At 72.8% G+C, this 44,686-nt stretch carries 38 protein-coding genes, 1 pseudogene and 1 riboswitch; of the genes and pseudogenes, 19 read left to right on the top strand and 20 right to left on the bottom strand.

Annotation, left to right across the window (positions count from 1 at the left end; genetic code table 11):
* Positions 1–532 precede the first annotated feature (532 nt).
* The 4 genes from TR50_RS14965 to ssd form a co-directional block, all read right to left on the bottom strand.
* Positions 533–1,315: a type II secretion system F family protein gene (locus tag TR50_RS14965; protein ID WP_052441000.1), complete on the bottom strand. Its 783-nt coding sequence runs from the start codon at positions 1,313–1,315 to the stop codon at positions 533–535.
* Between the two features lie 64 nt (positions 1,316–1,379).
* A complete protein-coding gene (locus TR50_RS14960) occupies positions 1,380–2,087 on the bottom strand; it encodes a type II secretion system F family protein (protein WP_236654421.1) in 708 nt (235 codons plus the stop codon).
* A 374-nt stretch (positions 2,088–2,461) separates the two neighbouring features.
* On the bottom strand, positions 2,462–3,724 hold the full coding sequence (locus TR50_RS14955) for a TadA family conjugal transfer-associated ATPase (protein WP_084700296.1): 1,263 nt from the start codon (positions 3,722–3,724) through the stop codon (positions 2,462–2,464).
* Positions 3,721–4,890, bottom strand: coding sequence for a septum site-determining protein Ssd (gene ssd / locus TR50_RS14950; RefSeq protein WP_084700294.1), 1,170 nt, complete (start codon positions 4,888–4,890; stop codon positions 3,721–3,723). The genes TR50_RS14955 and ssd overlap by 4 nt, the downstream gene beginning before the upstream one ends.
* A 376-nt stretch (positions 4,891–5,266) precedes the next feature.
* Here ssd and TR50_RS14945 point away from each other — a divergent pair, with 376 nt between their 5' ends.
* Positions 5,267–6,118 (top strand): HAD family hydrolase, encoded by an 852-nt coding sequence (locus TR50_RS14945; protein WP_042420635.1) that lies wholly within the window; start codon positions 5,267–5,269, stop codon positions 6,116–6,118.
* A 435-nt stretch (positions 6,119–6,553) separates the two neighbouring features.
* On the opposite strand, the gene TR50_RS14940 is transcribed toward TR50_RS14945, so the two are convergent.
* Complete coding sequence (locus TR50_RS14940; protein WP_042420633.1) at positions 6,554–7,555, bottom strand: Fic family protein; 1,002 nt, start codon at positions 7,553–7,555, stop codon at positions 6,554–6,556.
* A gap of 316 nt (positions 7,556–7,871) precedes the next feature.
* On the opposite strand from TR50_RS14940, the gene TR50_RS14935 reads away from it, so the two are divergent.
* The 7 genes from TR50_RS14935 (at position 7,872) to TR50_RS14905 (ending at position 15,437) form a co-directional block, all read left to right on the top strand.
* Positions 7,872–8,867 carry an ATP-binding protein gene (locus TR50_RS14935; RefSeq protein ID WP_042420630.1) on the top strand — a complete coding sequence of 332 codons (996 nt, stop codon included), beginning with the start codon at positions 7,872–7,874 and terminating at the stop codon, positions 8,865–8,867.
* A gap of 158 nt (positions 8,868–9,025) precedes the next feature.
* Positions 9,026–9,739, top strand: a complete 714-nt coding sequence (locus tag TR50_RS14930; protein WP_052440999.1) for a carbonic anhydrase — start codon at positions 9,026–9,028, stop codon at positions 9,737–9,739.
* A gap of 374 nt (positions 9,740–10,113) precedes the next feature.
* Positions 10,114–12,072, top strand: a complete 1,959-nt coding sequence (acs, locus tag TR50_RS14925; RefSeq protein WP_236654420.1) for an acetate--CoA ligase — start codon at positions 10,114–10,116, stop codon at positions 12,070–12,072.
* Positions 12,073–12,216: 144 nt separating this feature from the next.
* The gene (gene nhaA / locus TR50_RS14920) at positions 12,217–13,518 is read left to right on the top strand and encodes a Na+/H+ antiporter NhaA (protein WP_042420626.1); all 1,302 of its coding nucleotides are present in this window, start codon (positions 12,217–12,219) and stop codon (positions 13,516–13,518) included.
* An 81-nt stretch (positions 13,519–13,599) separates the two neighbouring features.
* Positions 13,600–14,052 carry a phage holin family protein gene (locus tag TR50_RS14915; protein WP_042420624.1) on the top strand — a complete coding sequence of 151 codons (453 nt, stop codon included), beginning with the start codon at positions 13,600–13,602 and terminating at the stop codon, positions 14,050–14,052.
* A 136-nt stretch (positions 14,053–14,188) separates the two neighbouring features.
* Complete coding sequence (locus TR50_RS14910) at positions 14,189–15,124, top strand: alpha/beta fold hydrolase (protein ID WP_042420622.1); 936 nt, start codon at positions 14,189–14,191, stop codon at positions 15,122–15,124.
* Positions 15,125–15,245: 121 nt separating this feature from the next.
* Positions 15,246–15,437: a hypothetical protein gene (locus TR50_RS14905; protein ID WP_042420619.1), complete on the top strand. Its 192-nt coding sequence runs from the start codon at positions 15,246–15,248 to the stop codon at positions 15,435–15,437.
* Between the two features lie 66 nt (positions 15,438–15,503).
* On the opposite strand, the gene TR50_RS14900 is transcribed toward TR50_RS14905, so the two are convergent.
* The 4 genes from TR50_RS14900 to nth form a co-directional block, all read right to left on the bottom strand.
* On the bottom strand, positions 15,504–16,202 hold the full coding sequence (locus TR50_RS14900) for a metal-dependent hydrolase (RefSeq protein ID WP_042420618.1): 699 nt from the start codon (positions 16,200–16,202) through the stop codon (positions 15,504–15,506).
* Between the two features lie 252 nt (positions 16,203–16,454).
* A complete protein-coding gene (locus tag TR50_RS14895; protein WP_042420615.1) occupies positions 16,455–17,633 on the bottom strand; it encodes a MarP family serine protease in 1,179 nt (392 codons plus the stop codon).
* Between the two features lie 389 nt (positions 17,634–18,022).
* On the bottom strand, positions 18,023–18,790 hold the full coding sequence (locus TR50_RS14890) for an NUDIX hydrolase (RefSeq protein WP_236654419.1): 768 nt from the start codon (positions 18,788–18,790) through the stop codon (positions 18,023–18,025).
* A complete protein-coding gene (nth, locus tag TR50_RS14885; RefSeq protein ID WP_084700290.1) occupies positions 18,787–19,710 on the bottom strand; it encodes an endonuclease III in 924 nt (307 codons plus the stop codon). The genes TR50_RS14890 and nth overlap by 4 nt, the downstream gene beginning before the upstream one ends.
* Positions 19,711–19,917: 207 nt before the next feature.
* On the opposite strand from nth, the gene TR50_RS14880 reads away from it, so the two are divergent.
* The 3 genes from TR50_RS14880 to TR50_RS14870 are packed head-to-tail and all read left to right on the top strand — an operon-like array spanning position 19,918 to position 21,691.
* Positions 19,918–20,481, top strand: a complete 564-nt coding sequence (locus tag TR50_RS14880; RefSeq protein WP_152648404.1) for a UbiX family flavin prenyltransferase — start codon at positions 19,918–19,920, stop codon at positions 20,479–20,481.
* Positions 20,482–20,519: 38 nt separating this feature from the next.
* Entirely contained in the window at positions 20,520–20,933 is a 414-nt protein-coding gene (locus TR50_RS14875) for a DUF3224 domain-containing protein (protein WP_042420612.1), read from the top strand.
* Complete coding sequence (locus TR50_RS14870) at positions 20,930–21,691, top strand: SDR family oxidoreductase (protein ID WP_042420610.1); 762 nt, start codon at positions 20,930–20,932, stop codon at positions 21,689–21,691. The genes TR50_RS14875 and TR50_RS14870 overlap by 4 nt, the downstream gene beginning before the upstream one ends.
* 125 nt (positions 21,692–21,816) lie before the next feature.
* Here the strand turns inward: TR50_RS14870 and TR50_RS14865 are convergent, their stop codons facing one another.
* From TR50_RS14865 to TR50_RS14835, 7 genes are all read right to left on the bottom strand, one after another.
* The gene (locus tag TR50_RS14865) at positions 21,817–22,488 is read right to left on the bottom strand and encodes an SDR family NAD(P)-dependent oxidoreductase (RefSeq protein WP_042420606.1); all 672 of its coding nucleotides are present in this window, start codon (positions 22,486–22,488) and stop codon (positions 21,817–21,819) included.
* 81 nt (positions 22,489–22,569) lie between these two features.
* Positions 22,570–24,075 (bottom strand): UbiD family decarboxylase, encoded by a 1,506-nt coding sequence (locus tag TR50_RS14860; protein WP_042420604.1) that lies wholly within the window; start codon positions 24,073–24,075, stop codon positions 22,570–22,572.
* 103 nt (positions 24,076–24,178) lie between these two features.
* Positions 24,179–27,331 carry an AfsR/SARP family transcriptional regulator gene (locus TR50_RS14855; RefSeq protein ID WP_042420603.1) on the bottom strand — a complete coding sequence of 1,051 codons (3,153 nt, stop codon included), beginning with the start codon at positions 27,329–27,331 and terminating at the stop codon, positions 24,179–24,181.
* Between the two features lie 208 nt (positions 27,332–27,539).
* Positions 27,540–28,424 (bottom strand): metal ABC transporter permease, encoded by an 885-nt coding sequence (locus TR50_RS14850; RefSeq protein ID WP_042420601.1) that lies wholly within the window; start codon positions 28,422–28,424, stop codon positions 27,540–27,542.
* Positions 28,421–29,329: a metal ABC transporter permease gene (locus TR50_RS14845; protein ID WP_042420599.1), complete on the bottom strand. Its 909-nt coding sequence runs from the start codon at positions 29,327–29,329 to the stop codon at positions 28,421–28,423. The genes TR50_RS14850 and TR50_RS14845 overlap by 4 nt, the downstream gene beginning before the upstream one ends.
* A gap of 6 nt (positions 29,330–29,335) precedes the next feature.
* Positions 29,336–30,346 carry a metal ABC transporter ATP-binding protein gene (locus TR50_RS14840; protein WP_236654418.1) on the bottom strand — a complete coding sequence of 337 codons (1,011 nt, stop codon included), beginning with the start codon at positions 30,344–30,346 and terminating at the stop codon, positions 29,336–29,338.
* Between the two features lie 8 nt (positions 30,347–30,354).
* Positions 30,355–31,266 (bottom strand): metal ABC transporter solute-binding protein, Zn/Mn family, encoded by a 912-nt coding sequence (locus tag TR50_RS14835; RefSeq protein WP_236654417.1) that lies wholly within the window; start codon positions 31,264–31,266, stop codon positions 30,355–30,357.
* 288 nt (positions 31,267–31,554) lie between these two features.
* Here TR50_RS14835 and TR50_RS14830 point away from each other — a divergent pair, with 288 nt between their 5' ends.
* On the top strand, positions 31,555–32,109 hold the full coding sequence (locus TR50_RS14830) for a DinB family protein (RefSeq protein ID WP_042420595.1): 555 nt from the start codon (positions 31,555–31,557) through the stop codon (positions 32,107–32,109).
* 208 nt (positions 32,110–32,317) lie between these two features.
* Positions 32,318–32,914 (top strand): HhH-GPD-type base excision DNA repair protein, encoded by a 597-nt coding sequence (locus tag TR50_RS14825; protein ID WP_042420593.1) that lies wholly within the window; start codon positions 32,318–32,320, stop codon positions 32,912–32,914.
* Between the two features lie 106 nt (positions 32,915–33,020).
* Here the strand turns inward: TR50_RS14825 and TR50_RS14820 are convergent, their stop codons facing one another.
* From TR50_RS14820 to TR50_RS14810, 3 genes are all read right to left on the bottom strand, one after another.
* Positions 33,021–33,311: a hypothetical protein gene (locus tag TR50_RS14820; protein WP_042420590.1), complete on the bottom strand. Its 291-nt coding sequence runs from the start codon at positions 33,309–33,311 to the stop codon at positions 33,021–33,023.
* A 61-nt stretch (positions 33,312–33,372) separates the two neighbouring features.
* Complete coding sequence (locus tag TR50_RS14815; RefSeq protein WP_084700286.1) at positions 33,373–33,816, bottom strand: carboxymuconolactone decarboxylase family protein; 444 nt, start codon at positions 33,814–33,816, stop codon at positions 33,373–33,375.
* 90 nt (positions 33,817–33,906) lie between these two features.
* Positions 33,907–34,449 carry a carboxymuconolactone decarboxylase family protein gene (locus TR50_RS14810; RefSeq protein WP_042420586.1) on the bottom strand — a complete coding sequence of 181 codons (543 nt, stop codon included), beginning with the start codon at positions 34,447–34,449 and terminating at the stop codon, positions 33,907–33,909.
* A gap of 94 nt (positions 34,450–34,543) precedes the next feature.
* Here TR50_RS14810 and TR50_RS42540 point away from each other — a divergent pair, with 94 nt between their 5' ends.
* Positions 34,544–37,966: an AfsR/SARP family transcriptional regulator gene (locus TR50_RS42540; protein WP_052440997.1), complete on the top strand. Its 3,423-nt coding sequence runs from the start codon at positions 34,544–34,546 to the stop codon at positions 37,964–37,966.
* A 126-nt stretch (positions 37,967–38,092) separates the two neighbouring features.
* A riboswitch (M-box (ykoK) riboswitch) is annotated at positions 38,093–38,260 on the top strand.
* Positions 38,261–38,543: 283 nt separating this feature from the next.
* Positions 38,544–40,190: an NRAMP family divalent metal transporter gene (locus tag TR50_RS14800; RefSeq protein WP_152648403.1), complete on the top strand. Its 1,647-nt coding sequence runs from the start codon at positions 38,544–38,546 to the stop codon at positions 40,188–40,190.
* On the opposite strand, the gene TR50_RS14795 is transcribed toward TR50_RS14800, so the two are convergent.
* Positions 40,180–40,668 carry a carboxymuconolactone decarboxylase family protein gene (locus TR50_RS14795; RefSeq protein ID WP_084700308.1) on the bottom strand — a complete coding sequence of 163 codons (489 nt, stop codon included), beginning with the start codon at positions 40,666–40,668 and terminating at the stop codon, positions 40,180–40,182. The two genes, TR50_RS14800 and TR50_RS14795, sit on opposite strands and share 11 nt — an antisense overlap.
* Positions 40,669–40,715: 47 nt before the next feature.
* On the opposite strand from TR50_RS14795, the gene pdxR reads away from it, so the two are divergent.
* The 4 genes and pseudogenes from pdxR to TR50_RS48735 all read left to right on the top strand — a co-directional run.
* Positions 40,716–42,140, top strand: coding sequence for a MocR-like pyridoxine biosynthesis transcription factor PdxR (pdxR, locus tag TR50_RS14790; RefSeq protein ID WP_042420585.1), 1,425 nt, complete (start codon positions 40,716–40,718; stop codon positions 42,138–42,140).
* A gap of 178 nt (positions 42,141–42,318) precedes the next feature.
* Positions 42,319–43,542, top strand: a complete 1,224-nt coding sequence (locus tag TR50_RS14785) for a hypothetical protein (protein ID WP_236654425.1) — start codon at positions 42,319–42,321, stop codon at positions 43,540–43,542.
* 96 nt (positions 43,543–43,638) lie between these two features.
* Positions 43,639–44,310: an NUDIX domain-containing protein gene (locus tag TR50_RS14780; protein ID WP_084700282.1), complete on the top strand. Its 672-nt coding sequence runs from the start codon at positions 43,639–43,641 to the stop codon at positions 44,308–44,310.
* A 189-nt stretch (positions 44,311–44,499) separates the two neighbouring features.
* Positions 44,500–44,686, top strand: a pseudogene (locus TR50_RS48735) (hypothetical protein); the annotation flags it as partial.

Below are 44,686 nucleotides of genomic sequence, written 5' to 3'. Positions count from 1 at the left end.
GGTGCCGACCGCGTACTCGGCCGTCGTCATGCCGTCGTCGGCGGCCAGGCACCCGAGCCGGCCTCGCACCCAACGCCGGAGCGATTGGCCCCCGTACGTCAGCCACACCTGAGCCGCGCAGGCCAGCAGTTGCACCGCGGCACCAGGACGTCGCAGGCAGATCCGCGCGAACGGCACTCCGGGGGGCGTCGTGGCGCACGGAGAGGTGGAGTAGGGCTGGGCTGGCGTACGGGGCCGTGGCGAGCGAAGCGACATCGGGCGAGCGAACTTCGTGCGGAGGGACATCGTGCGGAAGGACACCGTGCGGGGTGGCGGCGGTTCGGGCGAAGGAACCTGCGCGGCAGGCGTAGTGCTGCCCGAAAGGCGACCACCCGGCGTGGGGCCGAAGGTCGGGACGTCAGCGGAGGTGGTCATACCGGCTCCTCAGAAGGTGGGTTGACGGGTCGAAGGGATGGTGCGGCGGACCCGCGTCGACGCGGTGCGGACCCGCTCGCGCTGCGGGTCGCAGGACACAGGTCCTGTCCGCCTCGCCTCAGAGTCGGCCCAGGAAGATCCCGGCCAGGCCGGTGACCACCGGCACGACTCCGACGAGGACGAAGGCGGGCAGGAAGCAGAGACCCAGTGGTGCGGTCGCCAGGACTCCCGCGCGGCGTACGCGGGCCTGGGCCTCCCGTGCGGCCGACGCGCGTTCCGCGTCGGCGAGCCTGGCGAGACCGGCTGCGGGAGGCGCCCCGCTCGAGGCGGCTCGGGCGAGGCACCGGCCCAGCGGGGCCAGTACCGGTTCGGCCTCGCCCAGGCGCTCCCAACAGGCCTCCGGGTCGGCGCCCATGGAGAGCTGGACGGCGGCTGCCACGAGCCGCCCGGCCATCGGCTGCGGCATCGCCTCGGCGACCGCGCCGACGGCGGCGTCCGGCGGGCACCAGGAGGCCATGCAGCCCGCCAGTAGGTCGGCGGTGAGCGGCAGCTGGGATCGCAGCAGATCGGAGTCCCGTCGCCGGGCCCGCTCGGCCGGTCCAGGCGGGGTGGGCAGGAAGCGCAGGCCGAGCCCCGCCATCACGATCCCCAGCAGCCAGCCCATCGTGCCACCCAACAGGGCTGCCAATCCTGCGCCGAGCAGCACCGAGGCGGCCTTCTGCACGAGCCATTCCCGGCCCTGACGTCGTCCCACCGGCCGCCGCCTGTTGCGGGCAGGATCGATCCCGACCCGGCGGGCCCTTGTGCGGATCCGCCGATTGCGCATCCGCAGCGCCGCGCCCGAGGCCAGGGCGGTGCTCCCGCTGGCAGCGGCCGCCATGACCACCCACGCGCTGTTCATCAGGCCGCTCCGGAGAACGAAGGGACGCTGAGGGCACTGGCGGCCTGCCGCCCTCCGGTCGCTCTCATGTCGTGCCCTCCGCCGTGCGGGCGATGCGCGCCGTCCAGGCCAGCCCGGCGTATTCGAGGGCCGCTCCCACGAGCAGGCACACCAGGCCCGACGTGGTGTGCAGCAGCACGTGCAGCGGGTCGGCGCCAAGGGCCGCTCCGAGGGCCAGCCCGAAGAGGGGGAGGAGAGCCAGGAGCACCGCCGTCGAACGCGGGCCGGCCAGTTCTGCCCGGACGGAGTCCCGCAGAGCCCGCTCGGCGCGCAGACCCTCGGCGACCCGGTCCAGTCCCTCGGCCAGACCCGCCCCGCTGGCGGAGGTGACCCGCCAACAGGCGGCGGCGCCCCTGGCGCCTTCGGCTCCCGGCGATTCCGCCAGGAGGCTCAGTGCTCCGTCCACCGACCCACCGAGCCGGACCGCGGCCAACAGGGCGGTCGAATCGAGCGCATCGCCGTGCGGGAGGCCCTCAAAGGCCATCTCGACCGCCTGGTGCGGGGTCGCCCCGGTGCGAAGCTCGCCGGCCAGAGCCGCGCAGAGCTCCACCACGGCGGCTTGACGGCGCTCTCGTTCCCTGGCCACCCGCCGTCGTCGTCGCCACCGCAGCACGGGCCAGACCGCCGCGGCGCCCGCCACGCCTGGGACCGGCGACGCTGCCAGCCAGGCGGCGAGCCCTCCCGCCGGTACCAGCAGCAGCTCCACCGGCAGCACGGCCCGCAGTCGGCGCACCCTCTGCCGCCAGGGCCCGGACCGGCGCCGGGTGGCCCCGGGACACAGGCGGACGATCCGCCTGGCAGCCCTGTCCCGCCGGGCCAGCCACCAGGAGAGCCAGCCGAGCGCCCCCAACGTCGCCGCCGTCGCAAGTGCGTGGACGCCGGGCCAGGAGAGAGCGATGCCGGCCGTCCCGCTTCCGGAAGGGGCTGCCTGCCTCGGCAACCAGGCCGTCAGGACCTGCGCCGGCCACGTGCGGGCCGACCTCCCGGACGTCGGCCAGAGGCTGGCAGCCTGCCAGGCATGAACTCCGTAACGCCCCATGGGCGTGCCCGTCAGGGGCCACCCGCCCCCGCTCGGGGGGAGACCAAGCCCGGGGGGATCGACCGGCATCAGCCGGCTCCTGCCTTCGGTCGGGACCAAGGCGCCCGCAACCCGCCGCAGCGCTCGGCGAGGCGAGACCACCCGGGGCCCGGCTCCTGGCCGCCCGCGGCCGGGAACCGGACCGCCGGAAGGGCCGTGACGAGGCCGTCGTCGCCGCGTTCGAGGACGCAGACCTCGGCCACCCGGCGCTGTCCGCCGGGGCTCCGAACCAGGTGCACCACCGCGTCCAGCGCGGCGGCCAACTGGCTGTGGAGGGCGGCCCTCCCGAGGCCCGCCGTCGCCGCGAGGGCCTCAAGCCTGGCCGGCACGTCGGAGGCGGCATTCGCGTGGACCGTCCCGCAGCCGCCCTCATGACCGGTGTTCAGAGCGGCGAGGAGGTCCAGCACCTCACTGCCGCGGACCTCGCCGACGACCAGACGGTCCGGGCGCATCCGTAGCGCCTGTCGGACCAGATCCCGAAGGTCGATTCCGCCCACGCCCTCCTGATTGGGCGGTCGGCCCTCCAGCCGGACCAGATGGGGGTGGTCGGGCTGGAGTTCGGCGGAGTCCTCGACGACGACCAGGCGCTCGCCCGCGGGGACCAGCCCCAGCAGGGCGGCGAGCAGTGTGGTCTTCCCCGTGCCCGTACCTCCCGACACCAGGTAGGCCACCCGGGCGCGGACGAGGGCGTGAAGCAGCCCCGCTCCCCAGGTCGTCAGTGAGCCGGACGCCACCAACTCCTCGAGGGTGAAAGGGCGGGGGCGACTGACCCGCAGCGAGATCAAGGTGCATCCGACGGCGACCGGCGGCAGCACCGCGTGCAACCGGACCCCTTGGGGCAGCCTGGCGTCCGTCCAGGGCCGGGCGTCGTCGAGGCGGCGGCCCGCGGTGTGGGCGAGCCGCTGGGCCAGGCGGCGCACGGAGGGCTCGTCGGTGAACTTGACGTCCTTGGCGCGCTGCAGGCCGTGCCCGCGGTCGACCCACACCTCGCGCGGGCCGTTGACCAGGACGTCGGTGACCTCCGGATCGCTCAGCAGACGGTCCAGCGGACCCGCGCCGACCATCTCGGCACGCAGCTCCCGGACGATCTCCAGGACCTCCGTGTCACCGTAGGGCCGGCCCTGGGCGCGCAGCGCCGCTGCGACGCCCGTGATGGTGGGCTCCGACCCGGACTCGGCCAGCCGCAGCCGTACCGCGTCCAAGAGGGCTGCGGAAACCGCCCCGGACGGTCCGCCCGCCGTACGGCCGCCGCCCGTGTGGCTGCGGTGTCCCGTGCTCGTACTCCTCGTCATGCCGCCACTCCCCCACCGTCCGTGAGGCCGGCCCCGGCCAGAGCCTCGGTCAGAAACGCGGTACAGAACCGGCCCAGCGGTCCCTTGGGCCGGGCGCCCGGCGGGCGCCCGCACTCCAGATCGGCGGCCAGCCCCGGCTCCGGGGCCAGCTCCCCCGCCAGCGGCAGCCTCAGGCCGCGCGCGACCTCGGCTCCTGTCATGCCGCTCGGGGAAGGGCCGCGGACGACGGCCCTCACATCCGACAGGCGCATGGCCGCCGCGGCGGCCACCCGGCTCGACGCCGCCATCGCCCGTAGCTCGGCCGGCACGACCAACAGGCCCAGATCGGCCTGTTCGAGAGCCTCCGCGGCCGCGTCGTCGATGCGTCGCGGCAGGTCGAGCACCACCACGCCCCCGCGCCGCCTGGCGGCCCCGAGCACGGTGCGCACCGCCTCCACGGGGATGGTGAGCGTGTCCCCGCGGTCCCAGCTGAGGGCCGCGAGGCGGTGCAACCGGGGCAGGGACTGTTCCAACTCGACGGCGTTGACCCGGCCTCGGGAGGAGGCGAGATCGGGCCAGCGCAGCCCCACCGCCTCCTCCCCGCCGAGCAGGACGTCGAGCCCGCCGCCGAGCGGATCGACGTCGATGAGGACCGTCCGATGGCCCTCTCGCGCCGCTGTCAGGGCGAGGGCGCAGGCCAGTGTCGAGGCCCCGGCCCCGCCGCGTCCGCCCATCACGGCGACAGTGAGTGCGGGCGAACCGACGCCCTCCGCGGCGTCGGCGACCCGATCGAGCAACCAGGGCTCGCTGTCGGGCAGGAAGACGACGTGCTCGGCGCCGATGGCGACGGCCTTCTGCCAGACGGCGGCGTCGTCCAGATCGGCCCCGACGAGGAGCACGCCCGGCCGCCGAGCCAACGAAGCCATGCGTTCGGCCACGTCGACTCCGACGAGGACGAGCGTCGCGGCCTCCCATGCCTGGCGCGGCGGCGGGGCCCCGCACACGACGTGCGGAGTGGCTCCAGCGGCGGCGCAGAGCTTGAGCAGTGCCTCGATCAGCTCGTCGTCCTCGGTGACGATGAGCGGCCCGGACCGCAGCTGCCGTCCGTCGAGCGACGGGACGGACGGACCGGCGGGCGGGACCGCGGGCGGCCCGTCAGGCGGATCGGTGGGTGGGCGTGCGGCCATGTCGGCTCCCTCACGGAGTGATGGACGCGCCCGTTTCGGCGCGGACACCACAGTGCGCCGAATTCGCAAGTGACCGCTGTAGCGAGCCGCAATCTGTGGATAAACAAGGGCGTGTGGAAAACGAGGCCACACGTGGGAGTGGATAATGCGTCGAGAGGTTGACGCATCCCCCGCGTTCATCCGGAAATCGCACCGCAGCATCCGGCTGACGACATGCGACGACCCCCGCCGGGGGGGAGAGCGGGGGTCGTCCTCCACAGCCCGACTCGGGGGGGGAGGAGTCGAGCTGGGTTAGCACGGTCGCGAACGATCCGTGACTTCCATGGTGTACCCGAAGCCCTTCTCAAGCAAACCCACGCGCCGGGCCTTGAGCCGAATGGTTGGCACTTATCCTCGACTCGTGGAAAACCACCCGCAGCCCCGCCCAGCACGCCAGGCAGCCTTCTTCGACCTGGACAAGACCGTGATCGCGAAGTCCAGCGCGCTGGCCTTCAGCCGCCCCCTGTACCGGGGCGGACTGATCAATCGCCGTGCGGTGCTGAAGAGCGCCTACGCACAGTTCGTCTTCCTCGCCGGCGGCGCCGACCACGACCAGATGGAGAAGATGCGGCAGTACCTCTCCTCCCTCGCGCGGGGCTGGAACGTGGCCCAGGTCCGGGAGATCGTCGCAGAGACGCTGCACGACCTGATCGACCCGCTGATCTACGACGAGGCGGCTTCACTGATCGAGGAGCACCACGCGGCCGGCCGCGACGTCGTGATCGTCAGCAGTTCGGGTTCGGAGCTCGTCGAGCCGATCGGCGAGATGCTCGGCGCCGACCACGTCATCGCCACCCGGATGGCCGAGCAGGACGGCTGCTACACCGGAGAGATCGACTTCTACGCCTATGCGGAGAACAAGGCGGTCGCGATCCGCGAACTGGCTGCCGTCGAGGGCTACGACCTGGAGCGCTGCTACGCGTACAGCGACTCCGCCACCGACCTGCCGCTGCTGGAGGCCGTCGGCCACCCGCATGCCGTCAACCCCGACCGGGCCCTGCGGCGCGAGGCACAGGCGCGGTCCTGGCCGGTCCTGGTCTTCACCCGCCCGGTGCAACTGCGGGAACGCAGCGCCTCGCTCGCGGTGACCAGTCGTCCGATGCTGGCCGCCGCCGCTCTGGGCGCGGCCGTGACCGCGGCCGGACTGGTCTGGTACGCGGCGCGGCGCTCCGGACGCTCCGGGGCCTGACCGGCCGGGACGGAGCCGACGGACGGGTCGAGCTGCGGAAGCCCTGGGGCGGAGCACCCCGGGTGAAGCGGCAAGCCGGGTAAAGAAGTGAGCCCCCGGGTTCCGCTTCTGGCCGTTCCGCGCTACAAAGGAGGTACGGCCCGCGAGACCAGATGGAACACCTCAGACGGCGACGTTGAAAGGAACCATCGAAGCGTCAGGCCACACGGACCGCGCACAGCCTCCGAGCACCCACGGCTAGCCGACCCACGATCTGGGCCGCCACACCCGGTGAACGGGCAGAGTTCCCCGCCGGATGGGCACGACAAAGGCAACGCATGGTCACCCGGATCCTGTGCCAGCGGCGGCATCCCCCGATGCCGCCGCAACCCTTTTCCGCCCGGCCGGGCCGTGCGCCACGTCCCGCTCGGCCGGGATGAGTGAGGGCGTGCCAGGTCAGGCCATGCCGCGCTGCATGGCCTCACAGACGGCCGTGCTCTCACGAACGCCGAGGCGCAGCGCCTGGGCGCAGTGGGCGATCCAGGCGGCCATGCCCTCCGCCGTACCGGAGGCGTAGCCCACGAGGGCGGCGAGATAGGCATCGCTGCCCAGCTCGGCGAGGCCGACCTCCATCGGGCAGATCGCCTTCGGGTCCAGCCCTTCCGCGATCAGCACGATCCGCGTCGCGGCACGCGCCACCAGGCCGTTCGCGCTGGTGAAGGGGCGGAGCGCAAGCAGTTCGCCATGGACGACCGCGGCGACCACGAGGGCGGGGGCCGTTCGCTCGTTCGGGTGCTTGGTGCCGCCGCGACTGGCCAACAGGTGCGCGAGGGTATCCAATCGTGCCGAGACCTCGGCGGCCGACGGCGCCGGGGGCAGTGAGAGGTCGAGGGCTCGCTCCAGCGCCGCAAGCTCCGTCTCGGCCTTCTCTGTCGCGGCCAGAGGGTGCCCGAAGAGCACCTCGGCGGGTTCGTCGGCCCGCCGCGGCCGCCCCACGGCGGTGACTCCCATGCCATCGGCCGCGTCCCCGGCCTGCTCGTCGGCCACGCCGGAGGAAGCAGCCCCTCCCCCGTCGCCCACGGCCAGCAGGTGCAGACGGGCGAGCACCTGGAGCGGGGAGTGACGCCAGGTCCCGAGCAACTGTCCGACCTCGGCGTTCAGGCGCAGCGCACCACCGACGAGGCGGGCCTCCGTGTCACGTCCGAAGTCGGTGCGGCGGCGCACCTCCTCAAGAGGCCAGTTCGCGCCCTCCAGAGCGGCGGAGGCGCGGGCGCCGCGCAGGGCAGCCTCGGAGGTGACCTCGGCGGCGCGGCGGCGCATCACCCGGTGCCCGTAGAGACGGTCCACGGCGCGGCGGGTCTCGGCGACGGCCCCGGCGACGCCGGGCAGCTCGCCCAGGGGCGCCAGCGGGTCGGCCGGGCCGGATGCGGCGGAGGAGGAAGGGGTGCTCGTGCTCACCGCACTGACATTACGGAACTCCTGGGCGGCTGGAGCACGAAGGGGACGTGGGGTGCATCACCCGAAAGTGTCAAGGATCAGTGAAAGCCGATCTACGGGCTCCGGACCGTCGCTAGGATGGCCAAGAATCGGTGACGATAACGGTTATCAATAAGCGTCGCCGTCGCATCGACACCGCACCGTCGGCACGATCGCCGGGGAGCACCGTCGGAGGGCCGTGCCCTCGGCGGCCCCCGACGGGCCCAGGCAGCGCGACCGCGTCGCGCCGCACCCCACTCCACGCTGCGCACCACCCCGAGTCCCGTCCGGAGCTCCCATGAAGATCGCCTTCGTCGGCAAGGGCGGCAGTGGCAAGACCACGCTGTCCTCCCTGTTCGTCCGCCATCTCGCCGTAACCGGGAGCCCCGTGGTCGCGGTGGACGCCGATGTGAACCAGCACCTGGGCTCCGCCCTGGGGCTCACCGACGAGGAGTGCGCCGCACTGCCCTCACTGGGCGCCGAGCTCCCGGCCATCAAGGAGTACCTGCGCGGGGGAAACCCCCGGATCGCCGACGCGGCGTCAATGATCAAGACCACGCCACCCGGACGAGGCTCCCGGCTGCTGCGCATCGTCGAGGACAACCCCGTGTACCGGCTCTGCGCCCGGCCGGTCACGGTGGACGGCGCGTCACTGCGCCTGATGGCTACGGGCGCCTTCGACGAGGAGGACCTCGGCGTCGCCTGCTACCACTCGAAGGTGGGCGCAGTGGAGCTCTGCCTCAACCATCTGGTCGACGGGCCCGGGGAGTACTGGGTGACCGACATGACGGCCGGCGCCGACTCCTTCGCCTCGGGCCTGTTCACCCGTTTCGACCAGACCTTCCTGGTCTGCGAGCCCACCCGCAAGGGCGTTGCGGTGTACCGGCAGTACCAGGGCTACGCCGCTGACTACGGCATCCGGCTGCACGTGATCGGCAACAAGGTCGAGAGCGAGGACGACCTCGACTTCCTCCGCGAGGAATTGGGCGACGCCCTGCTCGCCGGCTTCGGGCGGTCCGCCTGGGTGCGCCGGACGGAGCAGGGGCGCGCGCCGGCCTTCACCGAGCTGGAGCCGGCCAACGCCGAGGTGCTGCGGGTCATGCAGGAGACCGTCGACGCCGCCCACGCCGAACGGGACTGGGGTCGCTACACGCGCCAGATGGTCTCCTTCCACCTGCGCAACGCCGAGAGTTGGGGCAACGCCAAGACCGGCGCCGACCTCGCCGGACAGGTCGATCCGGATTTCGAGCTCGGCGAGCACCTCGCCGAGCTCCCCGAACCGCTGGGGGTCTGACCGACCGTTACACAGGCCTGGGGCTCCGCCCTCCCGGGTGAACTTGGGCCGCCGGGAGCGCCCGGAAGGTAAAGAGTTCATTACTCTTCATTTACCGATTCTTGGCCTTCCCGTGGCACACCCCGCCGCGCCGTCCTACCCCACAGGAGACGCGACCCATGCACAGCACGCCGATCACCGAGACCTGCCCGCTGTCCCCGCCATCCGTCCCGGCCACGGCCGCACCGGACGCCCTGACCGGCATCCGGGACTTCCAGCGGCACACCGCGCCACTGCTCCGTCCCGAGCTGGCGCGGCTGGCCCGGGAGGGACAGTCCCCCTCTCAGCTCTTCATCACCTGCGCCGACTCGCGGATGGTCCCCAATGTGATCACCAACAGCGGCCCCGGAGAGCTGTTCACCGTCCGTAATATCGGCAATCTGGTCCCGCCCACGGCTGACGACAGCGTCTTCGCCGCCGTGGAGTACGCGGTGGACGTCCTGAACGTCCGACACATCACCGTCTGCGGGCACTCCGGCTGCGGCGCCATGCAGTCCCTGCTGCACGGGGCGCACCGTCGCGACGGTCGGGCCGGGACGCCGCTGACCCGCTGGCTACGCCATGGTCAGGACTCCCTGCACCGGGTCCGCCACACGCCCGCGCGCTTCCACGGGCGCCCTCCGTCGACCGACCCGCTGGAGCGGCTCTGCCTGACCAACGTGGTCCAGCAGCTCGACAACCTGCGGGCCCACCCGAGCGTCGCCCGAAGGGCGGAGCTCGGCACAATCCGACTGACCGGGCTCTACTTCGAACTGACGACAGCCCAGACGTACGTCTGGTCGCCCGGCAGCCGGGGCTTCCTGCCCGTTCGCCCGCGGGTCGCCGCCGCCTGAGGCGGCCCCGGCCGCCCCGGCGGTCCTGGCGGCTCTGGCGGTCCTGGCGGCCCCCTGGCGACTCCGGGCGCACGGAGGGGGCCAGGACCCCGTCCGGCCACCGCCCACGGCGCGTGCAGGGGCCTGCGGGGCCGGTCGAGTTGACGGCCTGTCGGGGGCCCGCCAGGGCCCACCCCTCCGGTCCGGTTCCCAAAGCCGGTCCCGGAGCCGTCCCAACCACTGTGCAACCGGCGCGCGGCCGGTACGCGACCGGAATGCCGCCCCCGCCCGCCAGAGAGGTCTACACCAATTTTGGGGCTGGGCCTTGTCAGCACACCCGTCGACCTGGTGAGCTATCTCACGAAATCAGGACGTAATCGATGAGGAGTGTTGCGTTGAGCAGCAATGAGAGTCTGGCGAACCTGCTGAAGGAGGAGCGGCGCTTCGCCCCTCCCGCAGCGCTCGCCGCAGCCGCCAACGTCACCGCCGAGGCCTACGCCGAGGCGAAGGCCGACCGCCTCGCGTTCTGGGCCGCGCAGGCGCAGCGCCTGAGCTGGGCCAAGGAGCCCACCGAGACGCTCGACTGGTCCAACCCGCCCTTCGCCAAGTGGTTCGCCGACGGCGAGCTGAACGTGGCCTACAACTGCGTCGACCGGCACGTGGAGGCCGGCCTGGGCGACCGCGTCGCGATCCACTTCGAGGGCGAGCCGGGCGACACCCGCACCATCACCTACGCCCAGCTCAAGGACGAGGTCGCCCGCGCCGCCAACGCCCTGCTGGAGCTGGGCGTGAGCAAGGGCGACCGGATCGCCATCTACCTGCCGATGATCCCCGAGGCCGTCGTCGCGATGCTCGCCTGCGCCCGCATCGGCGCCCCGCACTCGGTGGTGTTCGGCGGCTTCTCGGCCGACGCCGTGTCCTCCCGGATCCAGGACGCGGACGCCAAGCTGGTCATCACCGCCGACGGCGGTTACCGCCGCGGCAAGCCGACCGCGCTGAAGCCGGCCATCGACGAGGCGCTGCAGTCCTGCCCGCAGGTCGAGCACGTGCTGGTGGTGCGCCGCACCGGCCAGGAGACCGCCTGGACCCCGGACCGGGACGTGTGGTGGCACGAGATCACCGAGCGTCAGTCCGCGGAGCACGCGCCCGAGGCCCACGCGGCCGAGCACCCGCTGTTCATCCTCTACACCTCGGGGACCACGGGTAAGCCGAAGGGCATCCTGCACACCACGGGCGGCTACCTGACGCAGGCCAGCTACACCCACAACGCGGTCTTCGACCTCAAGCCGGAGACCGACGTCTACTGGTGCACCGCCGACATCGGCTGGGTCACCGGCCACTCCTACATCGTCTACGGGCCGCTCTCGAACGGCGCCACGCAGGTCATGTACGAGGGCACGCCGGACACCCCGCACCAGGGCCGCTTCTGGGAGATCGTCCAGAAGTACGGCGTCACGATCCTCTACACCGCGCCGACGGCGATCCGCACCTTCATGAAGTGGGGCGACGACATCCCGGCGAAGTTCGACCTGTCCTCGCTGCGGGTGCTGGGCAGCGTCGGCGAGCCGATCAACCCCGAGGCGTGGGTCTGGTACCGCGAGCACATCGGGGGCGGCCGCACGCCGATCGTCGACACCTGGTGGCAGACGGAGACGGGGGCGATGATGATCACCCCGCTGCCCGGTGTCACGGAGACCAAGCCCGGCTCGGCGCAGGTGCCGCTGCCCGGCATCGCCGCCACCGTGGTCGACGACGAGGGGCACGAGGTGGCCAACGGCTCGGGCGGCTACCTGGTGCTGACGGAGCCGTGGCCGTCGATGCTCCGCACCGTCTGGGGCGACGACCAGCGCTACCTCGACACCTACTGGTCCCGGTTCCAGGGCCGCTACTTCGCGGGCGACGGCGCCAAGAAGGACGAGGACGGCGACATCTGGCTGCTCGGCCGGGTGGACGACGTGATGCTGGTCTCCGGCCACAACATCTCGACCACCGAGGTCGAGTCCGCCCTGGTCTCCCACCCGCAGGTGGCCGAGGCCGCGGTCGTCGGCGCCACCGACGCCACCACCGGGCAGGCCATCGTCGCCTTCGTCATCCTGCGCGGGACGGCCACCGACTCCGCCGAGCTGACCGCCGAGCTGCGCGACCACGTGGCCAAGGTGCTCGGGCCGATCGCCAAGCCCAAGCGGATCCTGACGGTCAGCGAGCTGCCCAAGACCCGCTCCGGCAAGATCATGCGCCGTCTGCTGCGCGACGTGGCCGAGAACCGCGCCGTCGGCGACGTCACCACGCTGGCGGACACCACCGTCATGGACCTGATCCAGAGCAAGCTCCCCGCCGCCCCCAGCGAGGACTGAGCAGCCCGGATCGCCCACCGGTCCTGACCGCGGCCCGTCCCCAGCCTCACGGCGGGGGCGGGCCGCGTGCTTCGACGGCGCCTCGCCCCTGCTTCCGTAGCATGTGACAAAAGGGATGTACGAGACGGAAGCGAGGTCCTCCGCGTGAGCAGCGCTCCGACGCCGCCGCCGCGTCGCCAGTTCCTGGCCCGGCTGCCGCTGCCGGAACGCGCCTTCCTCGCGGACGCCCTGCGGGCGGAGACGGTCGGCGGCATCCTGCTGCTCATCGCCGCCGTGACGGCCCTCATCTGGGCGAACGCGTGGCCGGGTTCCTACGAGGCCGTCAGCTCCTACACCATCGGGCCGAGCAAGCCACTGCACCTGGACCTCACCCTCGCCGAGTGGGCCATGGACGGGCTGCTGACCGTCTTCTTCTTCGTGGCCGGCATCGAGCTCAAACGTGAGCTCGTCGTGGGCGAGCTCCGCGACCCGCGCGCCGCGATGCTGCCGGTGGCGGCCGCCGTGTGCGGCGTCGCGCTCCCCGCGGTCATCGACGTGATCGTCAACAGCGGACCCAACGGCCACCTGGGCGGATGGGCGATCCCGACCGCAACGGACATCGCCTTCGCGCTGGGCGTGCTGGCCGTCGTGGGCTCGCATCTGCCGTCGCCGCTGCGCGCCTTCCTGTTGACCCTGGCCGTGGTGGACGACCTGATCGCGATCCTGATCATCGCGATCTTCTACAGCCACGGCGTCAAGCTCTGGGCGCTCGGGCTCTCCCTGCTCGGCCTGATCCTCTTCTACTTCCTGCACCGGGCACGGATTCACGGCTGGTACATCTACGTGCCCTTGGCCGTGGTCATCTGGGCGCTGATGCACGAGGGCGGTGTGCACGCCACCGTGGCCGGCGTGGCGATGGGCCTGATGCTGCGGGTCACCAAGGACCCGGGCGAGGAGCACTCTCCCGGCGAGCACATCGAACACCTCGTCCGCCCGTTCTCGGCCGGTTTCTGCGTTCCCGTCTTCGCGATCTTCGCGGCCGGGGTGGTGATCAGCCCGCACGCCCTCGTCCAGGTGTTCACCGAGCCGGCGCCGCTCGGGGTGGTGTTGGGCCTGGTGATCGGCAAGACCTTCGGCGTCTTCGGCGGCACCTGGCTGACGGCCCGGTTCACCCGCGCGGAGCTGAACCCGGAACTTGAGTGGGCGGACCTGTTCTCGATCTCGGTTCTGTCCGGCATCGGGTTCACCGTCTCGCTGCTCATCGCCGAGCTGGCCTTCTCGCACGATCCTGAGCTGACCGAACGCGTCAAGGCGGCGGTCCTCGTCGGCTCGCTGCTGTGCGCGGTCCTGGCGGCGGTACTGCTGCGGATGCGTAACCAGAAGTACCGGCGGCTGTGTGAGGAAGAGGACGCGGACGACGGCGATGTGTCCGGTGGTGACGTACCGTCCGGTAGCGGCATGATCTGATAGAGCAACAGCGGCGGACGGAAGCACCACCCCGACCGCCACGGGGATCGCGTGAGTCGCGTGAGGATGAGGAGAAGCGAGATGGCCGCTCCCGGGACCGGGACCGAGCGTACGGTGGGGGAGCTGTTCTCCTCCGCGACCGCGGACCTGTCGGCGCTCGTCCACGACGAGATCGCGCTGGCGAAGCAGGAGATCAAGAAGGATGTCGTGCGCGGCGCGTCCGGCGGTGGCGCGATCGCCGTGGCCGCGGTCGTCCTGCTGGCGTCCATCCCGATGTTCAGCTTCGCGGCGGCCTACGGGATCCACTCGACCGGCCTCGGCCTGGTGTGGTGCTTCTTCATCATGGGCGGCGTCTACGTGCTGATCGCGGCCGTTCTCGGCTTCATGGCGTACCGCTGGTTCAAGAAGCTCTCCCCGCCCGAGCGCACCATCGCGGGCGCCAAGGCCACCGTGGACGTGCTCAAGAACGCCAAGCCTCATCCGGCGGCCCCGGAGATCCCCTCCGTCGACGGGCACCGGGCTCTGACCCCCTGACGCGACTCGCCTCGGCCGCCGCGCGCAACGTTCCGGAAGCGACGTCCGCGCGCGACGTCCAGCCCGCACCGACGCGGACACGGGGCACAAGGCGCGGAGGCGTCGCGCCGGGCCCAGGGTGTGACACGCTCTTCCCATGGCCTTCGACCCCGCCGTCTCCAGCGCTGAAGCCTTCGATCCCCGCATCGACGGTCCGTGGACCCACCGTGACCTCGCCGCGAACGGGGCGCGCTTCCACATCGCCGAGCTCGGCGAGGGGCCGCTGGTCCTGCTGGTGCACGGCTGGCCCCAGTTCTGGTGGACCTGGCGACACCAGCTGACCGCCCTGGCCGGGGCCGGCTACCGTGCCGTGGCCGTGGACCTGCGCGGTGTCGGCGGCAGCGACCGGACCCCACGGGGCTACGACCCGTCGAACATGGCGCTCGACCTGACCGGCGTGATCCGGTCCCTCGGCGTCGCCGACGCGACGCTCGTCGGGCACGACTGGGGCGGTTTCCTGGCCTGGACCGCGGCCGCGATGCGTCCCGCCCTGGTTCGCCGGCTCGTCGTGGTCTCCAGTGCGCACCCGCGCAGCCTCCGACGCTCACTGCTGCGCGACCGGCGGCAGATCGTGGCCGCGGAGCATCTGCTGGGCTTCCAGCGCCCCTGGGTGCCGGAACGGCAGCTGGCCGCCGAGGACGCCGCCCTGGTGGCGGAGTACCTGCGGGACTGGACCGGCCCCGGACGTCAGCCGAGCGAGAAGGAACTGCTGACGTACCGGCAGGCGATGCTGCTGTCGAACACCCGGCACTGCTCGATCGAGCCCTACCGGTGGCTGATGCGGTCCATGGGCCGTCCCGACGGCTTCCAGTTCTCCCGGCGCATGGACCGCAAGCTGCGGGTTCCGACGCTCCACGTCCACGGCGAGGAGGACCCGGTCCTGCTCCCGGAGACGGCGCTCGCCTCGGGCGCGTACGTCGACGCGCCCTACGACTGGCGGCCTCTGGACGGCGTCGGCCACTACCCGCACGAGGAGGAGCCGGACGCCTTCTCCGATCTGCTCCTGGAGTGGCTGAAGGCTCGCCAGTCGTGAGCGACGCGGCTACCCCTGCGGCTTCGGTGCAATGCGTAGTCGAGTGAATACGCCAGTGGCATAAGCCAATTGGAACTTATGCTCGGGATTACCCACGCGCCGGTGCGGGCAACTTCGGAGTATGAGCTGGATGCACGAACGCGCCTCCGCGTCCCGAAGCCGCCGCCGCTCGCCCTCGTCGAGCCTGCCCTCGGGCTCACCCAACACCCCGAAGGCGGTGACCGCGTTGCTGGAACCAGCGGTCCACGTCGGCTTCCCACGCCTGATCGGCCGCCGCGCCCGCTGGGTCACCTTGCGCCTGCGCCAACGCTGAACGGGCCGGCCCCGGTAGCTCGGGGCCGACCCGTCGGATCGTCAGCGTGCGTCCTGCCTTGCCCGGTTAGAGCTTCTTCGGCGAGAGCGCGGTGAACCAGAGCAGCGCGATGGTGCCCACGCCCATCAGCGGAACGAGTATCTCCGTCTCCAGCTTGTTGCCGCTGCTCTTGATGATCTCGATCTCGTAGCGGGTCTTGATCGGCCACAGCCACGGCGCGCCCATCTTCGTGATGGAGTCGCCGAGCAGGTGCGCCACGCAGCCGAGCCCGACCGCGTAGGGGAGCCAACCCGGAGCGGAGGGGATGAACTTGGCGATCACAGCGGTGCCGATGCCGGCCTCCGCGATGATCGTGCCCCAGGCGTTGAACGCGTGCCCGGGCGGGCAGAGGTTCAACGCCCGTACCGCCATGGCCAACAGGAAGAAGGTCATGCCGAGGGTGAAGTTCCGGCCGAGGTAGGTGACGCCGGCCCACGTGCCGACGGTCATCAGCGCCACGAAGAAGAGCGAGTGCGTCGCGTGCCGATGGCCGCCCGAGATCCAGGCGACGAAACGGCAGAGCAACTTGCTGATCGGGCCGAGGAAGTTGGCGATGGTGCCGTCGTGGTGGTCCAGATCCGGCAGCAGGGCCGCGCCCGCGCACAGGATCGTTCCCATCAGGATCTCCTGCGGCTTGAGGTGAGAGTGCATCACCAGCGGCGGCAGAAAGGGCGAGGTGGCCGCGAAGAGCAGCGCCCCGCTCACCGCGTGCGAGTGGCCCATCATGACTGGTCGTCCTCCTGGTTGCTGACGCGATCTCACGCTCGCGCCCGACCGTACCAGGAAGCCGGACCACCCCGAGCAGCCCCGAGCAGCCGATTCGATCACGATCCCGATCAGGCGGGTCCGGAGGGTCCGACCGGGAGTCGGATGTGGGTCCGGAGGGGGCGGATCTGGGTCCGGAGAGGCCGGAGCGGCCGGAAGTGGGTCCGAAGGGTTCGGAGAGTCCGAACGGCCTGACCAGTCGCGCCCACTCGGTTACAGCGCGCAGGCTTCCGTGGTCACGGGCGCTGTGAGACTCACCCCGCGCTGGGCGTCGCCGCGGACCTCGTCGATGGTGAGCGCGTAGCCCGTCTGCGCGTCGTCGAGCGACTTGGCGAAGACGACGCCGTAGACCTCGCCGTCCGAGGTCAGCAGCGGGCCGCCGGAGTTGCCCTGCCGAACGGTGGAGCGGATCGAGTAGACATCCCGGCTGACGTTGCCGCGGTGGTAGATGTCCGGCCCGTTGGCCTCGATGCGCCCACGGATGCGCGCAGCCTGCACGTTGAAGGGGCCGTTCTCGGGGAACCCGGCGACGATCGCGTCCGCACCCGTGACAGCCGTGCCGGCGAAGGTCAGCGAGGGGGCGCGCAGACCAGGGACGTCCAGGACCGCGACGTCACGCTGCCAGTCGTAGAGGACGACGTGAGCCTGGTACGTGCGGCTGCCCAGGTGGACCGTCGGGTCGGTGACGCCGCCGACGACGTGGGCGTTGGTCATGACGCGGTCGGTGGCGTAGACGAAGCCGGTGCCCTCGATGACCTTGCTGCAGGAGGGGGCCGTTCCGATGACCTTGACGATGCTCTGCCGGGCGGCTCTCACCGCGGGGTCGTTCACCAGGGCCGGGTCAGGAGCGGGCACATTGGTGATCGGCTCGTTCTGGAACGGGTTGAAGACCTGGGGGAAGCCGTTGCGGGCCAGCGTCGAGGTGAAGTCCGAGAACCATCCGGGCGCCCCGGCAGGCAGCATGTCCTGGACCCCGCCGAGCACCTTGGAGCTGCGCACCTGGTGCGCGACCGTGGGCAGCGAGGTGCCGGCGAGAGCGGAGCCGATCAGCCAGGCCACCAGCAGCATGGCCAGGACGTTGACCAGCGCGCCGCCGATCGCGTCGGGAACCCGCGCCTTGCTGCGGCCGATCCGGCCGCGCAGCTTCCAGGCCCAGTGCGTGGTGAAGGCCTGCCCGAAGGCGGCGAAGACGATGACCACCACGACGGCGACCACCGAGGTGACCATCCCCGGGGAGAGGTGGCGCAGCAGCAGCGGCAGCAGTTGGACGGCGATCACGCCGCCGCCGAGGAAGCCGATGACGGAGAGCGCACCCACCACGAAACCCTGCCGGTAGCCGCTCACGGCGAATCCGACGGCGGCAAGGATCAGCAGGACATCGAGGACGTTCACCCGGCTACCTTGCCACGGCCACCCGAATGGGCGCAGTCAGTCCCCTGGCCTGTGGACAACTCGTGACACGCCGGTCACGGGACATAGGCTGAGGCGAGAGCAAGGGGAGCGGGGCCGGGGGACGGGGAACGAGGCCGGGCGCAACGCGCCCGCTGCGGCCGGATCACGGCCCGACCCAGGCCCGGCCCAGGCCAGGCCAGGCCCAACGGTCGGCAGGGATCGGCAGAGGTCGGTCGGGACCGGCCGGGGTCGGTCAGGGTGGGTCAGGGCCCGAGGACGGGAACGGTCCGGGCCACGAAAAGGTGCGGGCCGGGCGGGCCGGGGTCGAGGCGGTTCCAGCCCCGACCGGTGCGGGGCCGGGGTGAGCCGGGGCAGTCCGGGGCCGAGGCTCAGTCCGCCCCGAGGGTGCCGGGCGGCAGCAGGCCGTCGCCCATCAGCTCACGGGCGCGCTGCTGCTCCTCGGGGGAGGCGAAGACGGACGGGTCGCCGAGCTCGACCTCGCGGCCGTTGTCCCAGGGCCGCTCCCAGCCGGCGTGGTGGAGCAGCCGGTCGATCACGCCTGCCGTGAAGCCCCAGATCACGTGGCCGTCGATCTGGAAGGCAGGGCCGCGGAAGCCGCTGGGGTGCCGCACCCGGGCTCGGTTCGCCGGGTCCGCGAGGCGGGCGACCGGGGCGCGGAAGACCTCGGCCACCTCGCCCTCGTCCACGGGCGCGACCGGGGTCGGCGTGTGCCACCAGCCGAGCACCGGCGTCACCACGAAGTCACTGACCGGGATGTAGAGGTCCGGCAGCACACCGAAGACCTGCACTCCGTCCGGGTCGAGGCCGGTCTCCTCCCGGGCCTCGCGCAGCGCGGCGCGGATCCGGCCCTCGCCCTCCGGGTCGCCGTCCTCAGGGTCGAGGGCGCCGCCGGGAAAGGAGGGCTGTCCGGCGTGGGAGCGCAGCCGTCGGGCGCGTTCGATCAGCAGCAGGTCGGGCCCCTGGCCGCCCGGCGCCTCGCCGAAGAGCACCAGCACCGCTGAGCGCCGCCCGCCCTGGGAAGGCGGAAGGAACCGGCTGAGCTGTCGCGGCTCCACGGACTCGGCGACCTCGCGCACGGGCACCAGCCAGTCCGGGATCCCCTCCCGCCGCACCCCCACCGCTGCGGACGCGCTCACTCGCCCGCCCCCGCCCCCGCGCCGTCGGCGTCGGCGTCGGCGTGGGCGTGGGCGTCTGCGTCGTCAGCGCTGTCCGGGGTCGGGCCGCCGTGCGCCGCGGCGCGGGCAGCCGCCTCACCCGGGTAGTCCGCAGGGGGCTTGAGGCGCTGGCCGGGCTGGCCGCCCTTCTCGTACTTGAGCAGCTTCTCCGCCTTCACCGGATCGGTCTCCCCCTCACCGTAGGAGGGGCAGAGCTGGGCGATCGGGCAGGCCCCGCAGGCGGGACGTCGGGCATGGCAGATGCGACGGCCGTGGAAGACGACGCGGTGGGAGAGCATGGTCCACTCGCGCTTCTCGACCAGCGCACCCACCTCCTGTTCGACCTTCACCGGGTCGTCCGACTCGGTCCAGCCGAAGCGCTTGGCCAGTCGGCCGAAGTGGGTGTCGACGGTGATGCCGGGCACGCCGAAGGCGTTGCCGAGCACGACGTTGGCCGTCTTTCGGCCGACTCCCGGCAGGGTGACCAGGTCCTCCAGCCGGCCGGGCACCTCACCGCCGAAGTCGTCACGCAACGCGGCGGACAGGCCCAGCAGCGACTTGGCCTTGTTCCGGAAGAACCCGGTGGGCCGGATCAGCTCCTCCAGCTCCTCCGGATTCGCGGCCGCCATCGTCGCCGGGGTGGGGTACTTCGCGAACAGGGCCGGTGTCGTCTGGTTCACGCGGAGGTCCGTCGTCTGTGCGGACAGCACCGTCGCCACCAGCAGCTGGAACGGGTTCTCGAAGTCGAGCTCGGGATGCGCGTACGGGTAGACCTCCGCCAGCACGCGGTTGATCCTCCGCGCCTGCCGCACCCTCGCCGTCTGCGTCTTCGGGAACGCCGCCTTCTTGAACCCCGGCCCGCCGGCAGCACCAGCGGTCACGGACACGCCACTCTTCGCCATACCCGCCAGGGTACGACCCGTCGCGGACACCCAAGGTCAAGTCCGAGGTCATGACCCTGCCCCGGCCGCCTCAGCGGCGCGATCAACGAGCGCCGCCGCCGACCGGCCGCCGCGATAGTGCGGCGATAGAGCCGCGTTGGCATCGCCTCCTAGCGTCCAGCCCGCCGCAAGGTGCAAGGGAGGCAACGGTCGACGGAGGGACTGGCGGTGGACAAACGGCGACTGGTCGTCGGCATCAGCGGCGCGACCGGGATCGTGTACGGGCTGCGGGTGCTGGAGCTGGCGCGGAAGGTCGGAGTGGAGACCCACCTGGTCGTCACGCCCGCCGGACAGCAGACCCGCGCATACGAGACCGACCTGTCGGCCGGGGATCTGGCCGCCATGGCGGACGTCGTGCATCGGCCGGCGGACGTGGGCGCGGCGATCGCCTCGGGGTCGTTCCGGACGGCGGGGATGATCGTCGCGCCGTGCTCGATCCGGACGCTGTCGGCGATCGCCCAGTCGAACGGGGACAACCTGCTCACCCGGGCGGCGGACGTGACGCTGAAGGAGCGCCGTCGGTTGGTCCTGATGGTGCGGGAGACACCGCTGACGCTCGGCCACATCCGGGCGATGGCAGCCGTCACCGAGTCCGGCGGGATCGTCATGCCCCCGGTGCCGGCGTTCTACCTGCGTCCGACGAGCGTCGACGAGATCGTCCAGCACACGGCCGGACGGGCCTTGGATCTGCTCGGGATCGACGTGCCGGATCTACCGCGCTGGGGTGAATGACCCTTGCGGACCATCGAGAGCGAAGGATCGGACGAGATATGCGCAACCCCACCACCACACGGGCCAACGCCGTGATCACGGTGGCCACGTACGAACCGACCGTCTACGACAAGCCGACCGACGGGCCGGTGCTGACCCGCATTCATGTCGAGGAGAGCTTCTCGGGCGACATCACGGCGGACGGCGTCGTGGAGTTCCTGCAGTCCTCCGCGCCGGACGGGTCGGCGAGCTTCGTCGGGATCGAGCGGGTCAGCGGTTCGCTGGCGGGCCGCACCGGCACGTTCCTGCTGCAGGACCAGGGCACGGTCGAGAGCGCTGTCGTCAACGGCGAGTGGTTCGTGGTGCCGGGCTCCGGCACCGGCGGGCTGACGGGGCTGCGTGGCACCGGCGGCTTCCGGGCGAACCTCGGCGAGGGCGCCGAGGTGTGGCTGGACTACTGGTTCGAGACGTGAGCAGCGTCGAGCAGCGGAGCCTCACCGGCCGGACCGCGCTGGTGACGGGGGCCGCGACCGGTATCGGAGCGGCCGTCGCGCGCGATCTGGCCGCCGCGGGCGCCCGCGTCGTCGTCAACCACCCGCACACGCCCGAGCCTGCCGACGCGGTGGTGCGCGGCATCGAGAAGGCGGGCGGAACGGCGGTGGCGGTCGCGGCCGACGTCACGGTCCGTGCCGAGTACGCGGCGATGGTGGACCGGCTGACGGGGTCGTTCGGCGGCTGGGACATCCTGGTCAACAACGCCGCGGTGGCGGTGACCAAGCCGTTCGCGGAGGTCACCGAGGAGGAGTTCGACCGCAGCTTCGCGGTCAACGTCAAGGGCGTCTTCCACGGGCTGCAGCTGGCCTTGGAACGGATGCGGGACGGCGGGCGGGTGATCACGATCTCCAGCTCGACCACCGCGCTGATGCTCCCCGGCTACGCGGTCTACGACGCGACCAAGGGCGCGGTGGAGCAGTTCACGCACATCCTGTCGAAGGACTTCGGGCGACGAGGCATCACGGTGAACACGGTCAGCCCCGGCGCGACCGAGACCGAGTCCTACCGCAACGGCAAGAGCGCGGAGTTCCTCGCCGGTCTGGAGGCCCTGAGTGCCTTCGGGAGGCTGGGACGGCCCGAGGAGATCGCCGCCGTGGTGACGTTCCTGGCGGGCGACGCCGCCCGCTGGATCACCGCGCAGACCATCCGGGTCAACGGCGGGACGGTGCAGAGCTAGCGGCCGGCGATCCGGCCGAGGGAGGCCGAGGGAGGAGGGGGAACGTCGCGGTGGCCGGAGCAGTTCAGTGCTCCGGCCACCGTTTCCGGGCGACGATCGCCCCCACCGCGGCGGTGTCAGCGGTATCAGGGGTAGACGTACTCCGCCTGCCACTGGTCGCGGGGCCTTCGGTGCAGCTCCAGGTAGACCTTGGCGATCGCCGCCGAGTCGAAGCGCTCGTCACCCGGGCTGATGAAGCCGCGGATGGTGACGGTCGTGACGTGGACGCCCGCTTCGCGCTGCTCCTCGTGCAGGGCGTGCGCGTAGGCGCGCAGGGCGGCCTTGCCCACCGACAGGGTGGTGTAGTCGGGGGACGGCGCGAGCGCGAAGCCGCCGCCGGTGAACAGGACCGTGCCACGGCCGCCGCGGAAGGCGGGGATCACGTGCCCTGCGGCGACGGTCGCGCCGATGACGTTGACCGCCAGGCTGTCCGCCCAGCCCTCCGGGCTCACGGCGGTGGGGGTGTCGGGGCGTCCGTAGGCGGCGTTGTAGACGAGCGCCTCGGGAGCGCCCAGCTCGGCGACGGCCAGGTCCAGCACGGACCCGAGCTGCTCGGCGTCGGCGGCGTCGGCCTGGTAGTCGCGAGCGACATGACCCTCGGCCTGGAGTTGCCCCGCCAGTTCCTTCAGCGTGCCGCCGGTGCGGCCGATCAGCGCGACCGGGTGACCCGCCTCGGCGAACGCGCGGGCCACCGCGACGCCGAGTCCGGGGCCGACGCCGACGATCAGGGCGCTGCCCTTTTCACTCACGTCAATCATCAGTGGCTCTCTTCCTTCGATTGGCTCGTCTTCGGATTGGCTCGTCTTCGGATCAGGGCACGGGAACAGGGCGAGGCCGCCTCACTCCTTGACGCTCGTGAAGCCGTAGGCCTCCCAGTTGTCCAGCACGTGCTGCTGCAGCTCGGAGGACCAGTTGTGGGCGAAGTCCGAGGCCACCGGCCGCTCGTCGACCGGGAAGCGGTCGGCCAGCAGGCAGTTGTAGACGACCTTGGTGGCGTGGTAGCTCAGCCGCTCGTGCTCGTCGAGGTAGACCGGGATGATGTTCTGCGGCTGGCCCGGGAAGTGCGCCTCGCCGTGCTCGGGGTGCGAGCGGCTGGCGAAGGCCCAGATGATCTGTCCGGGATCGGCGATGTCGAAGTCGTGCTCGACGAGCACCAGCTTGGGCACGCCGAAGGCGAGCTTGCCCGCCCCGAAGACGACCTCGCCGACGCGCTGTGTCATCGCCTTGGAGTCCAGGCCCGACTCCTCGTGCCAGGACGGCTTGAGCGCCACCACCCACCAGTGCGCCGCCGACTCCAGTACGCCCCAGCAGGCCGAGACCGGCAGGCCGGCCTCGCGGAGCACGTGCGTCATCTCGGCGGCGTGCGGCAGGCCCCAGCCGGTGTGGTCCTCCTCGACGGGCGCGCCGGCGACGGCCACGGGCAGGATGGCGTCGTCGCGGTAGGTGACGGCGGTGACGTGCAGGACGGGCTTGGGCGAGTGGCTGCCGCGGTCCAGGTACCCCGGGTACTCCCCCATCGGACCCTCCTCGACCAGGTCGGTGCGGGAGACGTAGCCCTCGATGACGATCTCGGCGGTCGCCGGGACGAGCAGGTCCACGGTCTCGGCCCGCACGAGCTCCACACCCTCGCCGAAGTAGGCGCCCAGGAAGTGGGACTCGTCGTCCCCCTCCGGCAGCGGCATGCCGCCGACGTAGGGCAGGCCGGGCTCGACGCCGAGGGCGACCGCGATCGGCATGTCCTCGCCGCGCTCGGTCCACTGGGCCCGGATCATCCCCAGGTGCTGCGGCGGCGGGATCAGGCAGGCGAGGCGGTTGCGGTCGACGAGCATCATGCGGTTGATCGACCAGTTGGTCCACGACCCGTCGGGCGTGCGGGCGATGTTCATCCCGAAGGACTGGATGTAGCGGCCGCCGTCGCCGTCGTGGATCAGCGGGGTGGGGAACTTCAGCAGGTCGATCTCGTCGCCCGTCATGACGTTCTGCTTGCAGGGCGCCGCGGACCGCTCCACCACCTCCGGCGGGATCGGCTCGCGCCGTCGGGCGTCGGCCAGCGCGGTGACGATGTCGGCGCCCCTGGCGTCGGCGGGCAGGCCGAGGGCGAGCGCGATGCGGCTGTAGGTCAGGCCGGGCTGCGCGGACAGGCCGCCGGGCGCGGACAGCACCCGGAAGCCCTTCTCGATGCCCGTGATGGTGTTGAACAGCGGTGCCGGGGCCCGCAGTTCGTAGGTGCGACGCGCCACGGCGCCGATTTCGAGCCGCCAGTCCACTTCCTTGTCGATCGGCTGGATCTCGCCGATCGCGTCCAGGGCGTCGATGAAGGCGCGCAGGCTCTTGAGATGGTTCACGAACGTCCTCCTCGTCGGTGCGCCCGACGCTAGGGAGGGGCGATATCGCGGACCTATCGTCCGGCCAACGCCCTGGGGCCCCCTGGGGCACCCCGGGGTCATCTCAGGGTGTCACCTCGGGCGCCCTGGGCGTCGCCGCACCCGCGCCTGCCGCTGCGCCCGCACCTGCCACCAAGCCCGGACCCGACGCCGCGACCCGGGCCACGCCCGCGGCCGGGTCGGCGTGCGGGCGGTGCGCGGCGAGCCGACGCTCGGCGTACGCGGCCTGCTCAGGGCTGTCGGACCGGGCGGTCAGGCCGACCTCTCGCCAGATCGCCCGCGCGTGCTCCGGCTCGCCCTCGGCGGCCAGCAGTTCGGCGTGGGCCAGGCGGCGGCCCGCGTCGAGCCGCTCGCGCACCGACCGGGCCAGGCCCAGCTCGCGCGCCAGGCCGACGGCTTCCAGGCTGTGGACGTGGGCCTCCCGGGGCTCACCGCAGTGGAGGAGCGCCCAGCCGAGGCGGTCGAGCGCGTGGCAGACGCGGACCGGGTCGCCCGACTGCCGGGCCGCCGCCAGGCAGGAGCGGGCGTGGGCCGCGAACTCCCGATGTCGGCCCTGACGGTGGGCGCAGTCGCCCAGCGCCCGATGGGCCTCACCGAGCAGCTCCACGGCCTCGGTGGCCCGGAACAGGCCCAGAGCGCGCCGTAGTTGGAAGCGGGCGGTCTGCACCTCGCCGAGCTGCGCCAGCGCGCGTCCGATCACCAGGTAGCAGCAGCCCTGTCCGGTCGCGTCCCGAAGACGCTTGGCCGGGCCCAACGCCAGGCGGGCCAGCCGCAGTTCCTCGGTGTGGTCGCCACGCAGGGCCAGCCCCGCGGACTGGGCGAGGGCCAACCGCCACGCGTAGGAGTCCAGGCCGCAGGAGGACGCCTGGGCGATCAGGGTCGCGAGCACCCGCTGCTCGTCGGCCAGCCAGGCCAGGGCCGCGTCGCGGCCGTCGAAGTCCCGTGACGCGAGCCCCGTCGGCAGCGGCACCCCGTCGGCCTGAACGGCCGAGAGCACGGGCGCGCAACGGCGGTCGGCGGCCAGCGCGGAGCGCAGGTGGTAGTCGTAGAGGCGGTGCCGCGCCGCGTGCTGCTCCGCCGCGCCGGTCACCGCGTGGGCCGGTCCGTCGACGGTCGACCCACCACCGGTCAGCCCGTCATCGATCAGCCCACCGCCGGTGCGATGGGCATCGGCCTGATGGGCAGCATCGGTCCGCTGGGCATCGGCGGTCTCGTCGGCGATCAACTCTGCGGCGTACTGCCGCAGCAGGCTGTCCAGGGTGTACCGGCCCGGGACGGTTTCGGTCAGCAGGCTCAGCGCCGCCAGCTCCTCGACCAGGGCAGCCACGCGGGTCGGCGGCAGGTCGGTCAGGGCCGCCGCGCCCGGCACGGTGAACTCCGCACCCGGATGCAGGCCGAGGAACCGGAAGAGACGCGCGGCCGCAGTCGTCAGCCCCTCGTACGACCAGGACAGCACGGTGCGCACACTGCTCGCGTCGTCCCCGGCGCTGAGGGCGTCGAGTGCGCCGCGCTCCAACTGCCGGGCCAGGGCGGAGAGCGGCATGGCCCTGTCCGCCGACGTGGCGCGGGCCGCGGCGACGGACAGGGCCAGCGGCAGGTGCGCGCACCGCTCCGCGACCACCGCGACGGCCGCCTCCTGACCGGAGACGCGCTGCGCTCCGAGTCTGCGGACCAGCAGTTCGCGCGAGTCCGAAGCGCTCAGCGGCCCCAACGGCAGCGTCTCGGCCCCGTCGAGCACCACCAGGCTGCCGAGCGAGCGGCGGCTGGTCACCAGGGCGCGGCACTCGTCGCCGGACGGCAGCAGCGGCCGCACCTGGGCGGCGTCCCGCACGTTGTCGAAGACCAGCAGCAGCCGCTTGTCCGCGACCAGCCCCCGGTACAGGGCCGCGCGCCCCTCGGGCGTAGCGGGCAGGCGAGCCGCCGGAACACCCAGGAAGTCGAGCAGCGCGCCGACGGCGGCGTCCGTGGCGACGGGTCTGCCCTCGGCGGCGAAGCCGTTCAGGTCCAAGTACATCTGCCCGCCGGGAAAGCGGTGGGCGACACGGTGTGCCCAGGCCAGGGCGAGCGTCGTCTTGCCCACGCCGGCGGGCCCGACGACGGCGGCCACCCGGACGCCGCCGCCTGCCTCCGTCGGGGTGCCGCTGTCCTGCGACTCGGCCGCGCTCGGCGGCTCGGCCAACAGTCGGGTGAGCTCCCGAAGTTCCCGTTCCCTTCCGACGACGGACCGTGGCGGGCAGGGAAGTTGCGAGAGCGGAAACCCGGCCGAGGCAGGGTGCCCCGCTGACTGCGATCCGGTCTCCGCCCTAGGCCTGGCCACCGCTCCGGTCCCGGACACCGCCTCAGCCCCGGACGCCGCCCCGGCGCCGGCGCCGACGTCGGCGGGCGAGCGCCCACCCGCGTGCGGCCCGCCTGGGTGCGCCCCGCCCGAATGCGCCAGCGCGCGGGCCCTCCGCCACACCGCCACCAGCTCCTGCACCGGAGCGTCGCGCAGGACCAGCGCGTGCAGGTCCTGCAGGCAGGGTGCAGGGTCCGCGCCGATGCCGTCCCGCAGGGCCGAGCGGGCCCGGCCGTAGCAGCCCAAAGCCTCCGCGCGACGGCCGGTCCCGTAGAGCGCGACCACGGCGCGCTCGTGCAGCGGCTCGAGCAGGGGGTGCGCCGCGGTCAGGTGCATCAGCCGGGGCAGCGCCCGGTCGAAGTGGCCCGCGGCGAGCAGGGCGTCGAGACGGGTCTCCTCCAGCCGCATCCGCAGCGCGTCGAAGGTCGGCGCCCAGTCGGACCGCAGCCGGTCACAGGGCACGTCCTCCAAGGGCTCGCCCCGCCACAGCGCGAGCGCCGCGTCGGCTTGCCGCTCTCCGCCGCTCCAGTCCCCGCCGCAGACGGCGTTCCGGGCGGTGGTCGCGAGCGCTGCGGCGTGCATGTGGTCGAGCTCGCGGTCCTCACGGACCTCCAGCCGGTACCCGCCGGCGGTCGTCTGCACCCGCTCGGCGACGTCCAGCAGGTTCCGGCGCAGCCGGGCCACGTAGTTCAGGATCGCCGGCTTCGCGTTCGCCGGTTGCCGGTCGGGCCAGACGGACTCCATCAACGCGTCGGTCGACACCGCGTGATTGGCGCGCAGCGCGAGACAGGCCAGCACGGTCCGCTGCTTCGGCGCGGCGACGACGGCGCGCTCCCCGGCCCCCGTCTCGACCTCCAGCGGACCCAACACGCCCAACCGCATTCAGGCCCCCTCCCCCGATCGGCCACGAACACAGTAACTCGCTTGTGGGGAAGCATGAGTGATCTTGTATCGGCCAAGCGAGCCCGGCGGCCGGCCGCATCAGCCGGCCCTCTGGCGGGGAGTCGGCGGCGGAGCTGCTGCCGCATGCGCGGCACGCAGGCCCCCGCGCGCGGGACCTCCGCGACGCCGCGGGGCCGGTTGTCGGTGATCAGCTCGCCGCGGTCGGCGCCGACACGGGGGCGGGGCGCCGGTCGCGGGTCGGGCGGAGCCAGGTCGCGGCGTAGGCGAGGGTCGCGGCGGTCATGATGGCGAAGCTCGGTGGGCACTGCGGGATCCAGGCGGCGATGGCCAGGCCCGCCCACATCTCGCCCACGGCGAGGGCCGCCGCCAGGGCGAGGCCGCGGAAGGGGCGGTCGGTGAGGCGGATCGCCGTGCCTGCCGGGGCCGCCAGGAGGCCCAGGAGCAGCAGGGACCCGACGGCCTGTGTCGCCTCGCCGGCGGTGACGCCGACCAGGGCGAGGAAACCGAGCCCGAGGGCCTTGACGGGGACGCCCCGTGCGGCGGCGACGTTCTCGTCGAGGGTGGCGAAGAGCAGCGGCCGGGCGATCAGCACGACCGCGAGCGAGACCGCGAGCGCGATCAGCACCGCGACCAGGGTCTGGCCGCCGTCCAGGCCGAAGATGGAGCCGAAGAGCACCGAGGTGCCCGCGCCGCCGTTGCCGTTGCCGCTGGCGGAGGTCGTGTAGAGGGTCAGGAAGAACGAGCCGAGGCCCAGCACCCAGGCGAAGGCGCTGCCGATGACGACGTCGTCCGCCTTGCCGCGGCGGCCGACCCCGGCCAGCAGCAGCCCGACCAGGACGCAGGAGACGAAGAGGCCCAGGCGTAGGTCGTAGCCGCCCGCGAGGGCGGCCATCGCGCCGGTGAAGGCGACGTGGCTGAGCGCGTCGCCGGTGAAGATCTGCGCGCGCAGCACCAGGAAGTAGCCGACGAGTCCGGCCGCGAGCGCGATGAACGTGCCCGCCAGCAGGGCGTGGTGGAAGAAGGGCTGGGACCAGGCCGAGGCCGCGCCGGAGGAGGCCAGCAGGAGGTTCATGCCGCACCCCCGGCCAGGGCCGCCGTGCCGGAGGCGTCGCGGCGGCGCTCCAGCGCACACGCCGCGAAGCGCGCGCCGTGGGCGAGCAGGAAGAGCCCGAAGGCGAACGAGGTCACGAAGAATCCGAGCGGGTAGGGCCAGTAGAAGGCGGCCACCAGGCCCGCCCAGGTCACGCCGAAGCCCAGGACCACGGTCAGCAGCAGGCTCAGCCCGGGACGGGCCGTCAGCACCTGGGCGGTCGCCGCCGGCAGCACCATCAGCGCGAAGACCAGCAGCGCACCGGTGATCTGCGCGGCCTCGGCCGTGGCGACGCCCAGCAGCACCAGGAAGGCGACCGAGAGACCGCGCACGGGCACCCCGCGCGCGGCGGCGACCTGCGGGTCGACGGAGGCGAACAGCAGCGGGCGGCCGAGGACCGCGAGCGCCAGCAGGACCGCGAGCCCGGCGACGGCGAGTGTGGCGACCTGTCCGGTGGTGATGCCGAGGAAGCTGCCGAAGAGCAGCGCCTGCGGTCCTTCCAGCAGGCCCTTGTAGAGGGCCATGAACAGGTAGCCGCAGGCCAGCAGGAACGCCTGCACGACCCCGGTGGCGGCCGACTCCTCCGAGCCGCCGGGCTCGCGGCCGCGCCGCATCAGCGCCAGCACGAGCGCGGCGGCGACGCAGAAGCCGAAGTAGCCGAGGCTCAGGCTGAATCCGGCCAGCGTCGCCAGCGCCGCGCCCGGGAAGGCGACGACGGAGAGCGTGTGCCCGGCGAAGGTCTGCCGCCGCAGCACCATGAACCAGCCGACGGCGCCCGCGACGACGGCGACGATCGCGCCCGCGCGGAAGGCGTTGACCATGAACGGGTAGGACCACATCAACTGGAAGTCGTAGAGCGGGTTCCAGGAGAAGACCGGTGACTCCATCTCAGCTCACCCCGCGCGACGGTCGCCGTGACCGCGACGGTCGCTCTGACCGCGGCGATCGCCGTGACCGTGACCGTGACCGTGACCGTCGTCGTGGCGGTCCGCGTGGACGGCGGGCGCCTCGGGCTGGCCGACCACGACGAGGCGGCCGTCCTGCGTGGACAGCACCTCCACCGGGGTGCGGTAGAGCCGGGTCAGCGTCTCGGAGTTGATGACCTCGCTCGGCGGGCCGCACACCGCGCCGCCCTCGGCGATGTACACGACGCGGTCGAGGTGGTGCAGGATCGGGTTGACGTCGTGGGCGACCATGACGACCGCGACGTTCTCCTGGTGGCAGATGCGGCCGATCAGCGCGGCGACCGCGCTCTGGTTGGGCAGGTCCAGGCTGTCCAGGGGCTCGTCCAGCAGCAGCACCTCGGGACGGCGGACGAGCGCCTGGGCGATCAGCAGCCGCTGCTGCTCGCCTCCCGAGCACTGCCCGATCGGCCGGTGGGCGTACCCGGAGGCGCCGACCAGCTCGATCACCTCGTCGACGCGCCGCTGCTGCTCGCGCCGGTTGCGGGACCAGGGCAGCGGTACGCCCCAGCGGTCGCCGTCCAGGCCCATCCGGACCACGTCGACGCCGCGGATGCGCAGGTCCGGGTCGAAGCTGCGGCGCTGGGGCAGGTAGCCGACGCGGCTGCCGGCCTCGCCGGGGCGGCGGCCGAGCACCCGTATCTCGCCCTCGGCCGCGGGCATGATCCCGAGCAGCACCTTGACCAGTGTCGACTTGCCGACGCCGTTAGGGCCGAGCACGGCGACGAACTCCCCGGCCTGGACCTCGAGGTCGACGCCGGACCAGAGCGTGCGGCCGCCGACCCGCACCGCCGCGCCGCACAGGCACAGCACCGGCGCGGCCTGGCCGCCCGCCTCGGAGGGACCACCGGCCGCGGACGCGGCGGTGGGGACGGGGTTCTGCTGCTTCGTGTTGTGCTGGTCCGCGTTGTGCTGCGGCTCCGCCGCGACGACAGGGTTCACGTGCGTCCTCACTTCCCGGTGGCCTGGTGGAGGGCCTGCTCGATGCCCTGGAGCTCGGTGGTCTGCCACTGCTCGAAGGTGTCGCCCGCGGGGGCGAGGGTCTCGGTCACGGTGGTGACGGGGATGCCCTCGGATTTCGCCAGCTTCACCTGGGCGACGACGTCGGGGGTGGAGTTCTGGCTGTTGTAGACGTAGATCTTGATCTGCTTGGACTTGATCTGCTGGTCGATGGTCGCCTTGTCGGCGGCGGTCGGGTCGGTGCCCTCGCTCATCGCGTCGAGGAAGCTCTCCGGCGTCAGCATCCTCAGGCCCAGGCCCTCCGCGAGCGGGGTGACGATGGACTCCGAGGCGCCGATCGGGGTGCCGGCGTACTTCGCCTTGATGTCGGCGATCAGCTGGTCGTACCGGGCCAGGGTCCGCGTCTCGAAGGTCTGCTTCTGCCGGTCGAAGTAGGCGGCGTCGGCCGGGTCGATCCTCTTGTAGTCGGCCGTGATCCGGTCGATGACCCGGTGCACGTCGGTGGGCGAGTACCAGCGGTGCGGGTTGCCGCCCGGCCGGATGCCGACCAGGTCGCCGACCTTGAGCTCGGTGCGGCCGGCGCCGGGGTTGGCGGCCAGCAGCTTGTCCGCCCAGGCGTCGTAGCCGATGCCGTTGACGATCACGTACTGCGCTCCGGTGACCGTGCGGGCGTCGGCGGCGGTCGGCTCGTAGGAGTGCGGGTCGGTGTCCGGGTTGGTGATGACGCTGGTCACGTGCACGTGGTCGCCGCCCAGCTGGGAGGCTATCGACCCCCAGAAGTTCTCCGCCGCGACCACCTGGACCACCGTGCCGCCCGCCGCCACGCCCGAGGCGTCGGCCGCGCCCGATCCGGTGCGGGATCCGGGCGGAGCCGTGGTCGCGCAGGCGCTGACCGTCGCCATCAAGGCGATCACCACACCACCGAGCACCGCTCGGGACAGGCGGCGGGTGACCCGAAGGGATGGGACGGACGAGCGCATGGTGGTGACCCCCCAGAGGCAGACGTGGCCGGCAGCTGACTCCTCCACGTTAAATGGAAACGGTTTTCATCCCTAGCCCGAATGGGTGTGGGATGAAAATCATTACCGAATCTTGACCGAAGCGACGGCGGCGGCCCCGCCCCAGGACTAGGGTGCCCGGGACCAGGGTGCCCGGCGACGGGACCAGTCCGGCCGAAGGGACGCTGAGGGATGAGTCGAGCTCGCAGGCGGGCGGAGCTGTTCGGGGGCGACGAGAGCGCGCCGCGGTTCGCGACGCCGGCCGTCGGCGCGGAGCGGGACGTGCTCGTGGGGGTGCTGGGCGCGCAGCGGGCGACGCTGGAGGCGAAGTGCGCCGGGCTCGGGGCCGCCGAGCTGGCCGAACGGTCGGTGCCGCCGTCGACGCTGTCACTGCTCGGCCTGGTCCGGCACCTCGCCGACGTCGAGCGGCGCTGGTTCCGCCGCGCACTGGCCGGGCACGACGCGCCGGACCGCTACGCCACCCCGGAGCGGCCCGACGCCGACTTCGACGCGGCGACGGACGACCCGGCGCTGGTCGCGGCCGCCTGGGCGGCCTGGCGCGAGGAGGTCGCCTTCGCGGAGTCCTTCACCGCCGCCACGCCCGACCTGGACCTGACCGGCAAGGACTCCTGGCGCGGCCCGGTCTCCTTGCGCTGGGTGCTGATCCACATGGTGGAGGAGTACGCACGCCACAACGGCCACGCCGACCTGCTGCGCGAACGCATCGACGGCGCGGTCGGCCTCTGACCGCCCACCGCCGGAGAGCCGGAACGTTCCCGCGTCCCCGCGTCACGGGCGAGACGCGCGTCATGCGCGGCACGCATCACGCGCGGCGCGCGCGTCACGGCGTGCAGGAACGTTTCGGCGCGGCGGCGTTTCACCGGGCGAGGGCGGGCAGGCGCACGGAAAATGGTTCCGGCGAGCCCAGGACCGTCAGGACCGTAAGGAGAGCGCCATGGCGACCGACCTCCACCTCGCCCAGAACCCGGATGCGGACGCCCTGCTCAGCCGCAGCCCCCTGGCCGCGCTGATCGGGATGCTGCTCGACCAGCAGGTGCCGATGGAGTGGGCCTTCGCCGGCCCGTACACGCTTCTGCAACGCCTCGGCGGGGACGACCTGGACGCCCATCGGATCGCCGACTTCGACCCAGATGCCTTCGCCGCGCTCTGCGCGGAGAAGCCGGCCATCCACCGTTATCCCGGCTCGATGGCCAAGCGGATCCAGCAACTGTGCGCCTACCTCGACGCCCACTACGACGGCGACGCCGAGGCGCTGTGGCGGGACGTCTCCAGCGGCACCGAGCTGCTGGACCGGCTGGTGGACCTGCCGGGCTTCGGCCGCCAGAAGGCGCAGATCTTCCTCGCGCTGCTCGGCAAGCAGTTCGGCGTCCGTCCCAAGGGATGGCGTGAGGCTGCCGGGGCCTACGGCGAGAAGGACAGCTTCCGCTCGGTCGCGGACATCACCGGCCCGGCCTCCCTGGAGAAGGTCCGGGCCCACAAGCAGGAGATGAAGGCGGCGGCGAAGGCCGCCAAGGCGGCCAAGACCGGTTGAACCGACACCTGGAACAGGCGCCGGACACCGTCCCGACCGGCCGTCCGAACGACGGCCGCCGTGCCGTCTGCCGGAGGGCAGGCGGCACGGCCGTTCCGGGTCGTCGTCACAACTCGTCGACGAGAACGCCGTTCTGGGCGGTGCCGTCGCGGGTGAGCGCCATCGCGAGCGGCGCCTCGCCGAAGGAGGGGATCGCCGCGAGCGCGGCGGCCAACTGCTCGGCCGAGTCCCAGTACCAGGTGTCGGTGTAGCTGCCGTCCTCCAGGCGGATCAGCTTCACCGCGCTCAGGCCGGCGTGCCGGGCCCGGATCGCCGAGACCAGTGCGGCGCGACGCTCCAGCAGTTGGGCGACGTCGGACGGGTCGACACGGTAGGTGTGGCTTCTCACCACGGACATGGTGGTTCCCTCCTGGGGGTGGTGCGGCTCTGTGAGGTGCGGCCGGCCGGGCAGCCGCGGGCTACCAGGCGGCGCCGGCGGCCTGGCGGGTGGTGGCGTTGAGGCGGTTGAACATGTTGGTGACGGCGATCATCAGGACCAGCGCGGCCAACTGCTTCTCGTCGAAGTGCCGGGCCGCCTCGTCCCAGACCTCGTCCGAGACCGGGTCCGGGCGGTCGGCGAGGCGGGTGGACGCCTCGGCCAGGGCGAGCGCGGCACGCTCCGCGTCGGAGTAGTACGGGGTCTCGCGCCAGGCGGCCACCAGGCCGAGGCGCTCGCTGCTGACGCCCAGCTTGGTCAGCGACTTGATGCCGGCGTCCACACACGGGCTGCAGCCGTTGATCTGGCTGACCCTCAGGTGCACGAGTTCCAGGACGGTCTCGTCGACGCCGCCCTGGTGGGCCGCCTTGAACACGCCCATGATCGGCTGCATCGCGTCGGAGATGACCACGGCCGGGTTCTGCATGCGGGGCTGAACAGACATTTCGGTGTGCTCCTTGGAATTGGAACTGGAACTGGAACTGGAAGTGGTGGTGTGTCGGGTGCCGTGCTTCGTTCAGTCGTCGGGGCTGACCAGGGGCCAGTCGACGGGGATGCCGGCGGCGAGGGCCAGCCAGTCGGCGAGACTGTGGACGATCACCTGGGCGATCACCTCGGTCTGCTCCTCGGCTGTCAGATCCCGCGCGGCGGCGGCGCTCTCCAGGGCCGTGACCGCCCCCCGACCGCGCAGCAGCGCGGCCGCGTAGGCGAGGACCGCCGACGCCTTCGCGTCCTCGGCCCGCCCCCGGCGGGCCTCGGCCACCTCCCGTTCGGAGAGGCCGCCGACCGTGCCCGCCAGGAAGCTGTGCACGGACAGGCCGTAGGCGCTGCGGTGCTCCTGCGCCACCAGCAGCCCGATCCGGGTGCGGGTCGAGGCGGAGAGCCGGCCCTCCTCGCGGAGCGCCAGCGTCATCGCCAGGAAGCCGCGCAGCGCCGCTGGGCTGTTGGCCAGCGCCTTGACCAGGTTCGGGGTGATCCCGAAGGTCTGCTGGGCCTCGGCCAGCCACCGTGCCGCTGGTCCGGTGGCCGTCTCCGGCTCGATCAGGGGGATTCCTGTCATGGGAAGAGATTCGCGGGCCCGGTTGATAGATTCGCGATGCGTCCGCGATGGACGCCCGATGGACTTCCCGAGGCGGGGGCGAGGGGGACGACGGGTGAGCGCCGCACAGGTCTCACTGACGGTGCTGGGGCCTGTGGAGGTCCTCGACGACACCGGACGGCCGCTGCCGGGGCTCGCCCCGCGACACCGGGCAGTGCTGGGATATCTGCTGGTCAACGCCGGTCGCGTGGTGAGCGCCGAGCGGCTGATCGACGCGGTCTGGGGCGTCGACGCGCCGGAGACCGCCCGCGCCCAGATCCACGCGGCCGTCACCGCGATCCGCCGGGTCCTGCGCGGCGGCGGCGCGGCCGAACTGCTGGAGACGCGCCCCGAGGGCTATGTCGCGCTCGCGCGTGAGACCGAGCGGCGACGGCTGGACCAGACGGTCTTCTCCGCCCACGTCGCCGAGGCGCAGCGCGTCGCCGCGGACGGGCGGCCGGACGCGGCCGCGGCCGAGTTGCGCGCGGGCCTCGCGCTCTGGCGGGGCGAGGCACTCGGCGGGGTGCGCGCGGAGTACGCGGCGGACCACCGCGCCCGCTTGGAGGAGAAGCGCCTGAGCGCGTTCGAGCGGCTCTGCGAGGCGGAGTTGGGCCTCGGCCGCCACGAGGAGGTGCTCGACGACCTCAGCGCCCAGGCCGCCGCGTACCCGCTGCGCGAGCGCCTGACCGCCCACCTCGTCCTCGCCCTCCACCGCGCCGGCCGCCAGGCCGACGCCCTCACGACCGCCCGCGCCTACCGCGCGGCCCTCGCCGAGACCCAGGGCCTCGACCCGGGCCGCGCGTTCACCGCCCTCGAAGCGGCGGTCCTGCGCGACGACCCCTCCTTGCACCTGCCGCCCGCACGACCGGCCGGGGACGACGGCTCCCCCGGTGTCCCCGGCCCGCGCGTCGCCCGCTCGGCCGCCGACGGCCCAGCCGCCCGGTCCGGCGAGACTCCCACCGAAGCGCCCACCACGTCCCCACACGGCTCCCCAGGCACTGGCCGGGAAGCTCCCGGCACGCAGAATCCCTGGCCCGGCACGACAGCACCCGGCGGCGCCGGGGCGGGGACCGTCGACGGCGGAGCGGGAAGCCCGGCGCACGCCCCAGCGCCCGGAGCAACCCCAGGCGGCTCCCCAGGCGCTGGGCCGACAGCGCCCGGCCCACAGAGTCCGTGGCCCGGCACGACAGCACCCGGCGGCGCCGGGGCGGGGACCGTCGACGGCGGAACGGGAAGCCCGGCCCACGCCCTGCCGTCCGGAGCAACCCGGAGCGGCCCGCCCGCCAACCCGAGGGCGGCAGCACCCGGCGCGCAGAGCCCGGGTCCCGGCGGGGCACCGCACGGCGGGGCCGCGGCAGAAGGCCGCGGGCGGGCCCTGCGGTCGGACTACCTGCCCTACGACCTGCCCGACTTCACCGGACGGGAAGGGGAGTTGGCGCGCCTGGTGGACGCCGCGGGCGGGGTCGTGGCGATCGACGGGATGGCCGGGATCGGGAAGACGACGCTGGCCGTGCACGCCGCGCACGCGCTCGCCGGGAGGTATCCCGACGGGCAGCTCTTCGTGGACCTTCAGTCCGACACCGCCGGGCGGCAGCCGCTGCCGACGGAGGACGCGCTGGACCTGCTGCTGCGTCAGATCGGGTTGCCCGCCGAGCGGATACCCGCCGGGGCGCAGGAGCGCGGAGCGCTGTGGCGGGCGGAGCTGGCGGAGCGGCGGGTGGTGGCGGTGCTCGACAACGCCGCCTCGGCCGAGCAGGTGCGACCGCTGCTGCCTGGCTCGGCCGGGAGCCTCGTGCTGGTGACCAGTCGGCGACGGCTGGTGGATCTGGACGGGGCCGCCGCGCTCTCGGTGGACCTGTTCCCGGCCGCCGACGCGATCGGGCTGTTCACCTCGGTGGTCGGCGAGCGGGCCGACGCCGAACCGCTGGCCGCGCTGGACGTGCTGCAACTGTGCGGGTTCCTGCCGCTCGCCGTCCGGATCGCCGCCGCGCGGCTGCTGCACCGGCCGCGCTGGACCGTGGCCTACCTCGCGGACCGGCTGCGCGACGAGCGCCGCCGTCTCGCCGAACTGGCCACCGCAGACCGCGGCGTGGCGGCCGCGTTCACCGTCTCCTACGAGCAGTTGCCCTCCGAGCAGCAGCGCGTCTTCCGGCTGCTGGGCTCCGCGCCGGGCCGGGACTTCGACGCGTCGGCCGCCGCCGCGCTCGCCCGACTGCCGCTGCCGGACGCGGAGGACCTGCTGGAGGACCTCCTCGACGCGCACATGCTGGTCCAGCACGAGGCAGGGCGTTACACCTTCCACGACCTGCTGCGGGAGCACGCCCGCTCGACTGCCACGGGCCAGGACAGCGAGGAGGCACGCGAAGCGGCCCGTGACCGCCTCTACGCCCACTACCTGCGCACCGCCCACGCGGCCGTGGCGCTGCTCCACCCGTACGGCGCGGACCGGCTGCCCGCGCCGCCGTCCACGGACGGGGACGCCTCCGACCCCGCGTCCGCCTCCGCCTCCGCCCTCGCCGATCCGCGCGCCGCCCGCGCCTGGCTGGACGCCGAACGGCCCAACCTGGTCGCGGTCGCCGCCGATGCGGCCGCGAACGGGCGACCGGACCAGGTGGTGCGACTCGCCGCCACGCTGCGCCCATACCTCGACGGCAACGCCCACCACACCGACGGCGTGACCGTGCACGCCCTCGCGCTGGACTGCGCCGAACGCCTCGGCTCGCCCGCGGCGCAGACCACCGCGCTGACCGACCTGAGCTGGGCGCACTGGCGGCTGGGCGCCTACCAGCAGGCCCGCGAGGACGCCGAGGCGGCCTCCGACCTCTGCGCCGGCCTGCCGGACGGCGGCGCGTACGAGCGCTCACGGGCACTCAACACCCTGGGCAACGTGGCGTTCCGGCACCGCGAGCTGACGCGGGCGCGGGCCTGCTACGAGGAGGCGCTGGCGCTGGCGCGCACCGCCGGCAACACGGTCGGCGAGGCGCACCTGCTGGGGAACCTCGCCCAGGTGTTGGAACGTTCGGACCTGTGCCACGAGGCCAACGACTCCTTCGACGCCGCGCTCGCGCTGCACCGCACGCTGGGAAACCGGCTCGGCGAGGCCGGCATCCTCAACGACCTCGGGCTGATCAACGCCCGTCACGGCAACCTGCCGGTCGCGCTGGAGCAGCACGCGCAGGCGAGGGACCTGTACCGGACGCTCGGCAACCTGCTCGGCGAGGCCGCCGCACGCAACGGCCTGGGCGAGGCGGCGCTCGCCGCGGACGCCCCGGACCGGGCGGCGGAGGAGCACACCGCCGCGCTGCTGCTGGCCGCCGACGCGCGCAGCCGCCCCGAACGGGCCCGCGCCCATGCCGGCCTCGCCCGCGCCGAACAGCGGCGCGGGCGACTGGCCGTGGCCCGCGAGCACGCCGGGCGGGCGGCGGAGCTGTACGAGCAGTTGGACGTCCCTGAGGCCGCGGACGCACGCGCCTTCCGGGACACGCTGGGGTCGGACTGAGGGCCAGCTGAGGCCGGGCTGAGGCCGGGCTGAGAGCGCGCTGCGGGCGGGCTGCGGCGTCAGGAACGCGTAAACGGATTTGACAGCGCCGCCGCGCCGGAGTGAACCTGGACGGGTTCTTCAGATGAGACACCTCGTTCGGTGAGGCGTCTCCACGGACACAGGCCACTGATCCCAACCGTCGAGAGACGCTCCGGATCAGGACACCTCCTCCCGACCTAAGGGTTGAGGCCAAGTGGCTGCGCGCAGCGCTACGCCGTGGAGTGCCAAAGCTCTGACGAGTTGGGGTGTGCCGGATCGGTTCCGACGATCCGGGTCCGGTGTGCCCCCTGCCGTTGCGACGCGCGAGCCGCGTCATGACCGGAGGGAGGCGAGAAGCGATGGACGGCAGTCCTGGTCCGGGTCGTAAACGACCCCACGACACCCGCTTGACCTCGTCTTCTTTCGGCATGCGGTAACCACCTGCGTTCCTCTTGCTTTCGCCTGCGCGCACGCACACGTGCACGCAGGGCGGATGGATGCTGCATGCCCTCCGACCGGCCGACGGCCCTGCCCGCGGCCCCAGGGAGGGATCACCATGACCACCACGATCGACACCCGCGACACCCGCCGCACCCGCACCGCCGTGCTGGACGACGCGCACGTCGGCGACATCCGCGGCGCGCTCGGCACGATCAGGCTCGACGACCACGACGAGCGCCGCGGCCTGTCCGCCAAGCTCAAGACGCTGCTCGCGATCGTCGGCCCCGGACTGATCGTCATGGTCGGCGACAACGACGCCGGCGCCTTCGCCACCTACGGCCAGGCCGGGCAGAACTACGGCACCCACCTGCTGTGGACGCTGCTGCTGCTGGTACCCGTGCTCTACGTCAACCAGGAGATGGTGCTGCGTCTCGGCGCGGTCACCGGCGTCGGCCACGCCCGGCTGATCCTGGAGCGCTTCGGCAGGTTCTGGGGCGCGTTCAGCGTCATCGACCTGTTCATCCTCAACGCCCTGACGCTGGTGACGGAGTTCATCGGCATCACGCTGGCCGCGGGCTACCTGGGCCTGCCCAGGGCCGCGGCCGTGGTGCTGGCCGCCGCGATCATCATCGCCTCCGCGTTCACCGGCTCCTTCCAGCGGTTCGAGCGGATCGCGGTCGCGCTGTGCGCGGGATCGCTGCTGCTGGTGCCGATCTACTTCCTGTCCCACCCGAAGACCTCGCAGATGGCCCACGACTTCGCGGTGCCGAACCTGCCGGGCGGTCAGGGGCAGCTCGCCACCGTGATGCTGCTGATCATCGGCATCGTCGGCACGACGGTCGCGCCGTGGCAGCTGTTCTTCCAGCAGAGCTACGTCATCGACAAGCGGATCACGCCGCGCTTCATGAGGTACGAGAAGGCCGACCTGTGGCTCGGCATCGTCGTGGTGGTCCTCGGCGCCGCCGCGCTGATGGGGGCCTCCGCCGCCGCCTTCGCCGGCACCGCGGGCTTCGGCGGCTTCACGGACGCGGCCGGTCTGGCCCACGGCATCGAGGCCCACGCGGGCAAGGTCGCGGGCGTGCTGTTCGCCGTCGCGCTGCTGGACGCCTCGATCATCGGCGCGTTCGCGGTCTCGCTCTCCACGGCCTACGCCATCGGCGACGTCTTCGGCATCAAGCACTCGCTGCACCGGGGCGTGAAGGGCGCGAAGGGCTTCTACGCCGTCTACGCCGGCATCGTGGCCCTGGCGGCCGCGGTCGTGCTGATCCCCGGTTCGCCGCTCGGCCTGCTGACCGAGGGCGTGCAGACGCTCGCGGGCGTGCTGCTGCCCTCCGCGACGGTGTTCCTGCTGCTGCTCTGCAACGACCGGCAGGTGCTGGGGCCGTGGGTGAACGGACCGAAGACGAACGCCTTCACGGCGGCCGTCGTCGGGGTGCTGGTCACGCTGTCGGTCATCCTGACGGCCTCGGTGCTGTTCCCGGACATCGGCGCGGGCGCGATCGTCGACATCATGGCCGCCTGCGGCGTCGTGGGTGTCGTGGCCGCCGGGTACGCGGCGTTCACCAAGCGGCGCACGGCCACGGTCGAGGACGACCTCGACCGCACCGGGCGCGACACCTGGCGGATGCCGCCGCTGGAGACGCTCACCCGGCCCGTCATGGCCACCGGCCGCAAGATCGGTATGAGCGCCCTCCGCGGCTACCTGCTCGTCGCGATGGTGCTGGTGATCGTGAAGATCGTCGAGGTGGCGCTCACTCGTTGACGGGCCAGGCCTGCGTCGCGACGCTGACGCGGTTCCAGGCGTTGATGGTGGTGATCAGCCAGACCAGCTCGGCCAGCTCGGTCTCCTCGAACTCCTCGGCGGCGGCCGCCCACACCTCGTCGCCCACCGGTCCGTCGGAGAGGCGGGTCACCGCCTCGGTCAGTGCGAGCGCGGCGCGCTCGCGGCGGGAGAAGAGGCCGGTCTCCCGCCAGACCGGCAGCAGCAGGAGCCGCCGCTGGTCCTCGCCGCCGGCCAGCGCGTCGGCGCTGTGGGTGTCGACGCAGTAGGCGCAGCCGTTGATCTGCGAGGCACGGGCGCGGACCAGTTCCTTGAGCCCGGCCTCCAGGTCGCTGCCGGCGGTGGCCTTGTCGAGGGCGACCATCGCCCTCATCGCGGCGGGCGCCAGCTTGTCGGCGGCCACGCGGACGGTGAGCTGAGGGTTGTCGTTCTTCGCTGCGGTGTTCGTGTTCGTCGTCATGCCCACAAGTCTGGTCCGTCAGTGGACTCACGATAAGGTCCATTTCCATGTCCGATGAGTGGTCCACTTTCGGTGTCGACCTCCACCTCGACCTGACCGCCGGGCGGGCCTCCGGGGAGGGGGTGCGCGCGGCGCTCGAGCGGTCGTTGCGCGACGCCGTCCGCGGCGGACGCCTCTCCTCCGGCACGCGGCTGCCCGCCACCCGGGTCCTCGCCGCCGAGCTCGGCGTCGCCCGGGGGACGGTCAGCGCCGCCTACGACCAACTGACCGCCGAGGGCTACCTGATCGCCCGTCACGGCTCCGGCACCCGCGTCGCGGACGTGGCGCGCCCGGAGCGGCGCGCGTCGCGCGGCGCACCACGACCGCCCCGGCACGATCTGCGGCCCGGCACCCCGGACGTGGGCTCCTTCCCGGTCGCGGCCTGGCTCCGTGCGTCCCGCCGCGCACTGGGCGAGGCGCCGCCCGCCGCCTTCGCCTACGGCGACAGCCGGGGCCGCCCGGAGCTGCGCGCCGCGCTCGCCGACTACCTCGGCCGGGCGCGCGGCGTGGACGCGGCCCCCGGCCGCATCGTCGTCACCGCCGGCTACATCCAGGCCCTCACCCTGCTTGCCCGCGTCCTGCCGCAGGGCGCGTTCGCCCTGGAGGACCCGGGGCTGCCGTTCCACCGCGAGGCGCTCCGCTTCGCCGGCCGGGACGTGGTCCCGCTGCCGGTGGACTCCCACGGCGCGGATCCCGCCGCCCTGTCGCCGTCCGGCGTCGCCGCGGCGGTCGTGACCCCGGCCCACCAGTACCCGACCGGCGTCACACTGCACCCGGAGCGGCGTCGTGCGCTGGTCTCGTGGGCGCGGGCCGCGGACACGGTGGTCGTCGAGGACGACTACGACGGCGAGTTCCGCTACGACCGCCAGCCGGTCGGCGCGCTCCAGGGCACCGCTCCGGACTGCGTCGTCTACGTCGGCACCGCGTCCAAGACCCTCGCCCCGGGCGTCCGGCTCGCCTGGATGGTGCTGCCCGGCCGACTGGTCGAGCCCGTCATGCGGGCCAAGCGCCTGACCGACTTCCAGTCAGAGGCGCTGGGACAGCTGACGCTGGCGGAGTTCCTCACCTCCCACGCCTACGACCGCCATGTGCGCGCGAGCCGTTCGCGCTACCGGCGCCGTCGGGATCTGCTGCTCTCCGCGCTGGAGGGCTACCGGCTGGAGGGCGTCGCGGCAGGTCAGCACGTGCTGTTGGGTCTCCCGTCGGACGCACCGCCGGAGTCGCGGCTGCTGCGTCAGGCGGCGGCCCGGGGCCTCGCCTTCGGCACACTCGGGGAGCACTGGCACGAGGCCGCCTCCCGACCGAGGGCCGGAGGGTCATCGACCGGGCACCGGGCCGGGCTGGTCCTCGGCTACGGAACGCCCCGCGACGCGGCCTTCCCCGCGGCCGTGACCGAACTCAGTCGGCTGCTGCGGGAGGAGGTCGGGTACTGACCTTCGGTAAGACCGATGACCCGGTGGACCGCTCATCGTTCTTTCATTCAACGCCTAAGATGGCCCGCACCCCGGAGGGTAACGGGTGAATCAGGCGAAAAGGACGAACGTGAGCCGAGCCGGCGAGGAGACGACGCTCTCCGACTACCGGGCGGATACCGGACGGATCGTGCGGTGGTTGCCTGTGCGCAGACACCACCTGCTTCTCGTCGCCTGGACCGCGCTCTGGTTCGTGCTGGTCGTCCCGAACGGCGGCGTGTCCTGGCACTACCTGCGCCAGGGCGAGCAGCTGCTCTTCGGCAACCAGGCCGGCGGCGGCCTCTCGCTCTACGCCACGCACCCCGAACTGCAGATCGGACCGGTCAGCCTCGCCGTCGCCCGGCTCTTCCAACCGTTCACGCCGGCCACCGGGCAGCTCCTCGCCGAGGCGGCGATGTCGGTGCTCGGACTGGTGATGCTGACCCTGGTCGGCCGCACGGCCGCCCTCCACTACCTGGGCACCGGCACCAACCACCGTCGCCTGCAACAGCGCATCCTGATCGCGGGACTGGCCTTCATCCCCATGTGGATCGAGGTCTCCGTCCGCTTCGCGCACCTCGACGACGTGCTGGCGCTGTTCTTCACCACCGTGGCCGTGCACTCGCTGGCGCGCGGGGGCACGTGGGCGGTGGCGGTCTGGCTGGCGCTGGCCGTCGACGCCAAGCCGACCGCGGTGCCCTTCGCGGTGCTGCTGCTGGTGCTGCCGCGCGGCACGCGGCGCGGGCCCTTCCTGCTCTTCTGCGGCGTGGTCGCCGGCGCCTGGCTGCCGTTCTACCTCGGCAACCTGGGCTCCGTCTCGGCGGCGAAGTTCGCGATCCCCAACCAGCCCGCGTCCTCGCTGCGCTGGCTCGGCGTGACCAGCGCGGGCACCCCGCCGTGGGACCGGCCCGCCCAGTTCGCGCTCGGCGGCGTACTCGGCGCGCTGGCGGTGTGGCGGGGCCGCTGGCCCGCGGTGATCCTGCTCGGCGCGAACGCCCGGATCCTGCTGGACCCCAGCACCTACACCTACTACAGCGCCTCCGTCCTGCTCGGCACCCTGCTGTGGGACGCGGTGGGCCAGCGCCGCCTGGTGCCGTGGTGGAGCTGGATCGCGCTGCTCACCCTCTACGGCGGGACGCTGTTCATCCCGGACGACCCGACGCGCGGCCTGGTCCGGCTCGGCTTCGTGGTCCTGTCGACCGGCTACGTGCTGCTCTGGCCGACGCCCGGCAGGAAGCGGCGCGGCGGACGGCCTCGACGGCGGCACCCGGTCGAGACGGGCGCGCCGCGCTCCCAGGCGGTCCCCGGGCCCCGGCGGTCGGCGGAGGGCACCCGCGCGGCCTCGTGGGCGACCGCCGCACCGGAGCCGGCCCGGTCCTGGTAGCACCCGGTGAGCAGTGACGTTTCTGCGGCGCTGCGTCAAACCGGTGCACCGCACGCGCTCCCCCGAACGGGCCAGCGGAGCCGCTAGTCTCGATCAATGACTTCGACGACTGCGCGTTCTGACGGTTCGGCAGCCCCGGACCCCGCCGATGCCGAGGCCCTGGCACGGCGGTTCCCGCGTCTGCACGCACCGCAGTTCTGGGCCTGGGGAGGCTACGACGCCCGGTTCTCCGTCCAACTGCCCGAGGACCGGCTCGTCACCAACGTGCACCTGATCGGCTTCGCACCACTCCCGGACGCCGGGAGGCAGGGCGCAGGGCAGGCAGGGCAGGCCGAGGGGCACGGCGTCGTGCTCTGCCGCGACGAGCGCGACCACTGGTTCCTGCCCGGCGGCACCCGCGAACGGGACGAGAGCGTCAAGGACTGCCTCGCGCGGGAGTTGCGCGAGGAGGCCGGCGCCCGGCTGCTCGGCGCGCCGGTGTGGATCGGCGCGCACCGCTGCGTCACCGACAACCCCGTGCCCTACCGGCCGTGGCAGCCGCATCCAGAGAAGGCCTGGCTGTGGGGCTGGGGCGAGGTGGTGGTCGACTCCGAGCCGACCAACCCGGAGGACGGCGAGGCGGTCGTCGAGGTGCGCGTCCTCCCGGCCGACGAGGCACAGGAGTTGCTCGCCCATGGCCGTGACCGGTGGTGGGCGGAGCTCGTTGCGTTGGCCGTGGAGTCACGCGCAGGACGCGCACGCGCTGGGGAGCGCGCGCCCGGCGTGTGACGCCCCGTCGTGAGACAGCGTGCCGCGGTGCGCAAGTGACACCGCGGCTTCCGCGCGGAACCATGAATGTCCCCTGTGCGTCTGTTACACCTGATAAGCCCGATCTAGTGGGTTTATGGGCTTTGCCGCCGAACGAGAGGCGCGCGAGGGACGGGGAACCGTGCGGAAGGACCGCGTGAGAGGAGAGGTATGACTGGGCAGTCGACGCAGCGCCCGGCGGCGGGATCGCCGGAGCGCGCAGCCCAGCCACCGACCCAGCGCGGGACCCACAGCCACGACCACGGTCTGGCGCACGGCCCCGTCGGCCGACCCGCGCCGCAGCGCGGCGCACCCGACCGCGGCGGGCCCGAACGCGGCGCGGTGCGCGGCCCGGTGC

It is taken from the genome of Streptacidiphilus anmyonensis, from assembly GCF_000787855.1.
Lineage (GTDB): Bacteria > Actinomycetota > Actinomycetes > Streptomycetales > Streptomycetaceae > Streptacidiphilus > Streptacidiphilus anmyonensis.
Note: the sequence above shows the minus strand (reverse complement) of the source record. Positions and strands in the feature narration are given on the sequence as shown.

Excerpts from the sequence above, each read along its gene's own strand:
- TR50_RS14820 (WP_042420590.1), bottom strand. The coding sequence starts at position 33,311 with ATGTCCGTGGTGAGAAGCCACACCTACCGTGTCGACCCGTCCGACGTC.
- TR50_RS14915 (WP_042420624.1), top strand. The coding sequence starts at position 13,600 with ATGGCCGCTCCCGGGACCGGGACCGAGCGTACGGTGGGGGAGCTGTTC.
- TR50_RS14905 (WP_042420619.1), top strand. The coding sequence starts at position 15,246 with ATGAGCTGGATGCACGAACGCGCCTCCGCGTCCCGAAGCCGCCGCCGC.
- TR50_RS14855 (WP_042420603.1), bottom strand. The coding sequence starts at position 27,331 with ATGCGGTTGGGCGTGTTGGGTCCGCTGGAGGTCGAGACGGGGGCCGGG.
- nth (WP_084700290.1), bottom strand. The coding sequence starts at position 19,710 with ATGGCGAAGAGTGGCGTGTCCGTGACCGCTGGTGCTGCCGGCGGGCCG.
- TR50_RS14875 (WP_042420612.1), top strand. The coding sequence starts at position 20,520 with ATGCGCAACCCCACCACCACACGGGCCAACGCCGTGATCACGGTGGCC.
- TR50_RS14910 (WP_042420622.1), top strand. The coding sequence starts at position 14,189 with ATGGCCTTCGACCCCGCCGTCTCCAGCGCTGAAGCCTTCGATCCCCGC.
- ssd (WP_084700294.1), bottom strand. The coding sequence starts at position 4,890 with ATGGCCGCACGCCCACCCACCGATCCGCCTGACGGGCCGCCCGCGGTC.
- TR50_RS14900 (WP_042420618.1), bottom strand. The coding sequence starts at position 16,202 with ATGATGGGCCACTCGCACGCGGTGAGCGGGGCGCTGCTCTTCGCGGCC.
- TR50_RS14780 (WP_084700282.1), top strand. The coding sequence starts at position 43,639 with ATGACTTCGACGACTGCGCGTTCTGACGGTTCGGCAGCCCCGGACCCC.
- TR50_RS14955 (WP_084700296.1), bottom strand. The coding sequence starts at position 3,724 with ATGACGAGGAGTACGAGCACGGGACACCGCAGCCACACGGGCGGCGGC.
- TR50_RS14930 (WP_052440999.1), top strand. The coding sequence starts at position 9,026 with ATGCACAGCACGCCGATCACCGAGACCTGCCCGCTGTCCCCGCCATCC.
- TR50_RS14850 (WP_042420601.1), bottom strand. The coding sequence starts at position 28,424 with ATGAACCTCCTGCTGGCCTCCTCCGGCGCGGCCTCGGCCTGGTCCCAG.
- TR50_RS14830 (WP_042420595.1), top strand. The coding sequence starts at position 31,555 with ATGAGTCGAGCTCGCAGGCGGGCGGAGCTGTTCGGGGGCGACGAGAGC.
- TR50_RS14810 (WP_042420586.1), bottom strand. The coding sequence starts at position 34,449 with ATGACAGGAATCCCCCTGATCGAGCCGGAGACGGCCACCGGACCAGCG.
- TR50_RS14825 (WP_042420593.1), top strand. The coding sequence starts at position 32,318 with ATGGCGACCGACCTCCACCTCGCCCAGAACCCGGATGCGGACGCCCTG.
- TR50_RS14945 (WP_042420635.1), top strand. The coding sequence starts at position 5,267 with ATGGTTGGCACTTATCCTCGACTCGTGGAAAACCACCCGCAGCCCCGC.
- pdxR (WP_042420585.1), top strand. The coding sequence starts at position 40,716 with ATGTCCGATGAGTGGTCCACTTTCGGTGTCGACCTCCACCTCGACCTG.
- TR50_RS14815 (WP_084700286.1), bottom strand. The coding sequence starts at position 33,816 with ATGCAGAACCCGGCCGTGGTCATCTCCGACGCGATGCAGCCGATCATG.
- TR50_RS14835 (WP_236654417.1), bottom strand. The coding sequence starts at position 31,266 with ATGGCGACGGTCAGCGCCTGCGCGACCACGGCTCCGCCCGGATCCCGC.
- TR50_RS14800 (WP_152648403.1), top strand. The coding sequence starts at position 38,544 with ATGACCACCACGATCGACACCCGCGACACCCGCCGCACCCGCACCGCC.
- TR50_RS14845 (WP_042420599.1), bottom strand. The coding sequence starts at position 29,329 with ATGGAGTCACCGGTCTTCTCCTGGAACCCGCTCTACGACTTCCAGTTG.
- TR50_RS14865 (WP_042420606.1), bottom strand. The coding sequence starts at position 22,488 with ATGATTGACGTGAGTGAAAAGGGCAGCGCCCTGATCGTCGGCGTCGGC.
- TR50_RS14965 (WP_052441000.1), bottom strand. The coding sequence starts at position 1,315 with ATGAACAGCGCGTGGGTGGTCATGGCGGCCGCTGCCAGCGGGAGCACC.
- TR50_RS14795 (WP_084700308.1), bottom strand. The coding sequence starts at position 40,668 with ATGACGACGAACACGAACACCGCAGCGAAGAACGACAACCCTCAGCTC.
- TR50_RS14935 (WP_042420630.1), top strand. The coding sequence starts at position 7,872 with ATGAAGATCGCCTTCGTCGGCAAGGGCGGCAGTGGCAAGACCACGCTG.